Source organism: Streptomyces sp. CBMA291 (assembly GCF_014596525.1).
GTDB lineage: Bacteria > Actinomycetota > Actinomycetes > Streptomycetales > Streptomycetaceae > Streptomyces.
Genome location: NZ_MSJP01000044.1, coordinates 1 through 51,243, shown reverse-complemented (window position 1 = coordinate 51,243; position 51,243 = coordinate 1). Strand labels below are relative to the sequence as shown.

39 protein-coding genes, 9 tRNA genes and 2 pseudogenes are annotated in these 51,243 nt (G+C 71.8%); 22 read left to right on the top strand and 28 right to left on the bottom strand.

The window, feature by feature from the left end:
- Positions 1-123: 123 nt before the first annotated feature.
- The 3 genes from BU197_RS12525 to BU197_RS12515 form a co-directional block, all read right to left on the bottom strand.
- Positions 124-864, bottom strand: a complete 741-nt coding sequence (locus BU197_RS12525) for a MerR family transcriptional regulator (RefSeq protein ID WP_188268322.1) — start codon at positions 862-864, stop codon at positions 124-126.
- 139 nt (positions 865-1,003) lie between these two features.
- Positions 1,004-1,077, bottom strand: a tRNA-Met gene (locus tag BU197_RS12520).
- Positions 1,078-1,130: 53 nt separating this feature from the next.
- On the bottom strand, positions 1,131-1,724 hold the full coding sequence (locus tag BU197_RS12515) for a rhodanese-like domain-containing protein (RefSeq protein ID WP_188268321.1): 594 nt from the start codon (positions 1,722-1,724) through the stop codon (positions 1,131-1,133).
- Positions 1,725-1,977: 253 nt separating this feature from the next.
- On the opposite strand from BU197_RS12515, the gene BU197_RS12510 reads away from it, so the two are divergent.
- Positions 1,978-2,913, top strand: a complete 936-nt coding sequence (locus tag BU197_RS12510) for a sigma-70 family RNA polymerase sigma factor (RefSeq protein ID WP_188268320.1) — start codon at positions 1,978-1,980, stop codon at positions 2,911-2,913.
- A gap of 286 nt (positions 2,914-3,199) precedes the next feature.
- On the opposite strand, the gene BU197_RS12505 is transcribed toward BU197_RS12510, so the two are convergent.
- Both BU197_RS12505 and BU197_RS12500 read right to left on the bottom strand, forming a co-directional pair.
- Positions 3,200-3,820 (bottom strand): phosphatase PAP2 family protein, encoded by a 621-nt coding sequence (locus tag BU197_RS12505; RefSeq protein ID WP_223182994.1) that lies wholly within the window; start codon positions 3,818-3,820, stop codon positions 3,200-3,202.
- The gene (locus BU197_RS12500) at positions 3,817-5,472 is read right to left on the bottom strand and encodes a diacylglycerol kinase family protein (RefSeq protein ID WP_188268324.1); all 1,656 of its coding nucleotides are present in this window, start codon (positions 5,470-5,472) and stop codon (positions 3,817-3,819) included. The genes BU197_RS12505 and BU197_RS12500 overlap by 4 nt, the downstream gene beginning before the upstream one ends.
- A 551-nt stretch (positions 5,473-6,023) precedes the next feature.
- Between BU197_RS12500 and BU197_RS12495 the strand changes: the two genes are divergently transcribed.
- The 4 genes and pseudogenes from BU197_RS12495 to BU197_RS31305 all read left to right on the top strand — a co-directional run.
- Positions 6,024-6,878, top strand: a complete 855-nt coding sequence (locus tag BU197_RS12495) for a helix-turn-helix domain-containing protein (RefSeq protein WP_188268319.1) — start codon at positions 6,024-6,026, stop codon at positions 6,876-6,878.
- The gene (locus BU197_RS12490; protein WP_188268318.1) at positions 6,875-7,090 is read left to right on the top strand and encodes a DUF397 domain-containing protein; all 216 of its coding nucleotides are present in this window, start codon (positions 6,875-6,877) and stop codon (positions 7,088-7,090) included. Before BU197_RS12495 ends, BU197_RS12490 begins: the two co-directional genes overlap by 4 nt.
- A 359-nt stretch (positions 7,091-7,449) precedes the next feature.
- Positions 7,450-8,673: a hypothetical protein gene (locus BU197_RS30420; RefSeq protein WP_223182995.1), complete on the top strand. Its 1,224-nt coding sequence runs from the start codon at positions 7,450-7,452 to the stop codon at positions 8,671-8,673.
- Positions 8,636-9,043, top strand: a pseudogene (locus tag BU197_RS31305) (cobalamin-dependent protein); the annotation flags it as partial. The gene BU197_RS30420 and the pseudogene BU197_RS31305, both read left to right, overlap by 38 nt.
- A gap of 346 nt (positions 9,044-9,389) precedes the next feature.
- Here BU197_RS31305 and BU197_RS31300 read toward each other — a convergent pair.
- Positions 9,390-9,557, bottom strand: coding sequence for a hypothetical protein (locus BU197_RS31300; protein ID WP_317452125.1), 168 nt, complete (start codon positions 9,555-9,557; stop codon positions 9,390-9,392).
- 37 nt (positions 9,558-9,594) lie between these two features.
- Here BU197_RS31300 and BU197_RS30415 point away from each other — a divergent pair, with 37 nt between their 5' ends.
- Genes BU197_RS30415 through BU197_RS12470 form a run of 3 tightly spaced genes read left to right on the top strand, consistent with a single transcriptional unit; the run spans position 9,595 to position 11,272 of the window.
- On the top strand, positions 9,595-10,131 hold the full coding sequence (locus tag BU197_RS30415) for a radical SAM protein (RefSeq protein ID WP_223182997.1): 537 nt from the start codon (positions 9,595-9,597) through the stop codon (positions 10,129-10,131).
- Complete coding sequence (locus BU197_RS12475; protein WP_188268317.1) at positions 10,128-10,832, top strand: dTMP kinase; 705 nt, start codon at positions 10,128-10,130, stop codon at positions 10,830-10,832. Before BU197_RS30415 ends, BU197_RS12475 begins: the two co-directional genes overlap by 4 nt.
- Positions 10,829-11,272 (top strand): NUDIX hydrolase, encoded by a 444-nt coding sequence (locus tag BU197_RS12470; RefSeq protein WP_188268316.1) that lies wholly within the window; start codon positions 10,829-10,831, stop codon positions 11,270-11,272. The genes BU197_RS12475 and BU197_RS12470 overlap by 4 nt, the downstream gene beginning before the upstream one ends.
- 90 nt (positions 11,273-11,362) lie before the next feature.
- Here the strand turns inward: BU197_RS12470 and BU197_RS12465 are convergent.
- The 5 genes from BU197_RS12465 to BU197_RS12445 form a co-directional block, all read right to left on the bottom strand.
- A tRNA-Lys gene (locus tag BU197_RS12465) sits at positions 11,363-11,435 on the bottom strand.
- 216 nt (positions 11,436-11,651) lie between these two features.
- The gene (locus BU197_RS12460) at positions 11,652-14,747 is read right to left on the bottom strand and encodes a VCBS repeat-containing protein (protein WP_188268315.1); all 3,096 of its coding nucleotides are present in this window, start codon (positions 14,745-14,747) and stop codon (positions 11,652-11,654) included.
- A 231-nt stretch (positions 14,748-14,978) separates the two neighbouring features.
- Entirely contained in the window at positions 14,979-17,399 is a 2,421-nt protein-coding gene (locus tag BU197_RS12455; RefSeq protein WP_188268314.1) for a DEAD/DEAH box helicase, read from the bottom strand.
- A 197-nt stretch (positions 17,400-17,596) separates the two neighbouring features.
- A complete protein-coding gene (locus BU197_RS12450) occupies positions 17,597-18,259 on the bottom strand; it encodes a hypothetical protein (protein ID WP_188268313.1) in 663 nt (220 codons plus the stop codon).
- A 286-nt stretch (positions 18,260-18,545) separates the two neighbouring features.
- Positions 18,546-18,896 (bottom strand): metallopeptidase family protein, encoded by a 351-nt coding sequence (locus BU197_RS12445; RefSeq protein WP_030496497.1) that lies wholly within the window; start codon positions 18,894-18,896, stop codon positions 18,546-18,548.
- Between the two features lie 104 nt (positions 18,897-19,000).
- On the opposite strand from BU197_RS12445, the gene BU197_RS12440 reads away from it, so the two are divergent.
- From BU197_RS12440 to BU197_RS12430, 3 genes are all read left to right on the top strand, one after another.
- Positions 19,001-19,073, top strand: a tRNA-Glu gene (locus BU197_RS12440).
- A gap of 39 nt (positions 19,074-19,112) precedes the next feature.
- Positions 19,113-19,186, top strand: a tRNA-Asp gene (locus BU197_RS12435).
- 22 nt (positions 19,187-19,208) lie between these two features.
- Positions 19,209-19,282: transfer RNA gene (locus tag BU197_RS12430), tRNA-Phe, on the top strand.
- A gap of 113 nt (positions 19,283-19,395) precedes the next feature.
- Here BU197_RS12430 and BU197_RS12425 read toward each other — a convergent pair.
- Both BU197_RS12425 and BU197_RS12420 read right to left on the bottom strand, forming a co-directional pair.
- On the bottom strand, positions 19,396-20,238 hold the full coding sequence (locus BU197_RS12425) for a cytochrome c biogenesis CcdA family protein (protein WP_188268312.1): 843 nt from the start codon (positions 20,236-20,238) through the stop codon (positions 19,396-19,398).
- Positions 20,235-21,095, bottom strand: a complete 861-nt coding sequence (locus tag BU197_RS12420) for a DsbA family protein (RefSeq protein WP_188268311.1) — start codon at positions 21,093-21,095, stop codon at positions 20,235-20,237. The genes BU197_RS12425 and BU197_RS12420 overlap by 4 nt, the downstream gene beginning before the upstream one ends.
- A 777-nt stretch (positions 21,096-21,872) precedes the next feature.
- Here BU197_RS12420 and hrpA point away from each other — a divergent pair.
- From hrpA to BU197_RS30410, 3 genes are all read left to right on the top strand, one after another.
- Complete coding sequence (gene hrpA / locus BU197_RS12415) at positions 21,873-25,859, top strand: ATP-dependent RNA helicase HrpA (RefSeq protein WP_188268310.1); 3,987 nt, start codon at positions 21,873-21,875, stop codon at positions 25,857-25,859.
- A 153-nt stretch (positions 25,860-26,012) separates the two neighbouring features.
- A tRNA-Asp gene (locus BU197_RS12410) sits at positions 26,013-26,086 on the top strand.
- Positions 26,087-26,128: 42 nt separating this feature from the next.
- Complete coding sequence (locus BU197_RS30410; protein WP_411158481.1) at positions 26,129-26,452, top strand: DUF6274 family protein; 324 nt, start codon at positions 26,129-26,131, stop codon at positions 26,450-26,452.
- 351 nt (positions 26,453-26,803) lie between these two features.
- On the opposite strand, the gene bldC is transcribed toward BU197_RS30410, so the two are convergent.
- Both bldC and BU197_RS12400 read right to left on the bottom strand, forming a co-directional pair.
- Positions 26,804-27,010, bottom strand: coding sequence for a developmental transcriptional regulator BldC (gene bldC / locus BU197_RS12405; RefSeq protein ID WP_003949541.1), 207 nt, complete (start codon positions 27,008-27,010; stop codon positions 26,804-26,806).
- Between the two features lie 582 nt (positions 27,011-27,592).
- Positions 27,593-28,459: a hypothetical protein gene (locus tag BU197_RS12400; RefSeq protein ID WP_188268309.1), complete on the bottom strand. Its 867-nt coding sequence runs from the start codon at positions 28,457-28,459 to the stop codon at positions 27,593-27,595.
- Between the two features lie 152 nt (positions 28,460-28,611).
- Between BU197_RS12400 and BU197_RS12395 the strand changes: the two genes are divergently transcribed.
- Together BU197_RS12395 and BU197_RS12390 are read left to right on the top strand one after the other, a co-directional pair.
- Positions 28,612-29,703, top strand: coding sequence for a Leu/Phe/Val dehydrogenase (locus BU197_RS12395; RefSeq protein ID WP_188268308.1), 1,092 nt, complete (start codon positions 28,612-28,614; stop codon positions 29,701-29,703).
- A gap of 393 nt (positions 29,704-30,096) precedes the next feature.
- Entirely contained in the window at positions 30,097-30,354 is a 258-nt protein-coding gene (locus tag BU197_RS12390; RefSeq protein ID WP_188268307.1) for a DUF3073 domain-containing protein, read from the top strand.
- A gap of 298 nt (positions 30,355-30,652) precedes the next feature.
- Here BU197_RS12390 and purM read toward each other — a convergent pair whose 3' ends face one another.
- Together purM and purF are read right to left on the bottom strand one after the other, a co-directional pair.
- The gene (gene purM, locus BU197_RS12385) at positions 30,653-31,720 is read right to left on the bottom strand and encodes a phosphoribosylformylglycinamidine cyclo-ligase (protein ID WP_188268306.1); all 1,068 of its coding nucleotides are present in this window, start codon (positions 31,718-31,720) and stop codon (positions 30,653-30,655) included.
- A 92-nt stretch (positions 31,721-31,812) separates the two neighbouring features.
- Positions 31,813-33,339 carry an amidophosphoribosyltransferase gene (gene purF / locus BU197_RS12380; RefSeq protein ID WP_188268305.1) on the bottom strand — a complete coding sequence of 509 codons (1,527 nt, stop codon included), beginning with the start codon at positions 33,337-33,339 and terminating at the stop codon, positions 31,813-31,815.
- Positions 33,340-34,055: 716 nt separating this feature from the next.
- Here purF and BU197_RS31470 point away from each other — a divergent pair.
- Entirely contained in the window at positions 34,056-34,148 is a 93-nt protein-coding gene (locus tag BU197_RS31470) for a putative leader peptide (protein ID WP_411158480.1), read from the top strand.
- A gap of 138 nt (positions 34,149-34,286) precedes the next feature.
- Positions 34,287-35,693 carry a sulfatase-like hydrolase/transferase gene (locus BU197_RS12375; RefSeq protein WP_188268304.1) on the top strand — a complete coding sequence of 469 codons (1,407 nt, stop codon included), beginning with the start codon at positions 34,287-34,289 and terminating at the stop codon, positions 35,691-35,693.
- Positions 35,694-35,848: 155 nt separating this feature from the next.
- Here BU197_RS12375 and BU197_RS12370 read toward each other — a convergent pair whose 3' ends face one another.
- The 6 genes from BU197_RS12370 to purS form a co-directional block, all read right to left on the bottom strand.
- Positions 35,849-37,480 carry an FAD-dependent oxidoreductase gene (locus BU197_RS12370; RefSeq protein ID WP_188268303.1) on the bottom strand — a complete coding sequence of 544 codons (1,632 nt, stop codon included), beginning with the start codon at positions 37,478-37,480 and terminating at the stop codon, positions 35,849-35,851.
- A gap of 211 nt (positions 37,481-37,691) precedes the next feature.
- Positions 37,692-38,627, bottom strand: coding sequence for an META domain-containing protein (locus BU197_RS12365; RefSeq protein ID WP_188268302.1), 936 nt, complete (start codon positions 38,625-38,627; stop codon positions 37,692-37,694).
- Between the two features lie 43 nt (positions 38,628-38,670).
- The gene (locus BU197_RS12360; protein WP_188268301.1) at positions 38,671-39,474 is read right to left on the bottom strand and encodes a maleylpyruvate isomerase family mycothiol-dependent enzyme; all 804 of its coding nucleotides are present in this window, start codon (positions 39,472-39,474) and stop codon (positions 38,671-38,673) included.
- Between the two features lie 335 nt (positions 39,475-39,809).
- Entirely contained in the window at positions 39,810-42,095 is a 2,286-nt protein-coding gene (gene purL, locus BU197_RS12355) for a phosphoribosylformylglycinamidine synthase subunit PurL (protein WP_188268300.1), read from the bottom strand.
- Complete coding sequence (gene purQ / locus BU197_RS12350) at positions 42,095-42,775, bottom strand: phosphoribosylformylglycinamidine synthase subunit PurQ (protein WP_188268299.1); 681 nt, start codon at positions 42,773-42,775, stop codon at positions 42,095-42,097. Before purQ ends, purL begins: the two co-directional genes overlap by 1 nt.
- A complete protein-coding gene (purS, locus tag BU197_RS12345) occupies positions 42,772-43,017 on the bottom strand; it encodes a phosphoribosylformylglycinamidine synthase subunit PurS (protein ID WP_015035032.1) in 246 nt (81 codons plus the stop codon). Before purS ends, purQ begins: the two co-directional genes overlap by 4 nt.
- A 366-nt stretch (positions 43,018-43,383) precedes the next feature.
- Between purS and BU197_RS12340 the strand changes: the two genes are divergently transcribed.
- The 4 genes from BU197_RS12340 (at position 43,384) to BU197_RS12325 (ending at position 44,511) form a co-directional block, all read left to right on the top strand.
- The gene (locus tag BU197_RS12340; RefSeq protein ID WP_188268298.1) at positions 43,384-43,725 is read left to right on the top strand and encodes a histone-like nucleoid-structuring protein Lsr2; all 342 of its coding nucleotides are present in this window, start codon (positions 43,384-43,386) and stop codon (positions 43,723-43,725) included.
- A gap of 268 nt (positions 43,726-43,993) precedes the next feature.
- Positions 43,994-44,065 (top strand) — tRNA-Gly (locus BU197_RS12335).
- Positions 44,066-44,146: 81 nt separating this feature from the next.
- Positions 44,147-44,222, top strand: a tRNA-Gly gene (locus BU197_RS12330).
- 213 nt (positions 44,223-44,435) lie between these two features.
- Positions 44,436-44,511: transfer RNA gene (locus BU197_RS12325), tRNA-Gly, on the top strand.
- Between the two features lie 120 nt (positions 44,512-44,631).
- On the opposite strand, the gene BU197_RS12320 is transcribed toward BU197_RS12325, so the two are convergent.
- The 5 genes and pseudogenes from BU197_RS12320 to BU197_RS12300 all read right to left on the bottom strand — a co-directional run.
- On the bottom strand, positions 44,632-45,540 hold the full coding sequence (locus BU197_RS12320; RefSeq protein ID WP_188268297.1) for a phosphoribosylaminoimidazolesuccinocarboxamide synthase: 909 nt from the start codon (positions 45,538-45,540) through the stop codon (positions 44,632-44,634).
- 107 nt (positions 45,541-45,647) lie between these two features.
- Positions 45,648-47,108, bottom strand: a complete 1,461-nt coding sequence (locus tag BU197_RS12315) for a N,N-dimethylformamidase beta subunit family domain-containing protein (RefSeq protein ID WP_188268296.1) — start codon at positions 47,106-47,108, stop codon at positions 45,648-45,650.
- Between the two features lie 269 nt (positions 47,109-47,377).
- Complete coding sequence (locus BU197_RS12310; RefSeq protein WP_188268295.1) at positions 47,378-49,408, bottom strand: hypothetical protein; 2,031 nt, start codon at positions 49,406-49,408, stop codon at positions 47,378-47,380.
- Between the two features lie 261 nt (positions 49,409-49,669).
- Positions 49,670-50,920: a phosphoribosylamine--glycine ligase gene (purD, locus tag BU197_RS12305; protein WP_188268294.1), complete on the bottom strand. Its 1,251-nt coding sequence runs from the start codon at positions 50,918-50,920 to the stop codon at positions 49,670-49,672.
- A gap of 61 nt (positions 50,921-50,981) precedes the next feature.
- Positions 50,982-51,243, bottom strand: a pseudogene (locus BU197_RS12300) (DNA polymerase III subunit gamma and tau); the annotation flags it as partial.

The window sequence follows — 51,243 nt, the reverse complement described above, 5'->3', positions numbered from 1 at the left end:
GTGCCACCTCGCGGAAGGAACGACTCCAGCCGGTCCCACTCCGCATTCGTCAGATCCCCACGGCCCATACATCCACCCTGGACCCAGCACCCAACCCACGTCAGGAGATCCGAGAAACAGGCCCTAGAGGTTTCGCTCCGCGTAGATCTCCAGGGCGTCCCTGACGAGGACGGCGGTGCCCTCGCCGTGCTTGTCGTAGTGCGCGGCGAAACGGGGATCGTCGACGTACAGGCGCCCGAGACCGGTCACGTACTCCCTGGTGGGGGTCGTGGTGGCGGATAGCCAGACGACCTGGCGCCGGGCGATCTCCTGGACCTCGTCGGCGTCGGCGGCGAGCCCTTCCTTCCGGGCGCGGGCGAAGTCCCGGGCGATGCCCGTCTGCTCGTCGAGGAACGCCTTGCGCTGCCCGGCGTCGAGCCCGCGCCACCAGCGGTCGCCCGTCGCGTAGGCGTCCCGCCCCCAGCGCTCGGCGACCTCCTGTTCGTACGCCGTGTGGTCGAAGCCGTCGAATACTTCATCGGCCATGAGTTCGTCTCCGTTCTCGGTCTTGTGGAGAGTGGTCCGCACGGACGCGATCCGGCGCCCGAGCCGCTCCCTTTCCTGCTCCAGAAGGGCGAGATGGGTCCGCAGCGCCGCCGCCGTGTCCCGCTCCCCCGCGAGGACCTCGGCGATCGCGGGGAGCGAGAGCCCCAGCTCGCGCAGGAGCAGGATGCGCTGCAAGCGGACCAGCGCCGCCTGGTCGTAGTACCGGTAACCGTTCGCGCCGATCCGGCTCGGCTCCAGCAGTCCGCGCTCTCCGTAATGCCGGAGGGTGCGGCTGGTGGTGCCCGCCTTCCTGGCGATCTCCTGGATCGACCACTCCATGCCGAGAACGCTAGAACTTGACGCTACGTCAAGGTCAAGCGCCCGGCGGAGACGCCTGCGGAACCAAGGGGGCCGGGATTCCGGGCATACGACGAAGGCCCGGATCCAGTGAATGGATCCGGGCCTTCGTGCTACTGAGTAGCGGGGACAGGATTTGAACCTGCGACCTCTGGGTTATGAGCCCAGCGAGCTACCGAGCTGCTCCACCCCGCGTCGGTAAACATGACTCTACGGCATGACCGGGGTGATGTGGAAATCGGCTTCCTTCAGCAGCCGCACGCCTCGGTGCCGACGGGTGCCGTGAGCGGGTCGGCGGCCTGTTCGGCGGGCCCTTCCGGGGTCTCGTACGCGAAGCCCTCCCGGACCCAGTACTCGAAGCCGCCCAGCATCTCCTTCACCTGGAATCCCAGCTCGGCGAGGGCGAGCGCGGCGCGCGTGGCGCCGTTGCAGCCGGGGCCCCAGCAGTACGTGACGACCGGCACGGACCGGTCGAGCAGCCGCTCGGCCTGCTCGGGGATCAGCGCGGTCGGCAGGTGCACCGCGCCGGGTACGCGCCCCTGGTCCCACGAGGCCGTGGACCGCGAGTCGAGCACCACGAAGCCCGGATCGGTCCCGTCGGCGGCGGACTCGGCGAGCACGGTGGCGACGTCGGAGACGTCGGCGTGGAAGACGAGGCTCGCGGAGAAGTACGCGGCAGCGGCGGCGGGCGGGGCGGGCGGAACGCGGAGTACGGGATTGACGGGGCCGACCGGGCGAGCGGAGTCGGAAGGGTGGGCGGCGTTGGCAGGGTGGGCGGCGTTGGCGGTGTCGGCCGGGTTCACCAGGTCAGCGGGGTTGACCTGCGTCGATGTCGTCGTCATGGTGATCAATTTAGGGAGGACGAGCGCCACCTTGAAGGGAGAATCCACGGCGATGAGTGGGACTGGCCGGTGAATCCCGGGCACTGCTTCCTACTGGGCGTGGATCTCACGTACCGAAGAGATGCCGGCCGTTGATGTTCGATTCCAGCCGTCGTACGGGGTCGTCACGGGTGTCACATCGGCGCCGTCCGATCCGTCATGAAGGCAGGGCCGTCATCAGGGGCCTTCATCAGGTCAGGGCCGTCATGCGGGCATGGCGGTACGCGAACGGGGAGAGCGACGAGTGGACCACGACGACAAGGAACTCCTGGCCAGGCGTTTCGAGGCCGACCGGCGCCACCTCAGGGCGGTGGCGTACCGGATGCTGGGCTCGCTCGGCGAGGCCGAGGACGCCGTCCAGGAGACCTGGCTCAAGCTCAGCCGCAGCGACGTCGCCGACGTGGCCAACCTCAGCGGCTGGCTGACCACCGTCATCGGCCGGGTCTGCCTCGACATGCTGCGCTCGCGCGGCTCCCGCCGCGAGGACCCGCTGGAGTACTACGTCCCCGACCCGGTCGTCCGGGTCGCCGACACCACCGACCCGGAGCACGCGGCGGAGGTCACCGAGTCCGTCGGCCTGGCCCTGCTCGTCGTCCTGGACACCCTCGCCCCCGCCGAACGGCTCGCCTTCGTCCTGCACGACATGTTCGCCGTCTCCTTCGACGAGATCGCACCCGTCGTCGACCGCACCCCGGCCGCCACCCGCCAGCTCGCCAGCCGCGCCCGGCGCCGCGTCCGGGACACCGCGCCCGCCCCCGGTCCCGACCCGCGCCGCCAGCGCGAGATCGCCGACGCGTTCCTCGCCGCCTCGCACGGCGGCGACTTCGAGGGGCTACTGGCCGTCCTCGACCCGGACGTGGTGCTGCGCGCGGACGGCGGCCGGAGCCTGGCGTCGGTCTCCCGGGTCGTCAGGGGCGCCGAGGCGGTCATCGCCCAGGCCCTCACGTACGCCAAGTTCCGTACGGGTTCCCTGCCGATGATCGTCAACGGCGCCCCCGCCGTCCTCTCGGTCAAGGACGGCCGCCCCGGCTCGCTCCTGGCGTTCACGGTCGTCGGGGACCGGATCGTGGAACTGCACGTCCTGGCGGACCCGGAGCGCATCGCCGCGCTCGGCCTGACGGAGGAGGAGCTGGCGCGGGCGCGGTACTGAGGGCGGGGCGATCGGGGGCTGAGGAGCTGGCGCGGGCGTGGTACTGAGGCGGGGCAATCGGGGGCTTGGGGCGGTTGGCGACTTCGGGGCGGTTGGGTGACTTGGGGCAGTCGGCGACCTGGGGCGGTTGGGGGCCCTGGGACGGTTGGGGGCCTTGGGGCGGTCTGGAGCCCCCGGCCGACCGGAGCCCCGCAGGTCTGGTGGGGGCCCTTGTCGGGGAGGGGCCGACCTGCAAGCCCCTGACAGGCGATCCCTGACAGGGGCCTCCGCCCGGGGGGGGGGACCCTCACTTCCCCCCGCCCGGGGAACCCCCGTTCCCCCCGACCGCCGACATCAGGGACGCCCCCGCCGCCAAGGACACGGCCGCGCTTCCGACGCCGAGGACGGCGCCTGCGGCGACATCGCCCGGGTAGTGCACCCCGGTGTGGACGCGGGAGTAGCCCACGGCCATCGCGAGGAGGTGGAGGGGCACGGCGGCCGGGGGCAGCACCACGCCGACGGCCGTCGCGAAAGCGACCGCCGAGGCGGTGTGCCCGGAGGGGAAGGAGGCCGAGTCCGGCATCGGCACATGTCGGCTCACCACCACCCGGGCCGCCTCGCGGTCCGGGCGCGCCCTGCGGACCAGCCGCTTGCCGAGCAGATTGGCCGAGGCCGAGGCCACCGCGACGGCCCCGAGCCCGGCGAGCGCCGCCCGGCGGGGCCTGCCGGGGGCCAGGGCGAGCGCGCCGGCCACCACGAACGAGATCTTGGAGTGGTCGGCGGCGGTGGAGAGCCTGCGCAGCCCCGTGTCGAGCGTGGGGGTGGGCGTGGCGGCGACGGCCGCGTACACGGCGCCGTCGATCGCGCGCAGATCCCGGAGGACCGCCCGGAGGGGTCCGGTCGTGGTCGTCCCGGTGGTGCCGGTCATGTGCCGCTCCTCGGTGCGGTGTGGTGGGCCGAATGGAAGGCGAGCCAGGTGACGCGCCGCCAGTCCAGAGGCGGTGGCGGGTCGGCGGCCCCGGGCCGGTGCCGTGGCACGAGGACCCGCAGGGCGCGCGGCCTCAGGACGCAGACGACGGGGGTGGGCAGGGTGAGGGCTTCCCCGTCGACGGCGACGGCGATGGAGCCGGAGGGAACCGGGGGTACGGAGGGACCACCGTCCCCGTCAGCGGGACCGGCAGCCGAGCCACTGGCCACACCAGCCGCACCGGACCCACAAGCCGCACCGGACCCACTAGCCGCACCGGACCCACTAGCCGCACTGGCCCTGTTGGCCCCGTTGGCCTCACCAGCTCTATCAGTCCCATCAGCCGCACCAGACCCACCAGACCTACCAGTCGCACTGGACCCACCAGCGGGCCCCTCCGCCGAACCCGACCCCGAACCCGGCCCCTCACCCGACCCCGAACTCGGCCCCGACCCCAACCCCGCCCCCTCCACCTTTCCCGTCACCTCGACGCGGGTGGCCGTCAGGACGTTCAGGCCCGCCGCCTGGGTGCCTCGTACCGCCAGTTCGGCCGCTTGGGCGGCGCCGTCCACGCGGATGCCGATCACGCCCAGCGCGCCGCTGTCGAGCCGGGGGCGGCGGGCGGAGGCCGCGCCGAAGGGATCGGGCGCGGCGTACGGGTTGTTGCTGACGAGCAGCGCCTGCTGGGCCGGGAGGGCGGAGCCGTCGACGAGCGCGTCGAGCCGGTCGCCCTCGCCGCCCTGGAGCAGATCGGGCAGGGCGTCCAGGGCGGTGCCCGCCTTCGCGTCGCGGTACTCGGGGCGCTGGACGACATCCGCGTACACCCCGAAGGAGACGGTGTTCACGAAGGGGCGGCCGGAGACGAAGCCGAGGTCGACACGGAGTTCCTCGCCGTCGACGAGCGCGTCGAGACAGGCGGAGGGGTCGGCCCGGTCGAGCCCCAGATCGAGGGCGAAGTGGTTGCGGGTCCCGGCGGAGACGACGAGGAACGGCAGGTCGTGCTCGGCGGCCACGGCGGCGACCAGCGCCTGCGTACCGTCGCCACCGGCCACCCCGAGCAGATCGGCGCCGTCGGCGACGGCTTCCCGGGCAAGGGCGGCGACATCGGTCTCGACGGACGGATCGAGCAGGATCACCCGGGCGCCGAGCCGCTCGGCGCGCTCGACGAGCCCGAAGCTGCCGACCTTCCCGCCTCCGGACTTCGGATTCATGATCAGGACGGGTCGGCGGGGCCGGGGCCGCCGCTCGCCCCGCGCGCGGTCGGTCCGTTCGCCGTCCCCGTTCAGCGCCCGCAGCCGTCGCAGCGAGGCCCGTGCGCAGAGCAGGGCCACGCCCCACAGCGCGAGGGCGACGAGCGCGGTCGCCCACAGCCCGCCGACGACGTACAGGCTCAGCACCGCGAGGGGCGCGCCGACGGCGAGGAGCGCGCCGAGCAGCCGCAGCGGCCCCCGGTGCGCGAGGAACCACCAGATGCCCGCGGCCGAACAGGCGAGCCCGACGAACCCGCTGAACAGGACCACGAGCCCGCCGCCGTCGAGCCCGGTCAGCAGGAAGAGCACGGCCGCGAGGGCCGCCCCCACCGCGCACCGGGCCAGCACCCGGGGCACCCGCATCGGGTCCTCGGCCCCGCTCTCCACCACCGACCCCACCTCCACGTCCACGTTCACATCCGCGTCCACGAGCACTCCCAGCGTCCCGCACCTCGCCCCGGAGCACCTTTCCGGACTGCGGCACTTCATTCCTCTCCCTGGTGGTGTCCCGGGCAACCAGATCCGCCTTGCCGTCGCCGGTGATGTCGCCGACGGCCGCGATCGTGTCGTAGCGAAGCCAAGGGCAGTGCGTTCCGGCGTCATGCGGCGACCACCCCATCCGTAGGTTCGTCGAGAACGGACCAAACCCGCTTACGGGACGGATCATCGTCCACCGGTCCTGTGACACCCCAGACGGCGGACATTGCGTCCACAAGCAGAAGGCCGCGCCCCGACTCCGCGTCGCTGCGGAAGTCGCACAGAGCGCTGTCCAGCGGCCGTTGCACACTGCGCAGTGCCGCCAGGGCCATAGGGTGCAAGACTGCACCGGTACAACCATGTACCCGCGAGTCTCACCCGGGTGGACCGGTGCCGCCACAAGCGTCAGACTCGGGCAGGACAAGGGGAAGGGGCCCATGCCGCCGAGGGACAATCCGACTGCCCGCCAAGTCCGGTTGGGCTCTGAGCTGCGGAAACTGCGCAAGTGCGCCGGCATGACCGCACGCGATGCCGGCGGCCTGCTCTCCACCGACGCAGCCAGGATCAGCAACATAGAAGCCGGGCGCCTCGGAATCAGCGAAGATCGGATTCGCCGCCTGTTCGCCTTCTACCGATCCGACGACGACGACCTGCTGACCGCTTTGTGCGCCATCGCCATGGAGCGACGCGGAACGCATTGGTGGGATGAGTACCGAGGCATCCTCGCCCCCGGGTTTCTCGATATTGCCGAGCTCGAACACCACGCAACGAGTCTCCGATGTCTCCAGCCGATGACATTCCCCGGCGTCATGCAGACGGAGGACTACGCGCGAGCCTTGTTCGCGGGTGTCATCCCTCGGGTACCCACCGACGAGGTGGACGCACGAGTCGAGCACCGAATGCGGCGCCGCGCGATCTTCGAGCGGGACACGCCGACTCGCTTCGAAGCGATCGTGCACGAAGCTGCGCTACGAATGCGAGTGGGCGGCCGGAAGGTGGCCCGCGACCAACTCGACCATCTACTGAACGTGTCTGAGCAGGACTGGATCACACTCCGAGTGATCCCCTTCACTGCGGATCTCTTCATTGAAGCAACCCTGACGGTGATGTACGCGACCGGTGCAGTTCCACAGCTTGACACCGTTCACATCGACACGCCCTTCGGCGGTAACTTCCGCGACGCAGCCGCAGACCTCGACCGGTACCGGGCCCTGCTCGCCTTCGCCGAACAGGCTGCACTCGACCCGGACGAGTCGCGAAGTTTCATTCACCACATCGCGAGAGAACTGTGAGAAAGTCAGGAAAGAACAGCGAATTCCAGTGGCAGAAGTCGAGTTTCTCCGGGGGCGGCGGCGAGCAGTGCCTGCACATCGCCAAGAAAGACGACGCGATCATGCTCTGCGAGAGCGATGACCCGGCAACCATCATCACCACGTCGCCCGAAAAGCTCGCCGCGTTCATCGCGGGCGTCAAAGCGGGCGAGTTCGACCACTTCGTGAGCTAGCCAGGTTGCCGCCTCCCGCCATCGGCAGCTCAACCCCTCGCCCGACCCGGGCGGGGAGTTCTGCATATGCCAGCCTGCATGCTTGTACCGGTACACACTTGCAGGCGCACCGCGTAGTGCTACGGTCGCACTCCGTCGTCACATCCCGTGGAGTCACATCCAAAGCGGCTTAAAACTCTCTGCGCACATGCCTGTTGGGAGTCGCCGTATCGTGTTTCCGCTCAGGCAGTACGACCTATTGCCGCTCTGCACTCATGGCGGCGATGGCACCACACCCAAAAGGCTGAGGAATGCACGCATTACCTGGTGTGACCAGCGGTGACGGGGCAGCTCCACCCGTCGGCCCCGCGCCGACTCAGATGACTCGCGACGATGGTTTCCTGCTCGAAGTTCTCCGCTACACCTCGGATGACGCTCCGGTGCCGACCCTCGTTCAGGACCCTCGCGTCTTCCCCACCGCCCGTGAAGCGATACAGGCGATCCGCACACAGATTCGTGCCGGGGGCGCGCTCGGCATGACCCCTGACGACATCGTGGAAGCGACCGAGAACGCACACGGCGGGCTGAGCCTGATGATCGCGTTGCTCGGTGTTGGCCAGCCTGTTTCGTTCTCGGCATCTCTTGAAAGCGGCGGGGCCGTCAAGTGGGGCGTGAAGCCCGCCCCTTACCTCGAACTGCATGTGCCTGCCCCCTGCGAGAACGCCTTGCGCCCACCGTGGCGTGCAGTGAGAGAGAGCAGGCAAGTGGGAACGACGCTGATCACCGAACACCCCGCGTGGCACACGACCGCCGAGGGCACACGCGCCCGGCTCGTCGAGCACGACGGCACCACGTGGCTGGCCACCTGGAATCACCAGCTCCAGCACCTCGGCCTACGGCCAGTCTCGGGGAATTCCCTCAGCGAGCCGCCGCCCCTCGCCTACACGTCGTCGATCGAACTCCCCGCCACCCCCACGAAAGCCGAGCCCCTGTTCGGCGAGTTGGTACGCCTCGGCACGGTCGCGCACCTCAAGAACCCTTCACTGTGGGACGCGATCGTGACGGCGATCCTCCGCCAGGTCGTGAGCGCCAAGCAGGCCGTGCGGAAGCATCAGGCGTTCTCCTCGGCGTACGGGCGCCGATTCGGCACGACGGCCGGCGAACTCGCCCTCGTGCCAAGCCCCAAGACCGTACTCGGCCTCTCGCCCGACGAGTTCGCAGCCGTCGGCACGAAGTTCAACCACACGGCGCTGTGTGCCGCAGCCGAGGCGTACCTCGACCGGGGCGAGCAGTGGTCCGCCCTCGACCCGGAAACCCTGGTCAAGGAACTCGTCCGGGTGCCCCGCATCGGCCCGTGGACCGCTGCTGCCGCAGCGGCCGACTACACCGGCGACTTCTCCGTCTACCCGCACGGCGACCTCGCCGTACGCACCTGGGCGCGCAAGGCGGCCCCAGGCCTCGGCCTCCCGGGAACCGACGGGGAGTTCGAGGACCTTTGGCGCCGATGGGCGCCGGCACGCAAGCAGCTCCACGCCCTGACCCTCTTCACTCTCACGTGGGGGAACAATGCCGTTAACGGCCACGGAGGACAGCACCGCCCCTGAACTGATCACCGGCGCCGACCCGACCCGGGTCCTCGACGCCCTGTTCGTGAACGCCCCGCTCCGCGACTACGCGCTGCGGCCCCGGACGAACGACTACACCCTGCCCGTCCTCGGGATGGCGTACATCGCCACCTACGCCCAACACGCGGGATTCAACGTCGGCTTGCTGGACGCCGAGGCACACGGCCTCGGCGTCACCGAGACCGCCCGTCTGATCAACGCCGTCCGGCCCCGGTGGGTGGGGATGAACCTGCTCGCCCCCACGTACGAGATGTCGGCCCGGATCACCGCACTGCTGGACCCCGGGATCGCGCTCATGGTCGGCGGCCACCACGCCCGCGCGATGCCCGCCCGCGTCCTCGACGACCCCCGCATGGGCAACCTGCGCGCCCTGGTCGTCGGCGAGGGCGAGACCCGGGTCGCCGCGCTGCTCGCGGACGAGCGCCGCCGCGCCGAACTGCCCGGGGTGCTGTGGCGCGACCGGCTGCTCGGCACCCACGCCGCCGGTTATCGCGCGCGGCGACACCGCCCACTGGCTGAGCCCGGACATCGACGCCCTGCCGCTCGTGAACCGCGCCTTCCTGCCGCAGGACCCGTACGTCGCCGACGACGGCCGGACCGAGGCGAACATCGTCGGCTCGCGCGGGTGCCCGTACGACTGCGGGTTCTGCGGCGCCGCCGTCTCGGCCAACCCCGACGTGACGATCCGGCCCCGCTCACCCGAGAGCATCGTCGCCGAGCTCGACCATCTGCACGAGACCCACGGGACGACCGCGTACCGGTTCGTCGACGACCTGTTCCTCGGCGCCAAGCGCGTGATCGTCCCGCAGATGGAGGCGTTCACCCGGCACCGGATCGGCGACCGGTGCCGGGTGGGACGCCACGGGGCGGATCAACGTACTCGACCGCCTCGACGACGCCATGCTCGACATGCTCAAGGCGAACGGGCTGCGCGAGGTCGCCCTCGGCATCGAGTCGGGCAGCGACCGGGTGCTCGCCGGAATGGACAAGCGGATCACGGCGGAGATGACCGAGAAGGTCGCCGCCCGGCTGCTCGCCCGCGGCATCGGCGTGAAGGGGTACTTCATCCTCGGGTACCCGGGGGAAGAGCAGGCGGATCTCGACGCCACCGTGCGCCACATCCACACCCTGTGGAACATCACCGACCAGTACGGCTCCGGCCGCTTCCGGGCGAGCGTGTTCGAGTTCCGGCCCTACCCCGGTACACCGGTCTGGCAGCGGCTCACCGCCGCCGGGTACGAGCCCGACGCCCTGCTCGCGTACTCCGACGTCGACCTCACCGCCGCCGGTGCCGACGAGTCCATGCGGCAGCGCGACGAGTTCAACTTCTCCGTCGGCCTCCAGTTCGGGACCGTCCCCCTGCCCACCCTGCGGGCGACACTCGCCCGGCTGACCCGCGAGCAGCACGACCGCAACCGCCCGGGGGTCGTCGCATGACCGCGTACCCCGGCGTGTTCCTCACCCTCGACGGCCCGAGCGGCGTCGGGAAGTCGACCACGGTCGCCGAACTCGGCCATCTGCTCGGCGGCCGTGTCCCCGGCGTCCACACGACGACGGAGCCCTCGGCGAGCCTGCTCGGCCGCTTCACCCGGGCCGAGGCCGACCGCGTCCACGGACACGCCCTCGCCTGTCTCGTCGCCGCCAACCGCTACGAACACATCGAGACCGAACTCCTCCCCCGGCTCCGGGCCGGCGAGACCGTCGTCTGCGACCGCTACCTCGCGTCGAGTCTCGTTCTCCAACCGCTCGACGGAGTCCCCGAACCGTTCGTGCTCGCGCTGAACCGGCACGTCCTGCTGCCCGACCTCGCCGTGATCCTCACCGCCGGGCCGAAGGACATCGCGGCCCGCCTCGCAGAGCGCGGCAGGCGCCACCGCTTCCACGACGACCCCGACGGACCCGCCCGCGAGGCCGCGCTCTACCACCGGGCCGCGCGGACCATGACGTCCCTCGGCGTCGAGGTGCTCGTACTCGACTCCACCCACGCCACCCCCACGGACGTAGCGAAGCGAATCGCCGACGCCATACCCCGGCACGGCGGTAGCGTCGAACCGCCGCACCCGCACCCGCACCCGCACCCGCACCCGCACCCGCACCCGCACCCGCACCCGCACGACGACCCCACGGTGACCCCATGAACGCAACACCCGCGACCCCCGTGATCGACACGCACGTGATCCTGCGCGACGGCGACAAGGTGCTGCTGTCGCAGCGCGGCGGCCCGTACGGTCACGGCCGCTGGCACGCCCCCTCCGGCAAACTCGACACCAGCGAACCGCTCACCACCGGCGCCGCGCGCGAACTGCGCGAGGAGACCGGCGTCGAGGTCGACCCCGGACACCTGCGGCTCGTGCACGTCGTCCACCACCGGCAGAGCCCCGGGACCGAGCGGATCGGCCTGTTCTTCGAGGCCACCGAATGGCAGGGCGAACCCGTCAACCGCGAGCCCGACAAGTGCCTCGACCTGCGCTGGTGGGCCGTACACGACCTGCCCGAAGACATCATCGAGTACCCGGCCGCCGGCCTGCTCGGCTACCTCGACGGCGGCGAACCACTCACCGAACACGGCTGGTCGTAGCCCACGACCGAAACCCGGGAACCTCGTCCCCCGGCCCCGGAAAACACTTCGGGCCCAAGCCAGAAACCTTCTGACCTGGGCCCGATTCGGTAGGCCGTGTGGGACTCGAACCCACAACCAATGGATTAAAAGTCCACTGCTCTGCCAATTGAGCTAACGGCCCCTGCACGAGGGCACCCGTGCAGCATAGCCCGAGAGGCTGCCGGAACCGATCGGGTATCCGACACGGGGTGGAGGGCGCGCCGCGTAGTGAGGTCGGCCGTCATCCGGTGCGGAGCGGAGGGCGCGCCGCGCCCGGGGGCACCTGGGCGCGGGAGCGGGACGGCGCACCCCGCGCCCAGGTGCGGGCCTCGCCCCATCCCACGGCTCGACCCACCCCTCAGGACAGCGAAGCGAACGTGTTCCATCCCCCCGTGCCGACAAGGGTTCGGGTCGTGAAGGACGGGCCGTTGTAGCGCCACAGGCGGCCTGCGGTGTCGCGGGTCAGGAGGTCGGGGCGGGCGTCGCCCGTCAGGTCGCCCGCGCCGGTGACGGCGGTGAAGGCGCCCCAGCCCGTCTTGGTCCGGGCGGTGACCCCGCCCGTGGCCGTCGCGTGGTACTTCCACAGGACTCCGGCGGTGTCCAGGCCGAGCAGGTCGCCCCTGCGGTCGCCGTTCAGGTCTCCGACTCCGATGATCCGCTTGTACGTCTTCCAGTTCGTGCCGATCCGCACCCGGGCCTTGAGACGGTGGTCCGCCGTGCCGCCGTAGAAGTACATGTCCCCCGTCGACGCCTGACGCGCCACCAGGTCCGCGTATCCGTCGCCGTTCATGTCCCCGGGCGAGGTCAGCTGGTCGTACTGCTTCCAGCCCGAACCGATCACCGTGTACGGCGATGACGGGGTCAGGACCTTGCCGCAGCCGGGCCGGTAGGCGCGCAGCTGGTCGCCCTGGCGTACCAGGACGTCCGGGCAGCGGTCGCCGTTGACGTCGCCGAACGGGACGAGCAGCGTAGCGGCGGCGAAGCGGGCGGTGGAGCCCGCCACCCGGCCGGAGAGGGCGCCCGTGCCCGTGCCCCGGTACAGGGAGACCACCCCGGTCTTGTCCATGACCAGCAGATCGCCGAAGCCGTCCTCGCCCACCAGGTCGTGCCAGACGGGGGTGCCGCCGGTGACGGCCACGGTCCCGGAGAACGTCAGGTCGGGGCCCCGGCCGTCGGCGGGCTTCGCCCACAGCGTCCAGGTGTAGGCGCCGTTCACCGCCGGGCGGCCGGACGCGTCCTTGCCGTTCCAGAGCGCGCCGAGCCGCCCCCGGGCCTCGTTCCCGCCGTACGTGCGCAGCACCGTCCCGGTCGCCTTGTGGCGGAGCGTCAGCTGCCAGATCGACACGGGCTTCGACAGCGGCCAGGAGGCCTTCCAGTCGGTCGCCGCCCGCAGCGTGCCGGGCGCGCCCGTGCCGACCGTGGTCAGGTCGGAGGCGGGGACGCCCGGCCACATGACATGGACGAGGTCGGCGGTGTCCTTGTACGCGATGCCGCCGCCGAACCGGTCCACCGCCCAGCTCTCCCGGCGCCCGCCCGGCACCGGCGTGGTGCTGGGCAGGGTGCTCGTCACGGCCCGCCCGGAGGAGACGTCGACCAGCCGGAGGTACGAGGAGTACTGGTCCACGTAGTAGCCGTCGCCGAGGAGACCGCCCGTGCCGTACGAGGCGGGCAGCGCGATCCGGGCGCCGCTCCGCAGATCGACGACGCCCTGCTTCGCGTACGCCCCGCAGGCCCAGTAGAGCCAGCGTCCGCCCGCCGTCTGGAGTTCCGTCAGGGGGCAGCCGGAGCCGGTCGCGATCTTGCCGAGGTCCTTGCCGGTGGTCAGGTCCTTGCGGGCGACCTCGCCGCCCGTCCCCGTACCGGTGAACAGGGTGTCGCCCCACAGCGCCGCCGCCGTCTGCGCCTGCCGGGACACGGTCCTCGCCGCCTCCGTGTCGACGACGAGCGTCTCGCCGCCCGCGACGAGCTGCCCCGCCGCCGGGGTCCCGGTCTGGAAGACCGCCCACCGCCCGAAGGCGTCGGCGATCCGGCCGTCCTGTCCGACGGGGACCCGGACGGTCCTGCCGTCGACGGTACGGGCGACGACGGCACGCCCGGCGGCCGGGAGGCGCGGGAAGGAGACCGTACGTCCGTCGCCGCCGTCGAAGAGCGGGGTCGGCAGCCGTTCGGCGCCCGGCTCCGCGCCCTGCCACGCCGGGGCGGACTGCCCGGTCCGCACCGGGCCGACCGGCAGCGTCCGGCCGTAGAAGCCGGGGCCCTTGGGGCCGTCCTGCTCCAGGGTCGTGAGCCGTCCTCCGCCGAGCGCGATCCCGTCGGTGCGCACCGGCAGCGGGTCGATGCGGCGCAGCTTCTCCAGGGCGGGGGCGCCGCCGTTCTTGCCGGGCTGGATCCTGAAGAGCGCCCAGTCGGTGGCGGATGCGCCGCCGACGACGGCCGCCCCGCCGCCCGCGATCTGGGTCAACCCGCCCTCGGCGCCGCCGAGGAGCTTCTGCGTACGCCCGTCGGGGTGGAGCGCGAGGAGCGTACGGGTCAGGGCGGGGCCGGGGGTGTCGCCGAGGGCGAGGACCCATTCGCCGACGAGGCCGATACGGGAGGGGGACAGGCCCCCGGGGAGCGACAGGAGCCGCTCCGCGCCGGTCGGGGCGGTCCGTTCGCGCAGGTGCGCGACACGGTCGCCGTCCACCCAGACGAGCCTGTCGGGGCTGACGGCGACCGCGCCGACCTCCGCCCCCGCGGGCATGGGCAGGACGGTCAGGGCGCCGGTCCGCAGGTCGACGAGACCGAGGTCGGTGGCGTCGGAGGAGCCCGCCGCGCGTCCGAAGCGGAGGACGGCCGCCGTGCCGTCGCCCGCGACGAGCCGCGCGGTGGCGGGCCTGGCGTCGGCGGGCCAGCCGGTGACGGGGACGGGGGGCGCGGCCGGGTCGTCGGCGCGGGTGAGGAGGAAGCCGGTGGCGGTCCCGGGGGCCTCGGCGGAGGCGTATTCCCGGAAGAGGACCGTCTCGCCCAGCAGTGCCTGGTAGCGCGCGTTCGGGGGGACGGCCAGGGGGCGTTGGGCACCGGTGGTCAGATCGCGGAGCGCGGGGGCGCCGCTCTGGGTGACGTACGCGTACCGGCCGCCGGTGCCGAACTCGGCGAAGTCCCCGAAGGCGGAGCCGGTCGAGCCCGTGCCCGTGGCGCCCGCGCCCGTGCCGAGCGTCACGCTGCCGCCCGTCGCGAAGTCGGTCCACTCCAGCGGGGCGCCCGTGCGCCCGTCGGCCGGTTCGGGCGTGTGGGCGTAGCCGGTCGGGCCGACGGCGGCGACGGTGTCGTGCCGGGGTTCGGTCCGCAGGCTCGGGGTGATGTCCAGCCGTTCGACCCCGGCGGTCTGCGCGGCCATCGTGGGCTGCCCGAGGGCGGCTCCGGAGGCGAGCAGCGCGGTGGTGAGGACGGCGATGCGCGCACGGGGCCGCCGCACGCTGACGAAACGAGACAAAGAGGGGTCCCTCCCCGGGGCGGCCCGCGATGCGGGTGCGGAGGGGGTCCTCGCAGCCCGCGATACGGGATGCGGGGAGGAGTCCTCGCCGGGCCCCTGGCCGGCACTTCCCCCCGCGTCGACCGGCTGAGCGTATACCTCCGTACAGGGGTACGAATCAGGGCCCGTACGACACGAGGTCGTACGGGCCCTGTTCCGTCAGGTCAGTGGCGCTCAGCCGTTGCGCTTCCAGCGCGGCTTGTCGTCGCGGCGGCCGAAGGAGCCGCCGGTCGAGCCGGTGCCGCGGTGGTCGTCACGACGGCCGTAGGGGCGGTCGCCGCCACTGGAGCGGAAGCCGCCCGCGGGGCGGTCGTCACGACGGTCGCGGTTGAACGGACGGTCGCTGCCACGGTGGCCGCCGGCGGGGCGGTCGTCGCGGCGCTCGAAGGAACGGCCGCCGCGGTCGCCGCCACGGTCGTCACGGTTGAAGCCACCGGAGGGGCGGTCGTCACGGTTGAAGCCACCCGAGGGGCGGTCGTCACGACGGAAGCCACCGGAGGGGCGGTCGTCACGACGCTCGAAGGAACGGCCACCACGGTCGCCGCCACGGTCGTCACGGTTGAAGCCACCGGAGGGGCGGTCGTCGCGACGGAAGCCACCGGAGGGGCGGTCGCCGCCACGGAAACCACCACGGTCGCCACCGCGGTCGTCACGGTTGAAGCCACCCGAGGGGCGGTCGTCGCGACGGAAGCCACCGGAGGGGCGGTCGCCGCCACGGAAACCACCACGGTCACCGCCGCGGTCGTCACGGTTGAAACCACCCGAGGGGCGGTCGTCACGACGGAAGCCACCGGACGGACGGTCACCGCCACGGAAACCACCACGGTCGCCACCGCGGTCACCGCCACGGAAGCCACCGCGGTCGCCACGGTCGTCGCGGTCGTCACGGCGGAAGCCGCCACGGTCACGGCGCTCGTAGTTGCCCCGCTCGTCACGGGCCGGGCGCTCCTCGCGGCGCTGCTCCTCCTGGCGCGCGGCACGCTCGGCCTCGACGGCGGCGGCGGCGACCTCGGCCTCGGCGGCCTCGGTCACCTCGGCGACGGCGGCCTCGGGGTCCTCGCCACGCTCACGGGCGGCGCGGGCCACCAGACGGTCGGCCTCCTCGCGCAGCTCGACGGCACGGCGCTGGAGGCGCTCAAGCTGCTTGGTCAGGTCGACGACCTCGCGCTCGGCCTGCTTGGCCGAGTTGTTCGCCGAGTCGGCCTGGACCTCGGTCAGCGAACGGGCGCCGGTGATCTCGGCGACCTCGGGGTCGAACGCGCCGGCACCGCCGACGATGTGGCGCGAGGCGTCGACGCCCGCGTCCTCCATCAGCCGGAAGATCTGACGGCGCTGGTGCGGCAGGGCCAGGGAGACCACGACACCGGAGCGGCCGGCGCGGGCGGTACGGCCCGAGCGGTGCAGGTAGTCCTTGTGGTCGCCCGCCGGGTCCACGTTGAGGACCAGGTCGATGCCGTCGACGTGGATGCCTCGGGCGGCGACGTCGGTCGCGACGAGCGCGTTGACGTAGCCCTCCTTGAAGTCGGCGAGGGTCCGCGTACGGGCGCCCTGGGTCATGCCGCCGTGCAGCGCGTCGGCCTTCACACCGGCGTCGCGGAGCTGCTCGGCGATGCGGTCGGCGCCCAGCTGGGTGCGGACGAAGATGATGGTGCGGCCCTTGCGGGCGGCGATGGCGGCGGTGACCGGCGCCTTGTCCTTCGGCTTCACGACGAGGACGTGGTGGGTCATCGTGGTGACGGCACCGGCGGACGGGTCGACCTCGTGCGTGATCGGGTCCACCAGGTAGCGCTTCACCAGGGTGTCGATCTCGTTCTCCAGGGTGGCGGAGAAGAGGAGACGCTGGCCGCCCTCGGGGACCTGGTCGAGCAGCTCGGTGACCTCGGGCAGGAAGCCCAGGTCGGCCATCTGGTCGGCCTCGTCGAGGACCGCGATCCGGACCTGCTCCAGGGAGCAGGCGCCGCGGTTGATGATGTCGCGCAGACGGCCCGGGGTGGCGACGAGGATGTCGACGCCGCGCTCCAGGGCGTAGATCTGGTTGCCCATGGACGTACCGCCGCAGACGACCTTCATCTTGAGGCCGAGCACGTCGCCGTAGGGCTGGAGGGCGTCCGCGACCTGCATCGCCAGCTCACGGGTCGGGGTGAGGATGACGCCGCGGGGCTTCTTCTTCTCGGTGTGCCCGTCGGCCAGGGTGGCGAGCAGCGGCAGACCGAAGGAGAGGGTCTTGCCGGAGCCGGTACGGCCGCGGCCGAGGATGTCCTTGCCGGCCAGGGCGTCCGGGATGGTCGCCGCCTGGATCGGGAAGGGGGTGGTCACGCCGTTCTGCGCGAGCTTGCGCACGATGCCCTCGGGCAGACCCAGGTCACCGAAGGTGAGGGTCGGCTCGGCGGGCTCCTCGTCGGCCTCGGCGTCGATGTCGGCGTCGACGTCCGCGACGGCCGCCTCGATGTCGGCGACGGTGTCGGCGTCGACATCCGTGTCGATCTTGATGTCGAGGGTGTCGGCCTCGGTCTCGACGGTGTCGGTGGCCTCGGCGGCCTCGACGATCTCGTCGTTCTCGGGCATGACGGCGTGGTCAGAACTGAAAATGGACATGCGAAATGCGAAACCTTCCGGAGTCTCGGCACGCGCCCGTCAACTCCGTGATTTCGCACACGACCGCCTCAATGCGGTCAGCCACGGCTAGGGAGAGTACGCGCCACACGGCGCTCTTCTGTTTCGGCGCCGGGCAATGGGATCAAACGATCTACTACCATACGCACCCTCCCCCGCCTATGGCAAATCGGGCCGCCTCACACCGGTCCGACCTGCGGAGACGCCATCGGCTCCAGGGGTTCGCCGAACTCTTCGATCACCCGCAGCGCACCCATCTGGGTGCCCGCCCCGGTCTGCGGCGGCTCGGTCGGATTCGAGGTCGGCTCGGGCGTCGGCTCGGGTGACGGAACCGTCGGCTCCGGGGTCGGCTCGGCGGTCGGCGCGGTCGGCTCCGGGGGTGGCGTGGTCCCGCCGCCGCCGGAGCCGCCACCGGTCCCGGTGCCTCCGCCGCTCCCGCCGCCGGTGACGCTCCCCACGGGCCCGCCCGTGCCCGCGCCCGGGTTCTCGTGGCCGACCGTCGGCTTGGGTTTCGGCGTGACGCCCGGCCGCTCGACCGGCACCCCCACGATCACGGAGGGGTACTCCGTGTCCGTGGGGGAGCCGCTGGGCACCGGGGACGCCGAATCGGCTCCGGTCACCTCGGGCCCGGTCTGGCCCGTCGGCCCCTCCCACGATCCGGTGTCGCCGCCCGCCGTGCCCTCGCCCACGGGCCCCGCCGACGCACCCCGCTTCACACCGGACGTGCCGGGCGTCGGCTTCGCCCCCTCGTCGCTCACGCTCATACAGCCGCTCAGACCGGCGCAGGCGGCGACGGCCAGCGCGGCGGCGGCCCATCTCACCGGGGTGGGCAAAGGGCGCATGGGGGGCACCTCCAGGACACAACGGGCAGGAAACGCAACGCGTCACCCTGCCCAACTCCCCGGCCACCACAAGGGACACGCCCGAAACGAGCCGCACCCACGCCCGATCAGCGGCGACCCGGGGCACACCAGCCCGACCGGACGGCCGCACCGCACCCCGCCGACCGGGTGGCGGCCCCATCCCGTCGGCCACCGGTCGGCCGCACCGGCGCCCCGTCGACCGCATCCCGTCGACCGTGACCCGTCGACCGTGACCCGTCGACCGCGGCCGGTCAGCCGTGGCCGGTCAGCCGTAGCCGAGCGCGTGCAGCCGTTCGTCGTCGATGCCGAAGTGGTGGGCGATCTCGTGGACCACGGTGATCTCGGTCTCCGCCACGACGTCCTCGCGGGACTCGCACATCCGCAGTGTCGGCCCCCGGTAGATGGTGATCCGGTCCGGGAGCACCCCGGCGTACCACTCGCCCCGCTCGGTCAGCGGGGTCCCTTCGTAGAGCCCGAGCAGCTCGGGATCGTCAGGGGAGGGCTCGTCCTCGACGAACACCGCGACGTTGTCCATCAGCCGGGTCAACTCCGGCGGAATCCGGTCCAGCGCCTCGGCGACAAGCTCCTCGAACTCCTCGCGCGTCATCTCCAGCACGCCCCCATTCTCCCCCCGCCGGAATCCGTTTTGGCGATAGCGCCCGGCATCCCATATGCTTCTCACGTCCCCGACGCGCTGAGAAGCGCGCAGGTGAGCCTCTAGCCCTCATCGTCTAGTGGCCCAGGACGCCGCCCTTTCAAGGCGGTAGCACGGGTTCGAATCCCGTTGGGGGCACGTATTACCGTGTGCGAGACTAGTGCTCGCACATCGCAAGGTCCTGTGGAGCAGTTGGTTAGCTCGCCACCCTGTCAAGGTGGAGGTCGCGGGTTCAAGTCCCGTCAGGATCGCAGGAGCCGGAAACGGTTCCGTGGCTGGGTAGCTCAGTTGGTACGAGCGATCGCCTGAAAAGCGATAGGTCGCCGGTTCGACCCCGGCCCCAGCCACAAGCAGAGAAGGCCCCGTTCGAAAGAACGGGGCCTTCTTCGTTTCCCGGGTTTCCCGAACGGCACCCTTACGGGGACATCCCGCGAGGGACCTCCCCGTAAGGGCCCCGCCCTCAGGCTTCTTCCCGCTCCCCCTTACGGCTCCCCCGCCGGCCCCGTACCGCCAGGACCGCCGCCACCACGGCCACGACCGCGACGAGCAGCGCCCAGTCCGGGACCGCGCGGCCGAGCGAGGCCACCCGCTCCTCCACCGCGAACGACGTGTCCACCGAGAGCGGACCGGGCAGCGCGGTCGTCCCGTCGAAGACCAGGAACAGCACCCCGAGGGCCACGAAGAACAGCCCCGAGAGCAGCGACGTGGAGTGCAGGGTGAACCGGCCGAGCCGCAGCGGGCGCCCCCGCAGCCAGGAGCGGCGCCCCAGGTCGTACCGCTCCCAGAGCAGCGCGAGGACGAACAGCGGGACCGCCATCCCCAGCGCGTACACCGCGAGCAGCAGCCCCCCGTAGGCCGGGCTGCCGCTCAGCGCCGCCACCGTCAGGACGCTGCCCAGGATGGGGCCCGCGCAGAACCCGGCCAGGCCGTAGACCAGACCGAGGGCGTACACGGAGAGCGCCGACGTGGGCCGGATGCGGCCGCTCGTCTCGGCGATCCGGCGCGAGGCGAAGCCCAGGCCAAGGATCTGGAGGACGCCCAGACCGATGATCAGCCAGCCGCCCGCCGTGACCAGCAGGTCCCGGTGCCCGTAGAAGAGCCGGCCCGCGAAGGAACCGGCCGTGCCGAGCGGGACCAGCGTGGTCGCGAGCCCCGCGTAGAGGATGCCGGTCCGCGCCACCAGCTTCGCGCGCGTGTCGATGGAGTACGCGAAGAAGGCCGGGAGCAACAGGGCGCTGCACGGGCTGAGCAGGGCGAGCAGCCCGCCGAGGAAGGCGGCGAAGTAGCCGATGCCGGAGGTCATCGCCCGGCCCCGGACGGCGTCGCGGACGCCTCGCCGTCCCCGGATGCCTCGCCGTCCCCGGACGCCCCTGCCGCTCCGGACGCCCCGGCGGGCTTGGACGCCTCGGCCGTCTTCGCCGCCGCCTCGATGGCCTCGGCGAAGGTCTCCACCGGGTGGGCGCCCGCCAGGGGGCGGCCGTTGATCAGGAAGGACGGGGTGGAGTTCACCTCAAGCGAGTAGCCCTGCTCCTGGTCGGCGCGGACGGCCGCGTGGGCCGCCTCCCCCTCGGCGTCCCGGGCGAACCGGTCCGTGTCGGGGACGCCCGCCTCCCGGGCGAGGGCGGTCAGGCGCTCCTTCCCGAAGCCCTTCTCCTTGGCGCCCTCCGCGTAGGCGGCCCGGTGGAACTCCCAGAACCGGCCCTGCTGTCCGGCCGCCCAGGAAGCGCGGGCGACGGCTTCCGACTCGGCGCCGAAGATCGGGAAGTTCCGCCACTCGATCCGCAGGACGCCCTCGTCGACGTACTTCTTCACCAGGGCCGGCTCGGTGTCCCGGGCGAACTTGCCGCAGTAGCCGCATTTGAAGTCGGCGTACTCGACGAGCACCACGGGCGCGTCGGCGCGGCCGAGGGCGAGCTTGTCGGAGGGGTCGCGGCGGGCGAACTTCTCCAGTGCGGCGTAGATCCCGGCGGCCGGGTCGGCGGAGACCTCGGCGCGGGCGGAGCCGGGGGCGGCCGGGGACGCGGGCTTGGTGGCCGTGTACGAGACGAGGCCGAGCAGCACGGCGGCGGCGGCCACCCCGGAGACGATGACGATCCGGCGGCTCCCGGCGGGCGTCTTGGCGACGCTCCTGGCGGCGGGCTTGGCGGCGGGCTTGGGCATGCGGAAGCGCTCCTGGGGTGCGGGAGGGAATGACGAACGGACGGACGGCGGAGGGCCGTCCGTCTACACCCTCAGGACAGACAGCTCCACGGGAGACGGAGGTACGCGCGCGGGTGGCTCCCGCCCCGGGGCCGCCGCCGGGGCGTCCGTACCGGAGTGCCGGACACCGGGCGCGGTCCGGTCGGCGGCGAGCGCGGGCAGCAGCTCGGCGAAGCCGTGCGCCCTCGGCGGCACGACGGGCCCCGCCGCCCCTTCCCCACCGAAACCGGACCCGTCACAACCGGGCACCCTGTCCCGGACACCCACGGGACCGTCCGTACGGACGGAGTCAGGACCGGCCGAACTGACGGAGACAGGACCGGCCGCACGGACGGCAGCAGGACCGGCCGTACGGACGGAGACAGGACCGTCCGTACGCGCGTCGACAGGACCCGCCGTACCGGCACCCGCAGGGCCCGTCATACGGGCGCTCGCAGGATCGGCCGTACGGACAGGAGCAGGACCCGCCCCACCAGCGCCGACAGGGCCCGCCGTTCGCCCGGCGGCGAGACCGCCCGTACGGACATCGGCGGGACCGCACATCACCAGGAAGCCGAGGACCAGGGCCGCGAGGGTGCCGAGGGACGTCGGCACGCGGGCCGTGCGGAACATGCGTCACCTCATCCCGGTCCGGTCGGCGTGTCCGAAATAGTACGCACCCCATGGGGTCGCGCCCCGGCCCGCCGCCCGTAAATCGGTTCGCCGGTTCTCGGCCGCAGGTGCGATCCTGGACTCCGTATGTCTACTTCCTTCGCCGCCCTCCAGTCCGTCCTGGCCGAGGTCTCGCTGCGGGACTCCCACCGGCTCGGCCGCCGTCTCGAAGGCGCCCGCCGCATCCGCAAGCCCGAGGCCCGCGCGGCCGTCCTGGACGAGATCGCCGCAGAGGCGGCCAAGGCCAAGGAACGCGTCGACGGGCGCGCCTCCCGCCTGCCCTCGATCAGCTATCCCGAACAGCTGCCCGTCTCCCAGAAGAAGGACGAGATCCTGGAGGCGATACGCGACCACCAGGTCGTGATCGTCGCCGGTGAGACGGGCTCAGGAAAGACCACGCAGATCCCGAAGATCTGTCTGGAGCTGGGCCGGGGCGTCCGGGGCATGATCGGGCACACCCAGCCCCGCAGGCTCGCCGCCCGCACGGTCGCCGAGCGGGTCGCCGAGGAGCTGCGGACCCCGCTGGGCGAGGCCGTCGGCTGGAAGGTCCGCTTCACCGACCAGGTGAACCCGGACGCGACCTTCGTGAAGCTGATGACCGACGGCATCCTGCTCGCCGAGATCCAGACCGACCGCGAGCTGCGCGCCTACGACACGATCATCATCGACGAGGCCCACGAGCGGTCCCTCAACATCGACTTCCTGCTCGGCTATCTGGCCCAGCTGCTCCCGAAGCGCCCCGACCTCAAGGTCGTGATCACCTCGGCGACCATCGACCCGGAGCGGTTCTCCCGGCACTTCGGCGACGCCCCGATCGTCGAGGTCAGCGGCCGTACGTATCCGGTCGAGGTGCGCTACAGACCACTGCTCGAAGAGGACTCGGAGGAGTCCGACCGCGACCAGATCACCGCGATCTGCGACGCCGTCGACGAACTGCGCCGGGAGGCTCCCGGCGACGTCCTGGTCTTCCTCTCCGGCGAGCGGGAGATCCGCGACACCGCCGACGCGCTGGCCAAGCGGAACCTCCCCGCCACGGAGATCCTGCCGCTCTACGCGCGCCTGTCGCACGCCGAGCAGCACCGGGTGTTCCAGGCGCACTCCGGGCGCCGGATCGTCCTCTCCACGAACGTCGCCGAGACCTCCCTGACGGTCCCCGGCATCAAGTACGTGATCGACCCGGGCACCGCCCGCATCTCCCGCTACTCGCACCGGACCAAGGTCCAGCGGCTCCCCATCGAGCCGGTCAGCCAGGCCAGCGCCAACCAGCGCAAGGGCCGCTGCGGCCGTACCTCCGACGGCATCTGCATCCGGCTCTACTCGGAGGACGACTTCCTCACCCGCCCCGAGTTCACGGACGCGGAGATCCTGCGGACGAACCTGGCCTCCGTCATCCTCCAGATGACCGCCGCCGGGCTCGGCGACATCGAGAAGTTCCCCTTCATCGACCCGCCGGACCACCGCAACATCCGGGACGGCGTCCAGCTGCTCCAGGAGCTGGGCGCGCTGAACCCGGCGGAGAAGGACCCGAAGAAGCGCCTCACCGAGCAGGGCAGGAAGCTCTCCCAGCTGCCCGTGGACCCCCGGCTCGCCCGGATGGTCCTGGAAGCCGACCGCAACGGCTGCGTCCGCGAGGTCATGGTCATCGCGGCGGCGCTCTCCATCCAGGACCCGCGCGAGCGCCCCTCCGAGAAGCAGGCGCAGGCCGATCAGCTGCACGCCCGGTTCAAGGACGAGACGAGCGACTTCCTCGCCCTGCTCAACCTGTGGCGGTACGTGCGCGAGCAGCAGAAGGAGCGCGGCTCGTCCTCGTTCCGCCGGATGTGCAAGCAGGAGTACCTGAACTTCCTGCGGATCCGCGAGTGGCAGGACATCTACGCCCAGCTGCGGACGGTCGCCAAGCAGATGGGCATCCACCTCAACGAGGAGGACGCGCCGGAGCAGTCCGTGCACGTGTCCCTGCTCTCCGGGCTGCTCTCGCACGTCGGTCTGAAGGACGTGAAGGAGTCCAAGGACGGGTCGAAGGCCAAGGAGGGGGCGAAGGACGGGCGCCGGGAGAGCCGTAACGAGTACCTGGGCGCGCGGAACGCCAAGTTCGCGATCTTCCCCGGCTCCGCGCTCTTCAAGAAGCCCCCGCGCTTCGTCATGTCCGCCGAGCTGGTGGAGACCTCCCGGCTCTGGGCCCGGGTCAACGCCCGGATCGAGCCCGAGTGGATCGAGCCGCTCGCCCAGCACCTCGTCCGCAAGACGTACAGCGAGCCGCACTGGGAGAAGGACCAGGCGGCCGTGATGGCCTTCGAGAAGGTCACCCTGTACGGCGTCCCGATCGTCGCCGACCGCAAGGTGAACTACGGGCGGATCGACCCGGAGGTCTCCCGCGACCTGTTCATCAGGAACGCGCTCGTCGAGGGCGACTGGCGGACCCACCACAAGTTCTTCGCGGACAACCGCAAGCTGCTCACCGAGGTCGAGGAGCTGGAGCACCGGGCCCGGCGCCGGGACATCCTCGTCGACGACGAGACCCTCTTCGACTTCTACGACAAGCGCGTCCCCGAGCACGTCGTCTCCGGCGCCCACTTCGACTCCTGGTGGAAGCACAAGCGCCACGAGGAGCCTGAGTTCCTCGACTTCGAGCGCGAGATGCTCATCAACGAGAAGGCCGGGGCCGTCACCAAGGACGACTACCCGGACTCCTGGCGGCAGGGACCGCTGAAGTTCCGGGTGACGTACCAGTTCGAGCCGGGCGCGGACGCCGACGGCGTGACCGTCCACATCCCGCTCCAGGTCCTGAACCAGGTCGTGGACGAGGGCTTCGAGTGGCAGATCCCGGGGCTTCGCGCCGAGGTCGTCACGGAGCTGATCCGCTCGCTGCCGAAGCCGATCCGGCGCCACTACGTGCCCGCGCCCGACTTCGCGCGCCGCTTCCTCGACACCGTGGTGCCGGTGCAGGAGCCGCTGGCGGGGGCGCTCGCCCGGGAACTCCAGCGGATGGTCGGCGTGCCCGTCACGCCCGAGGACTTCGACTGGGCCAAGGTCCCCGAGCACCTCAAGGTGACCTTCCGGATCGTCGACGAGCGGCGCCGGAAGCTGGCCGAGGCCAAGGACCTGGAGACGCTCCGGCTCCAGCTGCGCCCCAAGGCCCGCAAGGCCCTCTCCCAGGCCGCGGCGGAGGCCACGGGCGGCCGGGACGGCTCCGGGCCCTCCCTGGAGCGCACGGGCCTCAAGGACTGGACGATCGGGACCCTGACGAAGGTCTTCGAGACCCGGCGGGCCGGCCAGCCGGTGAAGGCGTACCCGGCCCTGGTGGACGAGGGCGACTCGGTGGCCGTACGGCTCTTCGACTCGGAGGCCGAGCAGGAGCGGGCGATGTGGCGGGGCACCCGCAGGCTGATCCTGCTGAACATTCCGGTGAACCCGGCGAAGTTCGCCTCGGACAAGCTGACCAACCAGCAGAAGCTGGCCCTGTCCTCGAACCCGCACGGCTCGGTCCAGGCCCTCTTCGAGGACTGCGCCACCGCCGCCGCGGACAAGCTGATCGCGGACCACGGCGGCCCCGCCTGGGACGAGGAGTCCTTCCGGAAGCTGTACGACAGGGTCCGCGCGGACCTGGTGGACACGACGGTACGGACGGTGGACCAGGTCCGTCAGGTCCTCGCGGCCTGGCAGGCGTGCGAGCGGCGCCTGAAGTCCACGAGCAGCCCGGCGCTGCTGCCGAACCTCCGGGACGTGCGGGCCCAGCTGGACTGGCTGGTGCCGGCCGGGTTCGTCACCCGTACGGGGCTGAAGCGGCTGCCCGACCTGATGCGCTATCTGGTGGCGGTGGACCGGCGGCTCCAGCAGATGCCGACCGGGGTGCAGCGGGACACCACCCGGATGGAGAAGGTCCAGGAGATGCAGGACGAGTACGCCTGGCTCCTCGAACAGCTGCCGAAGGGGCGTCCGGTGCCGTCCTCGGTGACCGACATCCGCTGGATGATCGAGGAACTGCGGGTGAGCTACTTCGCGCACGCGCTCGGCACGGCGTATCCGGTGTCGGACAAGCGGATCGTGAAGGCGATCGACGCGGCGGCTCCGTAGGGGACGGGGGCCGGGCTCCGTGGGCGGAGCCGGGCCGGGTCTCCCGAGCCGGGTCGCCGGGGCCGGGCGGGGCGGCGGGGGCGTAAGCGGATCCTCGCCGTCGGTGAGTTCGACCTGAGCCCCTGACCTGCTGTACAGTCTGACTCGCAACGAGGTCCTGTGGAGCAGTTGGTTAGCTCGCCACCCTGTCAAGGTGGAGGTCGCGGGTTCAAGTCCCGTCAGGATCGCCTCTGCGAAAGGCCCGCATCAGCTGATGCGGGCCTTTCGTCATGTCCGGAGCCTTGACGCGGCGGGGCGCCCGCCGGTACCCCGGTCTTCAGGGATTCGGGGGCCCACATCGGAGGTGTTCGCGCATGGCCGCGGCGTCCGCAGCACGGCACGACACGAGAGCACTGCTCCGCGCCCATCTGGCGGCCGCTTCGCGCTTCGGACACCTCACGCGCCACTGCGTGGTCTGTCATCGCCTTCTGCGGCTCGCCATGGAGTGCCCCGAGGGGCCGGAGGACCCGGAGCCCTGCATACGGCCGGCGGCGCCCGAGGAGGCCGAGGAGCGCGCCGGGAGGGGCGGGGACGAAAGTCCTGAGGGCCCGTGACCATCGGCGGGCCGGGGGCGCCCCGGAAGGTGGGAGGCTGTTCTGTGGCAGGGCTTCGCCAATGTGACGGGTGTCACTGAAGGAGTTTCAGAAACCGCTTCACTTACACCCTTCCTACAACGGCGCGATTTAATATGTGCAATTGCACCACCAGTCACAGGGAACGCCGCCCGCGACGGAAATACCCCCCGGAGACAAAAGAAGATCGCGCCGGACCCGGCGGAGTCCAGCGCGATCGGTGACGGAAACCTGTTGGGGCAGGAGACCGTCGGCAGAGCTAGGGGTGGGCGACCGGGTTGGGGGACCCGGACATGCCCGGCGTAACGGGTACTACAGGGTGAATGCGCGGCCTCAGGCCTCGCTGCGCTGCTGCGGAATGCCCGCCAGCAGCGCGCGGACCTCGGCCTCGCGATAGCGGCGGTGCCCACCCAGGGTGCGGATGGACGTGAGCTTCCCGGCCTTCGCCCAACGGGTCACCGTCTTCGGGTCCACACGGAACATCGTGGCAACCTCGGCAGGGGTCAGCAGCGGCTCGGCATCAGGGGTGCGAGCGGTCATGAGCGGCCTCCTCGGGAGAACCGAACCAATCTCGGTTCTTTCCTCTAAATTCTGCACCTTGACCCGCGCTGCCCGAAATGACAGAAGCGGGCCGAGTCGGTTATAGGACGAACGGCTTGTCCTCGGCACTACAACTACACCATCCGTCCAGCCACGTCGGCCAAACCGATGGAATTGCCCTCGCAGGTGTTCATCAGCGGCGGAAGTCGATGGACCATGCCATAACGGACAGTCACGCGTCTGTGACGATCAGTCACAGAGCGATCAGGAGTCCTCAGACCCCCCATAGAGTGCAATGCTGAGCGTTCCGCCCAAAGTTGGACGGAAGGAACCCTCCCCGGACTCCTTGTCCTATTTTGGCACGAGGGTAGGTGATGGGCGCAAGAGTGCGTTAAGTGCTTTCCGTCACGCTTGGGCCAAAGGCCCGGATCAGGACCAACGTCCCCACCTGGGAGTGCCAAAAGACCCGGTCGCCACCGGCGGACCGAAATCGGCCACCCGCAACTCCCTGGTCATGAAGATCATTTACACCGGTCGGACATGTCTTGTCGATACCGACCTGACGAATCTGTCCGACTGATGTCAATTCGCGAATCGCAGCTCCCTGACGAGCCGCCAGCGCTCGGCGAGCCGCCCGTACGCCTCGCTCGCCGCCTCGCCGTCCCCCGCCCGCAGCGCCGCGATCCCCTCCGCCAGTTGGGCCGCCGAGCGGTCACCGGCCAGCCACTCCTCCGGGACCGCGTGCACGAGCCCCCCGTAGTCCAGCTCCACGAGCGCCCGGGGATGGAACTCCTCCAGCCAGCGCCCCACTTCGATCAGACCCTCCGTCAGGGGTCCCTCGTCGTAGGCCTCCCGCAGCGCCCGCAGGGCCCGCGCCAGCCTCCGGCGGGCCTGCGCCATCGTCGTCCGGTACCGCAGCACCGGCGCCCGGCCCGCCGGCTCCCCCTCCGCGCCCTTGGGCGCCCCCGGCTCGTACTCCCGGTCCTCGTCCCCGAAGAGCGCGAACCAGCGCAGCGGCACCTGCCAGACCGCCGTGCGGATCCAGGGGCGCGCGTCCGGGTTCCGTTCGAGCCAGCGCTCGTGATCCGCCGTCACCTGGGCCCGTACGACCGGCGGGAGCATCGCGTCCAGGACCGGGGCCGGAAACTGGTCCGCCACCTCCCGCAGCGCCAGCCAGCCCCGCAGCCGGGTCCGCCACGGACAGACCACCACCACCCCGTCGAGGACCGCGACGAAGGCCTCGGCGCTCTCGTGCACCGGCACCGGGACCGGAGGCGTCGGCAGCAGATCGGCGAGCGACCTCCGCAGCTCCTCCTGGGCGCCGGGGGCGCGCGACTCCCGCGCGTAGCGGGCCCAATGGGTCCGTTCCGGCTCGGGGAACGCCGCCAGCGGCTCGTAGACCCGCAGATAGGAGGCGTAGGGAATGAGGACCGAGGAGACGACCGACATGCCGTGATCCTTCCACGGAGGCCCCCTCCGAGGGGGTGATCCTGGGCACTGCCGCTGATCTACGCCCAGGTAGGACTTACTCTCTTGCCGAACCGGTCCTCCCCCACCCTCAGGGAGGACCACCCGCCGCTTCGTACTTGGGAGTCACCACCGTGACCGATGTGACCGGCGTTCCTGCTGACGTACTCCGCACCCTGTTCCACTCGGAGCAGGGCGGCCACGAGCAAGTCGTGCTCTGTCAGGACCGCGCCACCGGCCTCAAGGCCGTCATCGCCCTCCACAACACCGCCCTGGGCCCCGCCCTCGGCGGCACCCGCTTCTACCCGTACGCCACCGAGGCCGACGCCATCGCCGACGCGCTCAACCTGGCGCGCGGCATGTCGTACAAGAACGCCATGGCCGGTCTCGACCACGGCGGCGGCAAGGCCGTCATCATCGGCGACCCGGAGAAGATCAAGACGGAGGAGCTGCTCCTCGCCTACGGCCGGTTCGTCGCCTCCCTCGGCGGTCGGTACGTCACCGCCTGCGACGTCGGCACCTACGTCGCCGACATGGACGTCGTCGCCCGCGAGAACAAGTGGACCACCGGCCGCTCCCCCGAGAACGGCGGCGCGGGCGACTCCTCCGTCCTCACCGCCTTCGGCGTCTTCCAGGGCATGCGCGCCTCCGCGCAGACCCTCTGGGGCGACCCGACCCTGCGCGGTCGCAAGGTCGGCGTGGCGGGTGTCGGCAAGGTCGGCCACTACCTCGTCGAGCACCTTCTGGAGGACGGCGCCGAGGTCGTGATCACCGATGTGCGCGAGGAGTCGGTGCGCCGGATCACCGACAAGTACCCGCAGGTGACCGTGGTCGCCGACACGGACGCGCTGATCCGCGTCGAGGGCCTGGACATCTACGCGCCCTGCGCGCTCGGCGGCGCCCTGAACGACGAGACCGTGCCGGTCCTCACCGCCGGGATCGTCTGCGGCGCGGCCAACAACCAGCTCGCCCACCCGGGTGTGGAGAAGGACCTCGCGGACCGGGGCATCCTCTACGCGCCCGACTACGTGATCAACGCCGGTGGCGTGATCCAGGTCGCCGACGAGCTGCACGGCTTCGACTTCGACCGCTGCAAGGCGAAGGCGACGAAGATCTTCGACACCACCCTCGAAATCTTCGCACGTGCGAAGTCCGACGGGATTCCGCCGGCCGCCGCCGCCGACCGGATCGCCGAGCAGCGGATGGCCTCGGCACGGAAGGCCTGATCCGGATCCGGCCCGGGGGAAGGCCTGATCCGGCCGGGAACCGCCCCGGGGCCGCTCCAGCGCGCCTCAGGGACCCCACCGGCATCCTCTGGACCTCTCCGCATCGCCCGGGTGGCGCGGAGAGGTCCAGGGGCGTCCCTGGCGAGACTTCGCTCACGCCATTCGGCGGGTCGGACCCTCAGAAGAGGTTAAAATCGCGATTGACCAGCGAGGAAAGGGCGCCTCGAAGGTTCTGTACCGGGGTATGTGATGCGCGCGGCGTACCGTAGACCCGCGGAAACAGGTACCGTTGAAGCCCTACGGACCGGCCTCTCTGTCGAGAGTCCGTTCCGAATCATGAACGCGTGTCAAGACTCTGGGGCCGACGAGCCCCGTCACCGAGGGGGTCGAGCCATGGGGCGCGGCCGGGCAAAGGCCAAGCAGACCAAGGTCGCCCGCCAGCTGAAGTACAGCAGCGGCGGGACGGACCTGACGCGTCTGGCCAATGAGCTGGGCGCTTCGACTTCGAGCCAGCCGCCGAATGGCGAGCCGTTCGAGGACGACGACGAGGAAGACGACCCGTACGCCCAGTACGCGGATCTCTACAACACGGACGACGAGGACGAGGACGATCAGTCCGGTCCGAGTGGTGCGTCCCCGCGTCGCGCTTGACCTTCTGAACCACCGAAACCCGGTCCGGGATCACCCGGCCGGGTTTCCGTGCTGTCCGCGTACTCCCGGGGGCCTCGGTCACGGGGCCCTCGGTCTCGGGGCTTCGGTCCCGGCGGCTCCGGCGGCTCCGGTCAGGGGACGCGCCGGGGGCCGTAACGGGGGTCGTCACAGCGGTCATGTCCGGGGTCGCGACAGGGTTGATGTCAGGGCTCGTGTCAGGGGCGCCCCCGACACGTACGGGGCCGACACGTACGGGGCGCCCCTCAGGAGCGCCCCGTGTGTACTGCCCCGGTCTGTCCTACTTCGCGTAGTCGCCGACCAGCTCCGCGCCCGTGGTGTGCGCGCCGCGCTCGGTGATCTCGCCCGCGACCCAGGACTCGACGCCCCGGTCCGCCAGCGTGGTCAGGGCCGCGTCGACGAAGTCGGCGGGGACGACGGCCATCATGCCGACGCCCATGTTCAGGGTCTTCTCCAGCTCCAGGCGCTCCACCTGACCGGCCTTGCCGACCAGGTCGAAGATCGCGTCCGGCGTCCAGGTCGAGCGGTCGACCGTGGCGTGCAGCCCGTCCGGGATGACCCGGGCCAGGTTGGCCGCGAGACCGCCGCCCGTGATGTGGCTGAAGGCGTGGACGTCCGTGGTCCGGGTGAGGGCCAGGCAGTCCAGGGAGTAGATCTTGGTGGGCTCCAGCAGCTCCTCGCCGAGCGTCCGGCCCAGCTCCTCGACCCGCTGGTCGAGGCTCATGCCCGCGCGGTCGAAGAGCACGTGCCGGACGAGCGAGTACCCGTTGGAGTGAAGACCCGAGGCGGCCATGGCGATGACCGCGTCCCCCGTACGGATGCGATCGGGGCCGAGCAGCCGGTCGTACTCCACGACACCCGTGCCCGCGCCGGCCACGTCGAAGTCGTCCGGACCGAGGAGGCCCGGGTGCTCCGCCGTCTCGCCGCCGACCAGGGCGCAGCCGGCCAGGACACAGCCCTCGGCGATGCCCTTGACGATGGCGGCGACCCGCTCCGGGTGGACCTTGCCCACGCAGATGTAGTCGGTCATGAAGAGCGGCTCGGCGCCGCAGACGACGATGTCGTCCATGACCATCGCGACCAGGTCGTGGCCGATGGTGTCGTACACGCCCATCTGACGGGCGATGTCGACCTTCGTGCCGACGCCGTCGGTGGCGGAGGCGAGCAGGGGGCGCTCGTAGCGCTTGAGGGCCGAGGCGTCGAAGAGGCCGGCGAAACCGCCGAGGCCACCGAGGACCTCGGGGCGCTTCGTCTTCTTCACCCACTCCTTCATGAGCTCGACGGCGCGGTCGCCCGCCTCGATGTCGACGCCCGCGGAGGCGTAGCTGGCACCGGTGGTCTCAGACATGGGTGAGAACTTTCGTGTCGTCGTACAGCTCGTACAGCTCGTGCTGCTCGTACCGCCCGCGCCGCCGGGGAGGCGGCGCGGGCGGCGGGGTCTTACGGGCGTCGCAGGGCGTCCGCCGCCGCCGTGGCGGCGGGGCCCGCGGCCAGCTCGGTCTCCAGGAGCTGCTTGCCGAGCAGCTCGGGGTCCGGCAGCTCCATCGGGTACTCGCCGTCGAAGCAGGCACGGCAGAGGTTCGGCTTCTGGATCGTGGTCGCCTCGATCATCCCGTCGATGGAGATGTACGAGAGCGAGTCCGCGCCCAGCGACTTGCCGATCTCGTCGATCGACATGCCGTTGGCGATCAGCTCCGCGCGGGTGGCGAAGTCGATGCCGAAGAAGCAGGGCCACTTCACCGGCGGCGAGGAGATCCGGATGTGGATCTCGGCCGCGCCGGCCTCGCGGAGCATCTTGACCAGGGCGCGCTGGGTGTTGCCGCGGACGATCGAGTCGTCGACGACGACCAGGCGCTTGCCCCGGATGACGTCCTTGAGGGGGTTCAGCTTCAGCCGGATGCCGAGCTGGCGGATGGTCTGCGAGGGCTGGATGAAGGTGCGCCCGACGTAGGCGTTCTTCACCAGACCGGCGCCGAAGGGGATGCCCGAGGCCTCGGCGTAGCCGATGGCGGCGGGAGTTCCGGACTCCGGCGTCGCTATGACCAGATCGGCCTCGGCGGGCGCCTCCTTCGCGAGGCGGCGGCCCATCTCCACCCGGGAGAGGTACACGTTCCGGCCGGCGATGTCCGTGTCCGGACGGGCCAGGTACACGTACTCGAAGACACAGCCCTTGGGCTTCGCTTCCGCGAATCGGGAGGTGCGGATGCCGTTCTCGTCGATCGCGATCATCTCGCCCGGCTCGACCTCGCGGACGAAGCTGGCACCGCAGATGTCGAGCGCGGCGGACTCGGACGCGACCACCCAGCCACGCTCCAGACGGCCGAGGACCAGCGGGCGGATGCCCTGCGGGTCGCGCGCCGCGTAGAGCGTGTGCTCGTCCATGAAGACGAGGGAGAAGGCGCCCCGGACCTCGGGGAGAACCTTCGCGGCAGCCTGCTCGATGGTGAGCGGCGTGCCGTCCTCGTCCACCTGGCCCGCGAGGAGCGCGGTCACCAGGTCGGTGTCGTTGGTGGCGGCGACCTGGGTCGCGCGACCTTCCTTCTTGGGCAGGTCGGCGACCATTTCGGCGAGCCGAGCCGTGTTCACCAGGTTGCCGTTGTGGCCGAGCGCGATGGAGCCGTGGGCGGTTGCCCTGAACGTCGGCTGCGCGTTCTCCCACACGGACGCCCCGGTGGTCGAGTAGCGGGCGTGACCGACCGCGATATGACCTTGGAGGGAACCGAGAGAGGTCTCGTCGAAGACCTGGGACACGAGGCCCATGTCCTTGAAGACGAGGATCTGGGAGCCATTGCTGACCGCGATACCCGCGGATTCCTGGCCCCGATGCTGGAGGGCGTAGAGCCCGAAGTACGTGAGCTTTGCGACCTCTTCACCCGGAGCCCAGACACCGAAGACGCCGCAAGCGTCCTGGGGGCCTTTCTCACCGGGGAGCAGGTCGTGATTGAGTCGACCGTCACCACGTGGCACGTTCCCGAGTGTAGACGGGCTCGACCACTGGTCCGAATTGAGGAATTGCGGGACCGGCCGCGCTCGTGCGATCGCACCAATAGATCGTTTTCGGCTTGGAGAGGCCTACGAGGCAGGCGGGGGAAGGGATCCCGGCACCCGCGCCGGTCCGGGAGGGCACCCGCAGCCGGGTGCGGGACCCCCGGCGATGTGACGGAGTGCACGCCCGGGGAGCGCGGGGAGGGGACTCCGGGGCGCCAGGAGCGATCGTTTTCGGCCGGGGCCCTGGGAGGTTCCTCCCGGGTGCGGGGGATCTTGGGGGTACGGGGGTGACGGGGTGCCGGGGCTTCTGGGGCGACGGGGCTCCGGGGTGCCGGGGCCTCCGGGGTGCCGGGGTGACGGGGCTCCGGGGTGCCGGGGCCTCCGGGGTGCCGGGGTGACGGGGCTCCGGGGTGCCGGGGCCTCCGGGTGGCGGTCAGGGTGATGCGGGGTGCCGGGGTGGGGGCGCTTCCGGCTCTCCCGTACGGGCTTCCCCGGGCTTCTGTACGGGCTTCCCCTCGGGCTTCCCGTACGGGCTCCAGGCGCACCCCGTGCGGGTCCCCCGCCCCATCCCGTACGGGTCCCCTCCGCCCCACCCCGTACGCGTCTCCGCCTCACCCCTACGGGTCTCCCCCCTGCCGTCCGGGGAACGGGACGGGCGTTGACAGGTGCACGTGAGTTCGAGCAAGCTCCCGTGCATGCAGCCCTCGCGTGACCGTTCGGTCACCCTCGTCCAGCGCCGACACGTGGACCTCGTCCGTGTCACCAGCGCTGCCTGTCGCTGCGTCTGACCCCCTTCTCCTCCTCGCGCGCTCCTTCACCGCCCCGATCCTTCCGGGGCGTGTCCCTCCGCGTCCCCGCGCCGTGAACTCGCCGTCGCCGGGCGCCGGAGCCCCCTGCTCAGACGCAGCTCCCTCAGGAGACCCCGCATGTCCACGCCCCTGTCCCGCCGCGCCCTCGGCGGTGCCGCCGCCGGTGCCGCCGCTGTCGCCGCCCTCGGCACCGCCCCCGCCGAGGCAGCGGCGGCCACCCCGCGCCCCGCCGACGAGCGCCCCTTCCGCGCCGCGCACCCGCGCCGTCACTCCCGGCGCCCCAACATCCTCTTCATCCTCGGCGACGACCTCGGCTGGGCCGACCTCTCCTCCTACGGCTCGCCCCACATCAAGACCCCGCACCTCGACCGGCTCGCCCGGCAGGGCGTCCGCTTCACCGACGCGTACTCCGGCTCCGCGACCTGCTCCCCGACCCGCTTCAGCCTCTACACCGGCCGCTACCCCGGGCGGACCAGGGGCGGGCTCGCCGAACCGATCGCCGACCGGTCCGTCGGGCTCGAACCCACCCACCCCACGCTCGCCACCCAGCTGCGCGCCGCCGGCTACGCCACCGCCCTCATCGGCAAGTGGCACTGCGGCTACCTCCCGGACTACTCCCCCACCCGCTCCGGCTGGGACGAGTTCTTCGGCAACTTCGGCGGCGCCCTGGAGTACTACTCCAAGCTGGGACTCGGCGGCGAGTACGACCTCTACGAGGGCGACGCCCCCTACAAGGACCTGCGCTACTACACCCGGATCCTCACCGAGCGGGCGAGCGAGTACATCGAGGACCGCGAGCACGACCGCCCCTGGCTGCTCAACCTCAACTTCACCACCCCGCACTGGCCCTGGATCGCCGACGGCGACGAGGAGCTGAGCGCCGAGATCGTGCGCCGCATCAAGGCGGGCGACCGCTCCGCGCTCTGGCACCAGGACGGCGGCTCCGTCGCCAAGTACAAGCAGATGGTCGAGGACCTCGACCGCTCGGTCGGCAAGGTCCTCGACGCGCTGCGCCGCTCGGGGCAGGAGCGCGACACCCTCGTCTTCTTCGCCAGCGACAACGGCGGCGAGCGCTTCTCCTACAACTGGCCGCTGAGCGGCAACAAGGCGTCCCTCCAGGAGGGCGGCATACGGGTGCCGTCCATCCTGCGCTGGCCCGCGCGGGTCGACGGCGGGCAGGTCAGCGACCTGCCGGTCTTCACACCCGACTGGACCGCCACCCTCCTCGACCTCGCGGGCGCCCGCCCCCACCCCGCGTACCCGCTCGACGGCACCAGCCTCGCCGGGTATCTGCTGCGCGGCGAGGCGGTCCCCGAGCGGGACCTGTTCTGGCGGGTGCGCGGCGAGCGGGCGCTGCGCCGGGGCGACTGGAAGTACTACCGGGGCAAGAACGGGCGCGACCAGCTCTTCGACCTCGGAAACGACGCCCGCGAGCAGGCCGACCACGCCCCCCTCGAACCCCGGCTCCTCGCCGAACTGCGGACCTCCTGGGAACGGACGGACGCGGAGCTGCTGCCGTACTGACGGGCTGTCGTACCGACGTACGGCCGTACTGACAGGCTGTCGTACTGACTGACGGCCGTACCGACTGGCTGTCGCACTGACGGACGGCGGTGGCGCGGCCCCGCCCAGGGGGCGCCTCCGCCGCCCGGGTCACGCGTGGCGCCTCCGCCACCGGGTCACGCGCTTCCGGCCGTGCCCGCCTGCCAGGTCAGGTAGCCGCCGTCCAGGTTGGCGGCCTGGTGGCCGTGCTGGGCGAGGAGGCGGGCGGCGGTGTGGCCGCGCTGGCCGACCTGGCAGTGCACGACGAGCGGACGCCCGGACGGAAGCTCGTCGAGCCGGTCGCGGAGCAGGTCCAGGGGGATGTTCAGGGCGCCGGGGATGGCTCCGGCGGCGTGCTCGGCCGGGGTGCGGACGTCGACGAGGACCGCACCGGCGGCCAGGGCCGCGTCCAGCTCGTGCCACTGCACCGTCCGGGTCGTGCCCGTGGCGAGGTTGTCGGCGACGTGCCCGAGCAGGTTCACCGGGTCCTTCGCCGAGCCGTACGCCGGGGCGTAGGCCAGTTCGAGATCGGCGAGGTCGGCCGCCGTGAGGCCGCCCCGGATCGCGGTGGCGAGCACGTCGATCCGCTTGTCGACGCCCGCGCCGCCGACCGCCTGCGCCCCCAGGATGGTGCCGTCGGACGGGTCGAGGAGCAGCTTGAGCGCCATCCGCTCGGCGCCCGGGTAGTAGCCCGCGTGCGAGACCGGATGGGTGTGCACCACCTGGTGCGGGCGCCCGGCGGCGATCAGCCGCTTCTCGTTCCAGCCGGTCGCGGCGGCGGTGAGACCGAAGACCCCGACCACCGCCGTGCCGATCGCCGGAGCCGAACGCACCGGGCGCCCGGCGATCGCGTCGGCGGCGAGCCTGCCGTGCCGGTTGGCGAGGTTGGCCAGGGGGACGAGGGTGGGCTCGCCGGTGAGGTGGTCCGTCTTCTCCGCCGCGTCGCCGACCGCGTACACGAAGGGGTCGCTGGTCCGCTGCCGCTCGTCGACGGCGATCCCGCCGCGCGGCCCGATCGCGAGCCCGGCGTTCTCGGCCAGTGCCGTGTCCGGCCGTACGCCGATGGCGAAGAGGACGAGATCGCCCGGGACCAGACCGCCGTCCTCCAGTTCCACGGCGTCGGGCAGCACCTTCACCGTCCGGGCGCCGAGCCGCACGTCCACGCCGTGCGCCCGCAGCTCGGCCGTCACCGGGGCGGCCATCTCCGGGTCCAGCGGGCCGAGGAGCTGACCGGCCGCCTCCACCAGGGTCACGGCGAGCCCGCGCCGCCGCAGGTTCTCCGCGACCTCGATCCCGATGAAGCCGCCCCCGACGACCACGGCGGACCGGGCGCCGCCGTCGACCACCGCCTTGATCCGGTCGGTGTCGGTGACGTCCCGCAGGGTCAGCGCCCGCTCGGCGCCCGGCACCGGCGGCACCACGGGGCGGGCACCGGGGCTGAGCACCAGGTGGTCGTACGGCTCGGTGTAGGTACGGGAGTCCGCGAGGTCCAGGACCAGGACGGTCCGGGCGGCGGTGTCCACGGAGAGCACCTCGTGCCCGGTGCGTACGTCGAGCCCGAACCGGGCGGCCAGCGACTCGGGCGTCTGGAGCAGCAGCGCCTCACGGTCCGCGATGACCCCGCCCAGGTGGTACGGCAGTCCGCAGTTCGCGTACGAGACGTGCGGACCGCGCTCCAGGACCACGATCTCGGCCTGCTCGTCCAGGCGGCGCAAGCGGGTGGCGGTGGACATGCCTCCGGCGACACCACCGACGATGACGGTCTTCACGGGTCTCTCCTCACGACGGGGCCGCTTCCTCCGAAGCCCTCCATACCCCCGAGGGTATGAAGGGGAAGGGGCTCGGGGACGCCGCGAAGGTCCACTTCGGTGGGGGCCGGAGGACCCGGGAGGGGGAGGCGGAAGACTCCTGGCGGAGGGCGCGGGGTGGGAACCCGTAGGGGCCCTAGGAGCCCTAGGGTCCCTAGGAGCCCTAAGGCCCCTAAGGGTCCTGCCGCGCCCCCGCGCCCCCCTCATCCCCCGGCTCCCCCGCCGTCGCCGTCGCCGTCGCCGTCGCCGTGAACCCCTTCCCCTCGGGGGTCGTCAGGGTCAGGGTCCTGTGGTCCAGGCGGTAGGCGAGGGGGCCGTCGAGGAGGGCGTACAGCTGTGTCTCAAGACGCATCTGGGGGCTCGAACACATCATCCGGGTGGTCGCCGCCGGGCCCTCGACCGTCAGCGTCCCGCCCTCGACCCGGGCGGTCGCGGAGAAGTTGTTGCAGCCCAGGTTCCCGGTGATCCGGCCGTCCGCGCCGATCACCAGACGGGCCTTCGTCCCGCTGTCCGTCGGCAGCGCGGACGCCGTCTCCCCGGAGACGAGCCCGTCGATCCGCCACGGGGTGCCGCGCAGCGGGGCGGAGGGCTCGGCCTTCAGTTCGAGGGAGTTCCGGCCGTCGGGGGCGGTCAGGGTCAGGGCCTGTCCCTTGAGGGTCCCCCTGAGAGGGCCGGTGAAGGCCTTCGTCCAGGCGCTCTCAAAGCGCCCCCGGTCCTCCGGGCAGGCCTTCGCCGTGCTCCCGCCCGGGGAGACGGTGAGCAGATCGCCCCGGACGGCGACGGTCGCCCCGAAGGAGTTGCAGCCGTTGTCTCCGTGGACCTGCCCGTCCGTGCCGAAGGCCAGCCGGGCCCCGTCCGGGGCGGCGGACCGCTGTCCGTCCACCGTCACCGCGCCGATCGTCCAGTACGTACCGGCGACGGGCAGATCGGGTGGAACCGCCCCCGGGCCGGGCCCCCCGGCCCCCGCCGTACCGCACCCGGCGAGGAGGAGGACGAGTCCGGCGCCGACGAGGGCGCCGCCCGGCCACCTCCGCTTCCGCCCGCTGCTCAGCCCTTGGGTCTCGTTACGTGTCCGATTCCGGCTCCGCACCTGCCTCTGCGTCTGCATGGCGGTGGGACGGGCCCCGTCGGGAAACGGTTCCGGATCCGGCTCAGCCCATCAGGGGCAGCAGCTCCGCCAGGTCCGCGCGCTCGCCGCTCGCGCTGATCCGGGCCGCGTCCCGTTCGGTCGCCCACCGGGTCCGCCCGGTCGCCAGCCTGATCCAGGTCAGCGGGTCCGTCTCCACCACGTTCGGCGGGGTGCCCCGGGTGTGCCGGGGGCCCTCGACGCACTGGACCACCGCGAACGGCGGGACCCGGACCTCGACCGCCCCGCCGGGCGCCTTCGCCGCGAGCGCGTCGGCGAGGAGCCGGGTGCAGGCGGCCAGAGCCTGGCGGTCGAAGGGGACGGCGCCGCCGGTCGCCGCGTTCAGGTCGTCGGTGTGGACGACCAGTTCCACCGTCCGGGTGACGAGGAAATCGGCCAGGGTCATCGGCCCGAACCGCACCGCGAGCAGCCGTTCGTCGGGCGCGTCCGCCGTCGCCCGCTCGTACTCCTCCGCCACGCGCGCGTAGAGCCCCGGCAGGTCGACGGTGTCGATGCCCCGGGTCTGCTCGTCGATCCGCGCGGCCGCCCCGACGGTCGCGAACGGCCAGTCGAGCAGGGCCGTCCGGTCCTTCCCCGCGCCCCCCGCGACCGGCTCGGGCTCGGCGAGGAGCCGCGGCACCGAGTCCACCGTCCACGCGAGGTGCGCCGCGAGATCCCGTACGGTCCACTCCCCGAGCCGGGTCGGCCCGTCGAGCTGCTCGGGCGTGAGGGCGTCGACGGCTTCCCGTACGTGCCCGAACTGGGCGAGCACGGCGGCCCTGGTCCTGGCGGAGTCGTAACGGCGGGTGCGCTTCTTGGCCGGTGGCATGGAGGCGAGGTTAGCCGCCGGGGGCGGCCCGCGCCGCCGGACCTCCTCACGGGCAGGCTTCCGCTCCGCCGGGCCTCCGCCTCACGGGTGAGCCTCCGCTCCGCCGGGCCTCCGCGCTGCCTGCCTTCCCGCCGCCGGACCTCCGGCTAGGGCCGCCCCGCCCCGGTGTCCCGTACGGCCCGGGTGCGGGCGTCAGCCGTATGCGGAATCGGGGCGGTGGGACCGTACGACCGTACGGAAAAGCCCCCGTCCTGGCCCGAAGGCCGGACGGGGGCTTCCCGTAAGGGCGGGGACTCCCCCTAAGGGCGGGGAAGGCCCCTAAGGGTGATGCCGGGTCAGGCCAGCAGGCCCGGGATCGTCGCCTCGTGCGCCGTGCGCAGCTCGGTCAGGGAGAGCGCGAACTCGCCCTGCACGTCGACCGCGTCACCGTCGACGACACCGATCCGGGTCGCCGGGAGACCGCGCGCACCGCACATGTCGGTGAAGCGAAGCTCCTCGCTGCGCGGAACGGCGACGACCGCGCGGCCCGCCGACTCCGAGAAGAGGAAGGTGAACGCGTCCAGGCCCTCGGGGACGACCAGCCGCGCGCCGTTCCCGCCGCGCAGGCAGGACTCGACGACCGCCTGCACGAGACCGCCGTCGGACAGGTCGTGCGCCGCGTCGATCATGCCGTCGCGGGAGGCGGAGATCAGGATGTCGCCGAGCAGCTTCTCCCGGTCGAGGTCCACGGCCGGCGGCAGACCGCCCAGGTGCTGGTGGATCACCTCGGACCAGGCCGAGCCGCCGAACTCCTCACGCGTGTCGCCGAGCAGGTAGAGGAGCTGGCCCTCTTCCGCGAAGGCGATCGGCGTACGGCGGTTGACGTCGTCGATCACACCGAGGACGGCCACGACGGGCGTCGGGTGGATCGCCACGTCACCGGTCTGGTTGTAGAGCGAGACGTTTCCGCCGGTCACCGGGGTGCCCAGCTGGAGGCAGCCGTCCGCGAGACCGCGGGTGGCCTCGGCGAACTGCCACATGACGGCCGGGTCCTCGGGCGAGCCGAAGTTCAGGCAGTCGGAGATGGCGAGCGGCTTGGCACCGGAGGCGGCGACATTGCGGTACGCCTCCGCGAGCGCGAGCTGCGCACCCGTGTACGGGTCGAGCTTCGCGAACCGGCCGTTGCCGTCGGTCGCCATGGCCACGCCGAGGTTGGTCTCCTCGTCGATACGGACCATGCCCGCGTCCTCGGGCTGCGCCAGGACCGTGTTGCCCTGCACGAACCGGTCGTACTGGTCCGTGATCCAGGACTTCGACGCCTGGTTCGGCGACGAGACCAGCTTCAGGACCTGGTCCTTCAGCTCGGCGCCGTCCTGCGGCCGGGGCAGCTTGCCCGCGTCGTCCGCCTGGAGCGCGTCCTGCCACTCCGGGCGCGCGAACGGCCGGTGGTAGGTCGGGCCCTCGTGGGCGACGGAACGCGGCGGCACGTCGACGATCTGCTCGCCGTGCCAGAAGATCTCCAGCCGCTCGCCCTCGGTCACCTCACCGATGACGACGGCGATGACGTCCCACTTCTCGCAGATCTCCAGGAAGCGGTCGACGTGCTGGGGCTCGACGATCGCGCACATGCGCTCCTGCGACTCGCTCATGAGGATTTCCTCGGGCGAGAGGGTCGCGTCGCGCAGGTGCACCTTCTCCAGGTCGACCCGCATGCCGCCGGAACCGGCGGAGGCCAGCTCGGAGGTGGCGCAGGAGAGCCCGGCGCCGCCGAGGTCCTGGATGCCCGCGACGAGCTTCTCCTGGAAGATCTCCAGGGTGCACTCGATGAGGAGCTTCTCCTGGAAGGGGTCGCCGACCTGGACGGCGGGGCGCTTGGCCGGCTTCGTGTCGTCGAAGGTCTCGGACGCGAGGACCGAGACGCCGCCGATGCCGTCGCCGCCGGTGCGGGCGCCGTAGAGGATGACCTTGTTGCCGGGGCCCGAGGCCTTGGCGAGGTGGATGTCCTCGTGCTTCATGACGCCGATGCAACCGGCGTTGACCAGCGGGTTGCCCTGGTAGCAGGAGTCGAAGACGACCTCGCCGCCGATGTTCGGCAGGCCGAGGCAGTTGCCGTAGCCGCCGATGCCGGCGACGACACCGGGCAGCACGCGCTTGGTGTCGGGGTGGTCGGCGGCGCCGAAGCGCAGCGGGTCGACGACCGCGACCGGGCGGGCACCCATGGCGAGGATGTCGCGGACGATGCCGCCGATGCCCGTCGCCGCGCCCTGGTAGGGCTCGATGTACGAGGGGTGGTTGTGCGACTCGACCTTGAAGGTGACCGCGTACCCCTGGCCGACGTCGACGACGCCCGCGTTCTCGCCGATGCCGACGAGCATGGCGTCGTTGACGGGGGTCTTCTCGCCGAACTGCTTCAGGTGGACCTTGCTGCTCTTGTACGAGCAGTGCTCGGACCACATGACGGAGTACATGGCCAGCTCGGCGCCGGTGGGACGGCGGCCGAGGATCTCGCGGATGCGCGCGTACTCGTCCTCCTTGAGGCCGAGCTCCTTCCAGGGCTGCTCGCTGTCCGGCGTCGCGCTCGCGTGCTTGACGGTGTCGAAAGCTCGGGGGTACGGGGGTCGGCCCCCGGAAGAAGACAGCATCAGGCGTTGACCAGCTTCTTGAGGATCGAGGTGAAGAAACCGAGACCGTCCGTCTTGCCGGTGCCGATCAGCGGCTCGACGGCGTGCTCGGGGTGCGGCATGAGGCCGACCACGTTGCCCGCGGCGTTGGTGACGCCCGCGATGTCGCGCAGCGAGCCGTTGGGGTTCACGTCCAGGTAGCGGAAGGCCACCCGCCCCTCGGCCTCCAGCTCGTCGAGCGTGCGCTCGTCGGCGACGTACCGGCCGTCCATGTTCTTGAGCGGGACCTCGATCTCCTGGCCCTCGGTGTAGTCCGAGGTCCAGGCGGTGCCCGCGTTCTCCACCCGCAGCTTCTGATCGCGGCAGATGAAGTGGAGGTGGTTGTTGCGGAGCATCGCGCCCGGCAGCAGGTGGGCCTCGGTGAGGACCTGGAAGCCGTTGCAGATGCCGAGGACGGGCATGCCCGCCTTCGCCTGCTCGATGATCGTCTCCATCACCGGCGAGAAGCGGGAGATGGCTCCGGCCCGCAGATAGTCGCCGTAGGAGAAACCGCCGGCCAGGACCACCGCGTCGACCTGCTTGAGGTCCTTGTCGCGGTGCCACAGCGAGACGGGCTCGGCGCCCGCGAGACGCGCTGCGCGCAGCGCGTCCTGGTCGTCGAGCGTTCCGGGGAACGTGACGACGCCGATGCGTGCGGTCACGACTCCACCTTCACGACGAAGTCTTCGATCACGGTGTTGGCGAGGAAGGTTTCGGCCATCTCATGGATGCGGGCGAGGGCGGCGTCATCGACCGGTCCCTCCACCTCCAACTCGAAGCGCTTCCCCTGGCGGACGTCGGCGATTCCGGCGAATCCCAGGCGGGGCAGTGCGCGCTGCACCGCCTGCCCCTGGGGGTCGAGAATCTCCGGCTTGAGCATGACGTCGACTACGACGCGTGCCACTGGCACTCCCGGTGGTGTGTTGCGTGGGCGGTTCCCTCAGCGTACCTGCCTCCAAATTCTACGCGGGTAGAGATCTGAAGGATCCTCCAAAAGCCAGGTCACAGGCGGTCTGCGCCGACGAAGCCACACCCCTGTCCGCACACGGGCGCGACCCGCGATATTCCAGTGAAATACCGCTTCCTCATTGCGCCGGGACACGCGGAAACAATTGCCAGGGCTTCCCCCTGCGACGCCTGCCGCTGTACAAAGGAATCCAGAAGAAAGCAGCATTGTCCCGGCACGGCCGCAAGGCCGTCATCGCCGCACGTCAGAGGCGCCACAAGCGCCCCTCTCAACGGCGTCGGCCGCAGGAAAGGACCGATATCCGTGGCTCAGCGTGTGGTGGTCACTCTCTCCGATGACATGGACGGCGGAGAAGCGGCTGAAACGGTCGCGTTCGGCCTCGACGGGAAGATGTACGAGATCGACCTGAATGCTGCCAATGCAGAGAAACTCCGTACGGCGCTCGCCCCGTACCTGGAGGCCGGGCGCAAGCTGCCCGCCCGTGTGACGGCAGGCCGGGGCTCCTCGACGGAGACGTACACCCGCACCTCCCTGGCGCCCGATCCGGCGGCCGTCCGCGCCTGGGCGCAGTCCAACAAGATGGACGTGCCCGCCCGTGGCCGGATCCCGAAGCGGATCTACGAGGCGTTCCACGCGGCGAGCTGAGGCGAGGCGAGCACGGGGCCCGGCGGGGGTACGACACCCCGCCGGGCCCCGCCGCGTCCGACGGGCCCGCGACGAAGCGCCCCCGGGCCCTGGCCCGACCCGCGGCCCACGAACCCGTCCACGGCCCGATCCGGGGCTCGTCCGGAGCCCGTCCCGGAGTCCGCCCCGCACCTCGCCCCGAACCCGATTTGCATTCCACCCCCCATGATCGGCTAGAGTTTGGATCACGCCGAGGGGCAAGGCCGGAAGGCCCCGCCTCAAGCAGCGTGCGGGTGTAGTTCAGTAGCAGAACATCCCCCTTCCAGGGGGAAGGCGCAGTGTGCAATTCCTGTCACCCGCTCTGCATCGCAAGTCCGAAGCACTCCAGTGCATCAGGTAGAGTGGTGCTCGCACCGCACGGTGAAAGCCGGGCGGAGGCAATGCGGACGTGGCTCAGTTGGTAGAGCATCACCTTGCCAAGGTGAGGGTCGCGAGTTCGAATCTCGTCGTCCGCTCCAGATCGAAGGCCCGGTTCTCAGGAACCGGGCCTTCGGCGTTTCTCCCCTCGCGTCCCTGAACGCGAAGCCCCCGCCACCCCACGACGTGAGAGCCGTCACAACGGGAAGTCGCCTCGCGCGGGGGAAGACCTTCCCCCGCGCGAGGGCCCTCACTTCCTCGGTGTCTCACCCCGTCGAAATGTTGGGTATAGTTAGCCCCGCGCTACGGCGCATGCGGACGTGGCTCAGTTGGTAGAGCATCACCTTGCCAAGGTGAGGGTCGCGAGTTCGAATCTCGTCGTCCGCTCCATGAAGAAGCCCCCGGTCGAATCGACCGGGGGCTTTCTCGTTCCCTCACCCCTCCCACTCCTCCCATCTCTCCCCCGGCCCGGAGGCCCGAGGAGGGATGAGGAGAGGGGAACGGCGATGGCTAGAAGCTGTCGGACCAGGACTTGCCGGTCAGCAGCTCGTACGCCTCCAGGTACTTGGCGCGGGTCGCGTCCACGATCTCCTGAGGCAGAGCCGGCGGCGGCTGCTCGCTCTTGCGGTCCCAGCCGGACGCCGGAGACGTCAGCCAGTCACGTACGAACTGCTTGTCGTACGAAGGCTGGGCGCGGCCCGGCTGCCACTGGTCCGCAGGCCAGAAGCGCGAGGAGTCCGGCGTGAGGACCTCGTCCGCGAGGACCAGGTTCTCCCCGTCGAAGCCGAACTCGAACTTGGTGTCGGCGAGGATGATCCCGCGCTCACGGGCGATGTCCCGGGCCCTGCCGTACACCGCGAGCGTCGTCCGGCGCAGCAGCGCGGCGGTCTCGGCGCCGACCTGACGGGCGACCTCCTCGTAGGAGACGTTCTCGTCGTGGTCGCCGACCGCCGCCTTCGTCGCCGGGGTGAAGATCGGGGCGGGCAGCTCGGAGCCGTCGCCGAGCCCCTCGGGCAGCGCGAGACCGCAGACCGTACGGGACTCCTTGTACTCCACGAGCCCGGAGCCGGTCAGATAGCCGCGGGCCACGCACTCGACCGGGACCATGTCGAGCGACTTGCAGACCAGGGTCCGGCCCGCCCAGTCGGCGGGCGCCCCGGCCGGAAGCTCGGTCGAGAGGACGTGGTGCGGGACCAGATCGGCCAGCAGGTCGAACCACCACAGGGAGAGCTGGGTGAGGACCCGGCCCTTGTCGGGGATCTCCGTGGGCAGGACCCAGTCGAACGCGGACAGACGGTCGCTCGCCACCATCACGAGGTCACCGGCCTCGTTCCGGTACAGGTCGCGCACCTTGCCCGTGTGGAGATGGGTCAGGCCCGGGACCTGAACAGGCTCGGGCTTTTCTACGAATCCGGACACGGTTCCTCCGCGTAGGTTGATCCAGGAGCGCTGTAATTCTCTCGCACGGGAAGAGTCCGACGGCGAGCGGCCCCGGTCCCGACCTCCTGTTCACCCGGCGGAACCGCTCATTCCCTCTTGCAGATCCGGTCGAGAAGGTTCGCCGTGGCGCGCTGGACCCGCGAGTCGACATGGCCCGGCCGGTCGAGCGCCGGAGACCAGGCGAACGTGCCGGACGCGAAGACCCAGGCCCCCGAGGGCGCCCGGTAGAGCGAGGTCTCCTGGTGCCGCAGCACCCCCTCCCCGTCCTGGTACGGCGAGTGCGCGAGCAGGATGCGGCCCTGGTGCTCGGGCAGCGGCGTCCTCGGGAAGTAGCGGTCCGCCTCGCCCGCGACCAGTCCCGGCAGCTCGTCGCCGTCCCCCGCCCCGGTCGCCTCCCAGAGCCAGTGCTCGGCGTTCCTGACCACCAGCGGGGACGGCTCCGGCACCCGCCCCGCGTACTGGATGCCCAGCAGCTGCTGCTCCGGCCGGTCCACCTCGCGCCAGAGCGTGGGACGGCCGGGACCGCGCCGCTTCCGGCAGGTCAGCAGCCGGTCCGGCACCCCGGACGGCGAAGGACCCAGCTCGACGTGCCAGTACATGGTGTTGGCGGAGAGGAAGACCAGCGAGGTCCCCTGGTCGCGGGCGGACTCCACGGTCCTGCGCATCGGCCCCGACCAGTACTCGTCGTGCCCCGGGAAGACCAGCCCCCGGTACCGCGTGGGGTCGACCCGCCCCGCGTGCAGATCCCGGGTCTCCGCGTACGCCAGGTCGTAGCCGTACCGCTCGGCCCAGCGGATGAAGTCGTACGCGTGCCCCACGTGCAGCGGCAGCCCCGCGCCCGCGTACGGGCGGTCGAAGGAGACCGTGACGGCCGCCTCCTCCTCGCCGAGCAGCCGGCCGTCCTCGTCCCACGCGTGGTACAGACTGGCCCCCGTGTGCCCGTCCTCCGGATAGAGGTTGTACGCCTGCCAGGTCACGTCCGGCAGCACGAGGAGCAGATCGGCCGGGTGGTCGTCGCGCACGGTGAAGGGGATGTGCGAACGGTGCCCGTCGGCGGTCGTGAGCACGGCCACGTACGCGCCGATCGCCCAGTAGGACGGGACCTGGAGCCGCCAGGACTGCCACCAGTGGTGACACGAGACCGTACGGTCGGCGGTGAGCGGCGGCGGCTGCACGATCCCCGCCAGCCGGGGGCTCGTACAGATCTTCGCGGCGCCGTGGCCGCTGTAGTGGCCGATCCGGTAGACGTCCGCCGAGAACTCCTGCGGCGGGTCCACCGTGATGTGGAAGTCGATCGACTCGCCCGGGGCCACCGCCCCCACGGACGCGAAGCCCTTGATCTGACGGCGCACGTCGTCCGCCGTGCGCGGGCCCCCGCAGCCGCCCCTGGCCAGGATCTCGTCCGCGTACCAGGGAACCATCTGCCCGGTGTCGTCGAAGTAGTTCTCCGAGCCGCGCAGCCAGGGCAGCGGGCCCTGCCCGAAAGGATCACTGACGGCGTGTGCGAGTGCCCCCGACTCCCACCGCCTGATCTGGTCCGCCCCCATGCTGCGCCCTCCCTCGACTCCCCCGGTCGTTCCGGTCGGTTTCGGCTCCCCCGGTCGGTCGATCGGCCCGTGGCTGGTCAGTGCCACTGGCGCAGGTGTCTGGTGCGTGCCTCTGTCAGTGGCGGTCTCCAGCACATCACATAACGCGCGCACTCCGTCACCGTTCGTCGCGAATTGACGAGAGTGGAACCGGGGACTCCGGACGGTTCCGGGTCCCTGACGCACGGGTGCCACCGCGACGACCTGCCAGGCTTCCCTTCCGGGCGGTCTCAGTCCAGCCGTACGGGCTTCTCCGGCCGCACACCGGTGCGAACCAGCCAGAGGCGCAGCGGCTCGGGATCGCCGTCCTCGACGAGCGCGAGGACCCGGGGCCCGAGATCGGCCGCCCGCCTGCCGCCGACGAGCAGGGTCGGCCCGTCGAGCCAGTCGAGCCCGGGAGCGGCCTGCGCCGTGTCCACGGCCGCGCAGCAGACCATCGCGGTGACATGGTCGGCGAGCAGCTCACGGCCACTGCGGGGCGGCTGGAGCGGGAACAGCGGGAGGGGCCCGTCGGGCCCGCTGACGGCACCGGAGCCCGCCCCCGGCCCCCGGTCGTCGCCCCCGAGACCGGGCACGGGGACGGCGAGGCCGGGCGCGGGGACGGGGGTGAGGCTGGGGGGCGAGGGGTGGGCCTCGGCTTGGGACTCGGCTTGGGTACGGGCCTGGGTACGGGTCTCGGATTGGTTCCGGGCCTGGTTCCGGGGCTGGGCCTGGGTCTGGGAGGCGTCGGCGGCCATCCGCGCCTCCCTGGCGGCCTCCTCCCGCGCCAGAAGCGCGCTCAGCGCGGCGGCGAGGGCTTCGGCGGCGGGGTTCACGGGCTCGTCGAGCTCGTCGGAGGCGAGGAGGGCACCGGACTCGTGCGACTCACCGGACTCGTGCGACTCACGGGACTCATGGGGCTCGTCAGGCAGAACGGGCTCATGAGGGTGGACGGGCTCATGAGGCAGGGCAGGCTCGTGGGGCGCCTCGGGTGTGAGAGAGCCGGAGGTCCCGTCGGGTCCCGTCCTCGTCAGATGGGCGATCACCCTGCTCAGGGTCGGGCCGTCGTCGGAGGTCGGCGGGGCGGTGGTCACGCCGAGGTCGTCGAGGACCCGGTGGAGTCTGGCCGCGTCCGTGCGCCACTTGCGGTCGACGACCTCCTCCGGATACTGGCTCCACTCCACGGGCGCCCAGTCGGGACAGGACCGGGCGGGACCGCCGTGGAAGAGGCGGGCGGCGAGCAGGGAGGCGGCCTCGTCGACCGCGCCCGGCTCCTCCAGGAGGTCGCAGGCGGGGCGCTCGCCGAGCCGGGCGGAGAAACCGTCCGCGAGCCGGTCCCTGCGGGACAGCTCGGTCAGGGCCGAGACCACGCCCGCGTCGAGCCGGGCGGGCCAGCGGCCCATGCGCCAGGCGGGCAGCGCGACCCGGGTCAGGAGCCGGTCCCAGCCCGCGTACGCGAGCCCGACCTGCTCCTGGGCGACGATCCGCACCCCGTAGTCGACGGCCTGGGCGCGCTCCGAGCCCGCGGCGGCGACTCCGCGCTCCATCTCGGTGGCGTGCCCCCGGCAGGCGCGCAGCAGGACCCGGGCGACCTGCCCGATCCCGTGCGCGCCGAGCCGCCGGACCGGCCCGAGGCCCGGTTCGGCGGGGACCGCGACGGCGGCGTCGAGCCCGCGCACGAAGCGGCGGGCGGCGGCTATGTCGGGATGCGCGGCGGGGCCCGTACCGGCGACGACGGGGGCGAGGACGGCCCGTAGCTCGGCGACGCGCATCCACCACAGGAAGGGCGAGCCTATGACGAGGACGGGCGCGCCGGAGGCCCCGCCGGTCCCGCCCGCGGAGGAGCGCAGCGCGCGGTGGGTGCGGTCCTCCAGCCAGCTGTCGCAGTCGGGGGTCAGGGCTATGGAGGCGGGCGCGGGGACGTCGAGCCGGTCGGCGAGGTCCCTGACGAGCCGGTAGAGATCGGGGGCGGCGGTCTCGGAGAGCTCCACCGTGGGCGTGGCCGCCGGGCGGGCCCGTACGACGACGAGGGCGACGGCCGCGGCGACGGCCAGGACGAGGACGGCGAGGAGGGTGACCACCCAGCGGGCGGTGTCCCAGCCGGGGCCGGTGAAGTGGCCCGCGACCCCGCCCGCGTAGAGCACGACGGCCACGGCGGTGGGGAGGACCGCGAGGCCCAGGGCCCTGCCGCGGACCCTGAGCACCGCGAGTGCGCGGGAGTGCGCGGCGCGCGCGCCCCACTCCTCGCCGATTACGGAACCGGTACCGGACACGCCGTACATCACCCCCTCCTGCCCACGTCGGGACTGCCTGTGGCGGTGTTGCTCACTCCCCCACTGTGGCACCAGTCACTGACATCGCAATGCCGGTGGGCCAAGTGCCGGAACACCTTCGCCGCACCCTAGTTGGGGCGGTGGCGGACGTCATCCGGATGGCTCTGCCGTCACTCGATGGAATGGCTTTGGGCAAAGGTGATGGCGCAGAAGCGGCCGTGCGGTGCATTGCTCGTCACCGCACGGCCGGGGGTGCTTCCCCTAGGGGGATCAGGCTTCGGCGGCCTTCCGCGCGATGTCGGTGCGGTGCTGGGAGCCGTCAAGGCGGATGCGGCCGACCGCCGCGTAGGCGCGCTCGCGGGCCTGCGTGAGGTCGGCGCCGACGGCGGTGACCGAGAGGACACGGCCGCCCGCGCTGACGATCGCGTCGCCGTCCCGCCTGGTCCCGGCGTGGAGGACGTACGCGAGCGGGGCGTCCTTCTCCGCGACCTCGGCCAGGCCCTCGATGGGGTCGCCGGTGCGCGGGGTGTCCGGGTAGTTGTGGGAGGCGACGACCACGGTGACGGCGGCGTCGTCGCTCCAGTTCAGCGGCGCCTGGTCGTCCAGGGTGCCGTTGGCCGCGTTCAGCAGGACGCCCGCGAGCGGGGTCGTGAGGCGGGCCAGGACGACCTGGGTCTCGGGGTCGCCGAAGCGCGCGTTGAACTCGATGACCCGGATGCCCCGGCTGGTGATCGCCAGACCGGCGTACAGCAGACCGGAGAACGGGGTGCCGCGGCGGCGCAGCTCGTCGACGGTGGGCTGGAGGACGGTCTCCAGGACCTCCTCGACCAGCTTCGGCTCGGCCCAGGGCAGCGGCGAGTAGGCGCCCATGCCGCCGGTGTTGGGGCCCTCGTCGCCGTCGAGCGCGCGCTTGAAGTCCTGCGCGGGCTGGAGCGGGAGGACGGTGGTGCCGTCGGTGATGGCGAAGAGGGAGACCTCGGGGCCGTCGAGGTACTCCTCGATGACCACGCGGTCGCAGGCGAGGGCGTGCGCGCGGGCGTGCGCGAGGTCGTCGGTGACGACGACGCCCTTGCCCGCCGCGAGACCGTCGTCCTTGACCACGTACGGGGCGCCGAAGGCGTCGAGCGCCTCGTCGATCTCCTCGGGGGTGGTGCAGACGTAGCTGCGGGCGGTGGGGACCCCGGCGCCGGCCATGACGTCCTTGGCGAACGCCTTGGAGCCTTCCAGCCGCGCCGCTTCCCGCGACGGGCCGAAGACGGGGATGCCGGCGGCGCGGAGCGCGTCGGCGACCCCGGCCACGAGCGGCGCCTCCGGGCCGACGACGACCAGATCCGCCTCCAGTTCGGTGGCGAGGCGCGTGACGGCGTCGCCGTCCAGCTGGTCGACGGGGTGCGGCTCGGCGACCTCCGCGATTCCGGCGTTGCCGGGCGCGCAGTGCAGAGCGGTGACGTCGGGATCGAGGGAGAGAGAGCGGCACAGGGCGTGTTCGCGGGCGCCGCCGCCGATGACGAGGACCTTCACGCAAGCCAGGGTAGCCCGCGGGGCGGGATGCCCCTTGTGCGGGCCACCGAGCGAGACGGTCCTACTGGTTCGGATATTCCTCCACAACCGTGGCGCCCAGCTCCCGCACGATCAGGTCGTGCCCGGAGAGCGCCGAGTCGACGAGGTCCGGGTCGTCCGCCTCCGGGACGTCGTCCTCGGGCGCGACGGAGTGCGGCGCGGGCGGGGCGTACGCGGGCGGGGCGGGGCTTCGCGTGGGCTCGGGCGGGGTGCCGGGACCGGGCCCGGGGCCCCCTGCCGTACCGGCTCCCGCGCCCGTGCCGGCTCCCGGGAAGCCGCCCGTC

Coding starts and splice junctions, on each gene's coding strand:
- BU197_RS12310 (WP_188268295.1), bottom strand. CDS start 49,408: ATGTACGGCGTGTCCGGTACCGGTTCCGTAATCGGCGAGGAGTGGGGC.
- BU197_RS12455 (WP_188268314.1), bottom strand. CDS start 17,399: ATGTCCATTTTCAGTTCTGACCACGCCGTCATGCCCGAGAACGACGAG.
- BU197_RS12420 (WP_188268311.1), bottom strand. CDS start 21,095: ATGCCCAAGCCCGCCGCCAAGCCCGCCGCCAGGAGCGTCGCCAAGACG.
- purM (WP_188268306.1), bottom strand. CDS start 31,720: ATGTCTGAGACCACCGGTGCCAGCTACGCCTCCGCGGGCGTCGACATC.
- BU197_RS12360 (WP_188268301.1), bottom strand. CDS start 39,474: ATGCCACCGGCCAAGAAGCGCACCCGCCGTTACGACTCCGCCAGGACC.
- BU197_RS12390 (WP_188268307.1), top strand. CDS start 30,097: ATGGGGCGCGGCCGGGCAAAGGCCAAGCAGACCAAGGTCGCCCGCCAG.
- BU197_RS12450 (WP_188268313.1), bottom strand. CDS start 18,259: ATGCGCCCTTTGCCCACCCCGGTGAGATGGGCCGCCGCCGCGCTGGCC.
- BU197_RS12425 (WP_188268312.1), bottom strand. CDS start 20,238: ATGACCTCCGGCATCGGCTACTTCGCCGCCTTCCTCGGCGGGCTGCTC.
- BU197_RS12375 (WP_188268304.1), top strand. CDS start 34,287: ATGTCCACGCCCCTGTCCCGCCGCGCCCTCGGCGGTGCCGCCGCCGGT.
- BU197_RS12400 (WP_188268309.1), bottom strand. CDS start 28,459: ATGTCGGTCGTCTCCTCGGTCCTCATTCCCTACGCCTCCTATCTGCGG.
- BU197_RS30415 (WP_223182997.1), top strand. CDS start 9,595: ATGCTCGACATGCTCAAGGCGAACGGGCTGCGCGAGGTCGCCCTCGGC.
- BU197_RS12365 (WP_188268302.1), bottom strand. CDS start 38,627: ATGCAGACGCAGAGGCAGGTGCGGAGCCGGAATCGGACACGTAACGAG.
- bldC (WP_003949541.1), bottom strand. CDS start 27,010: ATGACCGCTCGCACCCCTGATGCCGAGCCGCTGCTGACCCCTGCCGAG.
- BU197_RS12525 (WP_188268322.1), bottom strand. CDS start 864: ATGGAGTGGTCGATCCAGGAGATCGCCAGGAAGGCGGGCACCACCAGC.
- BU197_RS12510 (WP_188268320.1), top strand. CDS start 1,978: ATGGCGGTACGCGAACGGGGAGAGCGACGAGTGGACCACGACGACAAG.
- BU197_RS30410 (WP_411158481.1), top strand. CDS start 26,129: ATGTCCGGAGCCTTGACGCGGCGGGGCGCCCGCCGGTACCCCGGTCTT.
- BU197_RS12500 (WP_188268324.1), bottom strand. CDS start 5,472: ATGCGGGTGCCCCGGGTGCTGGCCCGGTGCGCGGTGGGGGCGGCCCTC.
- BU197_RS31470 (WP_411158480.1), top strand. CDS start 34,056: ATGCAGCCCTCGCGTGACCGTTCGGTCACCCTCGTCCAGCGCCGACAC.
- BU197_RS12495 (WP_188268319.1), top strand. CDS start 6,024: ATGCCGCCGAGGGACAATCCGACTGCCCGCCAAGTCCGGTTGGGCTCT.
- BU197_RS12470 (WP_188268316.1), top strand. CDS start 10,829: ATGAACGCAACACCCGCGACCCCCGTGATCGACACGCACGTGATCCTG.
- hrpA (WP_188268310.1), top strand. CDS start 21,873: ATGTCTACTTCCTTCGCCGCCCTCCAGTCCGTCCTGGCCGAGGTCTCG.
- BU197_RS12315 (WP_188268296.1), bottom strand. CDS start 47,108: ATGGGGGCGGACCAGATCAGGCGGTGGGAGTCGGGGGCACTCGCACAC.
- BU197_RS30420 (WP_223182995.1), top strand. CDS start 7,450: ATGACTCGCGACGATGGTTTCCTGCTCGAAGTTCTCCGCTACACCTCG.
- BU197_RS12515 (WP_188268321.1), bottom strand. CDS start 1,724: ATGACGACGACATCGACGCAGGTCAACCCCGCTGACCTGGTGAACCCG.
- BU197_RS12505 (WP_223182994.1), bottom strand. CDS start 3,820: ATGACCGGCACCACCGGGACGACCACGACCGGACCCCTCCGGGCGGTC.
- purL (WP_188268300.1), bottom strand. CDS start 42,095: ATGCTGTCTTCTTCCGGGGGCCGACCCCCGTACCCCCGAGCTTTCGAC.
- BU197_RS12475 (WP_188268317.1), top strand. CDS start 10,128: ATGACCGCGTACCCCGGCGTGTTCCTCACCCTCGACGGCCCGAGCGGC.